Source organism: Pseudonocardia cypriaca (genome assembly GCF_006717045.1).
Classification (GTDB): Bacteria; Actinomycetota; Actinomycetes; order Mycobacteriales; family Pseudonocardiaceae; genus Pseudonocardia; species Pseudonocardia cypriaca.
Genome location: NZ_VFPH01000002.1, coordinates 56815 through 114085 on the forward strand (window position 1 = coordinate 56815; position 57271 = coordinate 114085).

Annotated in this window: 54 protein-coding genes and 1 pseudogene (2 of these 55 running past the window's edge); 31 read left to right on the forward strand and 24 right to left on the reverse strand. The window is 72.3% G+C overall.

The genetic code is table 11. The annotated features are described in order from the left end of the window. The 4 genes in view from FB388_RS18100 to FB388_RS18115 are tightly spaced (at most 28 nt apart) and all read right to left on the reverse strand, a layout consistent with a single transcriptional unit that may run on beyond the window. Window positions 1-979, reverse strand: the 5' portion of a protein-coding gene (locus FB388_RS18100) for an acyl-CoA dehydrogenase family protein (protein ID WP_142103376.1). Its footprint begins 173 nt before the window's first position; the window shows 979 of its 1152 coding nt (coding positions 1-979); the start codon lies at window positions 977-979; its stop codon lies beyond the left edge, outside the window. 10 nt (window positions 980-989) lie between these two features. Next, window positions 990-2168, reverse strand: coding sequence for a CaiB/BaiF CoA transferase family protein (locus FB388_RS18105; RefSeq protein ID WP_142103377.1), 1179 nt, complete (start codon window positions 2166-2168; stop codon window positions 990-992). Continuing rightward, window positions 2165-3028, reverse strand: coding sequence for an HTD2 family dehydratase (locus FB388_RS18110; RefSeq protein WP_142103378.1), 864 nt, complete (start codon window positions 3026-3028; stop codon window positions 2165-2167). Before FB388_RS18110 ends, FB388_RS18105 begins: the two co-directional genes overlap by 4 nt. Before the next feature lie 28 nt (window positions 3029-3056). Beyond that, entirely contained in the window at window positions 3057-5417 is a 2361-nt protein-coding gene (locus FB388_RS18115) for a bifunctional salicylyl-CoA 5-hydroxylase/oxidoreductase (RefSeq protein WP_142103379.1), read from the reverse strand. Window positions 5418-5474: 57 nt separating this feature from the next. Between FB388_RS18115 and FB388_RS18120 the strand changes: the two genes are divergently transcribed. From FB388_RS18120 to FB388_RS18135, 4 genes are read left to right on the forward strand one after another with little or no spacing between them, the layout of a single operon-like run. Continuing rightward, window positions 5475-6599: an acyl-CoA dehydrogenase family protein gene (locus FB388_RS18120; RefSeq protein WP_142103380.1), complete on the forward strand. Its 1125-nt coding sequence runs from the start codon at window positions 5475-5477 to the stop codon at window positions 6597-6599. Then, a complete protein-coding gene (locus FB388_RS18125; protein ID WP_142103381.1) occupies window positions 6596-7423 on the forward strand; it encodes an enoyl-CoA hydratase family protein in 828 nt (275 codons plus the stop codon). The genes FB388_RS18120 and FB388_RS18125 overlap by 4 nt, the downstream gene beginning before the upstream one ends. Further along, window positions 7423-8172 (forward strand): SDR family NAD(P)-dependent oxidoreductase, encoded by a 750-nt coding sequence (locus tag FB388_RS18130; RefSeq protein ID WP_142103382.1) that lies wholly within the window; start codon window positions 7423-7425, stop codon window positions 8170-8172. The genes FB388_RS18125 and FB388_RS18130 overlap by 1 nt, the downstream gene beginning before the upstream one ends. Beyond that, complete coding sequence (locus tag FB388_RS18135; RefSeq protein ID WP_142103383.1) at window positions 8169-8567, forward strand: RidA family protein; 399 nt, start codon at window positions 8169-8171, stop codon at window positions 8565-8567. The genes FB388_RS18130 and FB388_RS18135 overlap by 4 nt, the downstream gene beginning before the upstream one ends. A 709-nt stretch (window positions 8568-9276) precedes the next feature. Here FB388_RS18135 and FB388_RS18140 read toward each other — a convergent pair. Beyond that, window positions 9277-10086 (reverse strand): PaaX family transcriptional regulator, encoded by an 810-nt coding sequence (locus FB388_RS18140; protein WP_142103384.1) that lies wholly within the window; start codon window positions 10084-10086, stop codon window positions 9277-9279. Window positions 10087-10146: 60 nt separating this feature from the next. Between FB388_RS18140 and FB388_RS18145 the strand changes: the two genes are divergently transcribed. The 4 genes from FB388_RS18145 to FB388_RS18160 all read left to right on the forward strand — a co-directional run bounded on the left by FB388_RS18145 (window position 10147) and on the right by FB388_RS18160 (window position 13443). After that, entirely contained in the window at window positions 10147-11163 is a 1017-nt protein-coding gene (locus FB388_RS18145) for a glycoside hydrolase family 183 protein (protein ID WP_246122156.1), read from the forward strand. Between the two features lie 101 nt (window positions 11164-11264). Beyond that, entirely contained in the window at window positions 11265-11705 is a 441-nt protein-coding gene (locus tag FB388_RS18150; RefSeq protein WP_211362091.1) for a pyridoxamine 5'-phosphate oxidase family protein, read from the forward strand. 25 nt (window positions 11706-11730) lie between these two features. Further along, window positions 11731-12381 carry a response regulator gene (locus FB388_RS18155; RefSeq protein ID WP_142103385.1) on the forward strand — a complete coding sequence of 217 codons (651 nt, stop codon included), beginning with the start codon at window positions 11731-11733 and terminating at the stop codon, window positions 12379-12381. A 147-nt stretch (window positions 12382-12528) separates the two neighbouring features. Next, complete coding sequence (locus tag FB388_RS18160; RefSeq protein WP_142103386.1) at window positions 12529-13443, forward strand: nitroreductase family protein; 915 nt, start codon at window positions 12529-12531, stop codon at window positions 13441-13443. Between the two features lie 6 nt (window positions 13444-13449). On the opposite strand, the gene FB388_RS18165 is transcribed toward FB388_RS18160, so the two are convergent. Next, a complete protein-coding gene (locus tag FB388_RS18165; RefSeq protein WP_142103387.1) occupies window positions 13450-14058 on the reverse strand; it encodes an NAD(P)-dependent oxidoreductase in 609 nt (202 codons plus the stop codon). Between the two features lie 115 nt (window positions 14059-14173). On the opposite strand from FB388_RS18165, the gene FB388_RS18170 reads away from it, so the two are divergent. The 3 genes from FB388_RS18170 (at window position 14174) to FB388_RS18180 (ending at window position 16576) form a co-directional block, all read left to right on the forward strand. Then, complete coding sequence (locus tag FB388_RS18170; RefSeq protein ID WP_211362306.1) at window positions 14174-14557, forward strand: winged helix-turn-helix transcriptional regulator; 384 nt, start codon at window positions 14174-14176, stop codon at window positions 14555-14557. A 123-nt stretch (window positions 14558-14680) separates the two neighbouring features. After that, the gene (locus FB388_RS18175; RefSeq protein WP_170225718.1) at window positions 14681-15598 is read left to right on the forward strand and encodes a tetratricopeptide repeat protein; all 918 of its coding nucleotides are present in this window, start codon (window positions 14681-14683) and stop codon (window positions 15596-15598) included. An 18-nt stretch (window positions 15599-15616) separates the two neighbouring features. Then, on the forward strand, window positions 15617-16576 hold the full coding sequence (locus FB388_RS18180) for an aldo/keto reductase (protein ID WP_211362092.1): 960 nt from the start codon (window positions 15617-15619) through the stop codon (window positions 16574-16576). Between the two features lie 4 nt (window positions 16577-16580). Here FB388_RS18180 and FB388_RS18185 read toward each other — a convergent pair whose 3' ends face one another. Next, a complete protein-coding gene (locus tag FB388_RS18185; protein ID WP_142103390.1) occupies window positions 16581-17549 on the reverse strand; it encodes a helix-turn-helix domain-containing protein in 969 nt (322 codons plus the stop codon). A gap of 345 nt (window positions 17550-17894) precedes the next feature. Here FB388_RS18185 and FB388_RS18190 point away from each other — a divergent pair, with 345 nt between their 5' ends. From FB388_RS18190 to FB388_RS18215, 6 genes are all read left to right on the forward strand, one after another. After that, the gene (locus FB388_RS18190; RefSeq protein ID WP_142103391.1) at window positions 17895-19481 is read left to right on the forward strand and encodes a SagB/ThcOx family dehydrogenase; all 1587 of its coding nucleotides are present in this window, start codon (window positions 17895-17897) and stop codon (window positions 19479-19481) included. 2 nt (window positions 19482-19483) lie between these two features. Further along, window positions 19484-20626 (forward strand): cytochrome P450, encoded by a 1143-nt coding sequence (locus tag FB388_RS18195; protein WP_211362093.1) that lies wholly within the window; start codon window positions 19484-19486, stop codon window positions 20624-20626. Window positions 20627-20696: 70 nt separating this feature from the next. Further along, window positions 20697-21443, forward strand: a complete 747-nt coding sequence (locus tag FB388_RS18200; RefSeq protein ID WP_142103392.1) for a DUF6081 family protein — start codon at window positions 20697-20699, stop codon at window positions 21441-21443. Between the two features lie 62 nt (window positions 21444-21505). Beyond that, the gene (locus tag FB388_RS18205) at window positions 21506-22201 is read left to right on the forward strand and encodes a DUF4230 domain-containing protein (RefSeq protein ID WP_142103393.1); all 696 of its coding nucleotides are present in this window, start codon (window positions 21506-21508) and stop codon (window positions 22199-22201) included. 59 nt (window positions 22202-22260) lie between these two features. Further along, complete coding sequence (locus tag FB388_RS18210; RefSeq protein WP_142103394.1) at window positions 22261-22851, forward strand: RNA polymerase sigma factor; 591 nt, start codon at window positions 22261-22263, stop codon at window positions 22849-22851. Continuing rightward, complete coding sequence (locus FB388_RS18215) at window positions 22848-24044, forward strand: hypothetical protein (protein ID WP_142103395.1); 1197 nt, start codon at window positions 22848-22850, stop codon at window positions 24042-24044. The genes FB388_RS18210 and FB388_RS18215 overlap by 4 nt, the downstream gene beginning before the upstream one ends. 45 nt (window positions 24045-24089) lie before the next feature. Here FB388_RS18215 and katG read toward each other — a convergent pair whose 3' ends face one another. From katG to FB388_RS18245, 6 genes are all read right to left on the reverse strand, one after another. Further along, on the reverse strand, window positions 24090-26288 hold the full coding sequence (katG, locus tag FB388_RS18220; RefSeq protein WP_142103396.1) for a catalase/peroxidase HPI: 2199 nt from the start codon (window positions 26286-26288) through the stop codon (window positions 24090-24092). Window positions 26289-26673: 385 nt separating this feature from the next. Further along, window positions 26674-27471 carry an IclR family transcriptional regulator gene (locus FB388_RS18225; RefSeq protein ID WP_142103397.1) on the reverse strand — a complete coding sequence of 266 codons (798 nt, stop codon included), beginning with the start codon at window positions 27469-27471 and terminating at the stop codon, window positions 26674-26676. A 39-nt stretch (window positions 27472-27510) separates the two neighbouring features. Next, window positions 27511-28455 (reverse strand): DUF6282 family protein, encoded by a 945-nt coding sequence (locus FB388_RS18230; RefSeq protein WP_142103398.1) that lies wholly within the window; start codon window positions 28453-28455, stop codon window positions 27511-27513. Between the two features lie 40 nt (window positions 28456-28495). After that, window positions 28496-29905: an MFS transporter gene (locus FB388_RS18235; protein ID WP_142103399.1), complete on the reverse strand. Its 1410-nt coding sequence runs from the start codon at window positions 29903-29905 to the stop codon at window positions 28496-28498. Between the two features lie 85 nt (window positions 29906-29990). Beyond that, a complete protein-coding gene (locus FB388_RS18240) occupies window positions 29991-30911 on the reverse strand; it encodes a hypothetical protein (RefSeq protein ID WP_142103400.1) in 921 nt (306 codons plus the stop codon). Between the two features lie 6 nt (window positions 30912-30917). Further along, window positions 30918-31724 (reverse strand): HpcH/HpaI aldolase family protein, encoded by an 807-nt coding sequence (locus FB388_RS18245; RefSeq protein WP_142103401.1) that lies wholly within the window; start codon window positions 31722-31724, stop codon window positions 30918-30920. A 177-nt stretch (window positions 31725-31901) separates the two neighbouring features. Here FB388_RS18245 and FB388_RS18250 point away from each other — a divergent pair, with 177 nt between their 5' ends. Further along, the gene (locus FB388_RS18250; RefSeq protein WP_142103403.1) at window positions 31902-35975 is read left to right on the forward strand and encodes a serine protease; all 4074 of its coding nucleotides are present in this window, start codon (window positions 31902-31904) and stop codon (window positions 35973-35975) included. A 39-nt stretch (window positions 35976-36014) separates the two neighbouring features. Here the strand turns inward: FB388_RS18250 and FB388_RS18255 are convergent, their stop codons facing one another. From FB388_RS18255 to FB388_RS18275, 5 genes are all read right to left on the reverse strand, one after another. Further along, window positions 36015-36770, reverse strand: a complete 756-nt coding sequence (locus FB388_RS18255; protein WP_142103405.1) for an SDR family NAD(P)-dependent oxidoreductase — start codon at window positions 36768-36770, stop codon at window positions 36015-36017. Next, a complete protein-coding gene (gene kce / locus FB388_RS18260) occupies window positions 36767-37708 on the reverse strand; it encodes a 3,5-dioxohexanoate:acetyl-CoA acetone transferase (protein ID WP_142103407.1) in 942 nt (313 codons plus the stop codon). The genes FB388_RS18255 and kce overlap by 4 nt, the downstream gene beginning before the upstream one ends. A gap of 128 nt (window positions 37709-37836) precedes the next feature. Beyond that, on the reverse strand, window positions 37837-39201 hold the full coding sequence (gene chrA, locus FB388_RS18265; RefSeq protein ID WP_142103409.1) for a chromate efflux transporter: 1365 nt from the start codon (window positions 39199-39201) through the stop codon (window positions 37837-37839). Between the two features lie 14 nt (window positions 39202-39215). After that, window positions 39216-39659, reverse strand: coding sequence for a chromate resistance protein ChrB domain-containing protein (locus FB388_RS18270; protein WP_142103412.1), 444 nt, complete (start codon window positions 39657-39659; stop codon window positions 39216-39218). Beyond that, a complete protein-coding gene (locus tag FB388_RS18275) occupies window positions 39656-40138 on the reverse strand; it encodes a Chromate resistance protein ChrB (protein WP_246122158.1) in 483 nt (160 codons plus the stop codon). The genes FB388_RS18270 and FB388_RS18275 overlap by 4 nt, the downstream gene beginning before the upstream one ends. 127 nt (window positions 40139-40265) lie before the next feature. On the opposite strand from FB388_RS18275, the gene FB388_RS18280 reads away from it, so the two are divergent. Continuing rightward, window positions 40266-40964, forward strand: a complete 699-nt coding sequence (locus tag FB388_RS18280) for a GNAT family N-acetyltransferase (RefSeq protein ID WP_142103416.1) — start codon at window positions 40266-40268, stop codon at window positions 40962-40964. A gap of 229 nt (window positions 40965-41193) precedes the next feature. Here FB388_RS18280 and sfnG read toward each other — a convergent pair whose 3' ends face one another. The 3 genes from sfnG to FB388_RS18295 form a co-directional block, all read right to left on the reverse strand. After that, a complete protein-coding gene (gene sfnG, locus FB388_RS18285) occupies window positions 41194-42318 on the reverse strand; it encodes a dimethylsulfone monooxygenase SfnG (RefSeq protein ID WP_142103418.1) in 1125 nt (374 codons plus the stop codon). 283 nt (window positions 42319-42601) lie between these two features. Continuing rightward, window positions 42602-43270 carry a hypothetical protein gene (locus FB388_RS18290; RefSeq protein ID WP_142103420.1) on the reverse strand — a complete coding sequence of 223 codons (669 nt, stop codon included), beginning with the start codon at window positions 43268-43270 and terminating at the stop codon, window positions 42602-42604. Between the two features lie 133 nt (window positions 43271-43403). Beyond that, entirely contained in the window at window positions 43404-44363 is a 960-nt protein-coding gene (locus FB388_RS18295; RefSeq protein ID WP_142103422.1) for a helix-turn-helix transcriptional regulator, read from the reverse strand. Window positions 44364-44424: 61 nt separating this feature from the next. Between FB388_RS18295 and FB388_RS18300 the strand changes: the two genes are divergently transcribed. Then, the gene (locus FB388_RS18300; protein ID WP_142103424.1) at window positions 44425-44994 is read left to right on the forward strand and encodes a DinB family protein; all 570 of its coding nucleotides are present in this window, start codon (window positions 44425-44427) and stop codon (window positions 44992-44994) included. 1 nt (window position 44995) lies between these two features. Beyond that, window positions 44996-45433, forward strand: coding sequence for a VOC family protein (locus FB388_RS18305; protein WP_142103426.1), 438 nt, complete (start codon window positions 44996-44998; stop codon window positions 45431-45433). 93 nt (window positions 45434-45526) lie between these two features. On the opposite strand, the gene FB388_RS18310 is transcribed toward FB388_RS18305, so the two are convergent. Beyond that, the gene (locus tag FB388_RS18310; RefSeq protein ID WP_142103428.1) at window positions 45527-45913 is read right to left on the reverse strand and encodes a hypothetical protein; all 387 of its coding nucleotides are present in this window, start codon (window positions 45911-45913) and stop codon (window positions 45527-45529) included. A gap of 271 nt (window positions 45914-46184) precedes the next feature. Between FB388_RS18310 and FB388_RS18315 the strand changes: the two genes are divergently transcribed. The 4 genes from FB388_RS18315 to FB388_RS18330 all read left to right on the forward strand — a co-directional run bounded on the left by FB388_RS18315 (window position 46185) and on the right by FB388_RS18330 (window position 49729). Beyond that, window positions 46185-47699 carry a flavin-containing monooxygenase gene (locus tag FB388_RS18315; RefSeq protein ID WP_142103430.1) on the forward strand — a complete coding sequence of 505 codons (1515 nt, stop codon included), beginning with the start codon at window positions 46185-46187 and terminating at the stop codon, window positions 47697-47699. 13 nt (window positions 47700-47712) lie between these two features. Beyond that, window positions 47713-48528 (forward strand): alpha/beta fold hydrolase, encoded by an 816-nt coding sequence (locus FB388_RS18320; protein ID WP_142103431.1) that lies wholly within the window; start codon window positions 47713-47715, stop codon window positions 48526-48528. A gap of 171 nt (window positions 48529-48699) precedes the next feature. Continuing rightward, window positions 48700-49077, forward strand: coding sequence for a DUF6319 family protein (locus tag FB388_RS39465; RefSeq protein WP_170225719.1), 378 nt, complete (start codon window positions 48700-48702; stop codon window positions 49075-49077). 55 nt (window positions 49078-49132) lie between these two features. Then, window positions 49133-49729 (forward strand): gamma carbonic anhydrase family protein, encoded by a 597-nt coding sequence (locus FB388_RS18330; protein WP_142103433.1) that lies wholly within the window; start codon window positions 49133-49135, stop codon window positions 49727-49729. A 28-nt stretch (window positions 49730-49757) separates the two neighbouring features. Here FB388_RS18330 and FB388_RS18335 read toward each other — a convergent pair whose 3' ends face one another. Further along, window positions 49758-50741, reverse strand: coding sequence for a TerC family protein (locus FB388_RS18335; RefSeq protein WP_142103434.1), 984 nt, complete (start codon window positions 50739-50741; stop codon window positions 49758-49760). Between the two features lie 347 nt (window positions 50742-51088). Between FB388_RS18335 and FB388_RS18340 the strand changes: the two genes are divergently transcribed. Further along, entirely contained in the window at window positions 51089-51847 is a 759-nt protein-coding gene (locus FB388_RS18340; protein WP_142103435.1) for a class I SAM-dependent methyltransferase, read from the forward strand. An 81-nt stretch (window positions 51848-51928) separates the two neighbouring features. Beyond that, on the forward strand, window positions 51929-52315 hold the full coding sequence (locus FB388_RS18345; RefSeq protein WP_142106103.1) for a hypothetical protein: 387 nt from the start codon (window positions 51929-51931) through the stop codon (window positions 52313-52315). Between the two features lie 84 nt (window positions 52316-52399). Here FB388_RS18345 and FB388_RS41205 read toward each other — a convergent pair. Then, window positions 52400-53173, reverse strand: a pseudogene (locus FB388_RS41205) (helix-turn-helix transcriptional regulator); the annotation flags it as partial. A 107-nt stretch (window positions 53174-53280) separates the two neighbouring features. On the opposite strand from FB388_RS41205, the gene FB388_RS18355 reads away from it, so the two are divergent. The 4 genes from FB388_RS18355 to FB388_RS18370 form a co-directional block, all read left to right on the forward strand. Continuing rightward, complete coding sequence (locus tag FB388_RS18355; RefSeq protein WP_142103436.1) at window positions 53281-54033, forward strand: phytanoyl-CoA dioxygenase family protein; 753 nt, start codon at window positions 53281-53283, stop codon at window positions 54031-54033. Between the two features lie 108 nt (window positions 54034-54141). Then, the gene (locus FB388_RS18360; RefSeq protein WP_142103437.1) at window positions 54142-55131 is read left to right on the forward strand and encodes an arrestin C-terminal domain-containing protein; all 990 of its coding nucleotides are present in this window, start codon (window positions 54142-54144) and stop codon (window positions 55129-55131) included. 104 nt (window positions 55132-55235) lie between these two features. Next, complete coding sequence (locus FB388_RS18365) at window positions 55236-55835, forward strand: LemA family protein (RefSeq protein ID WP_142103438.1); 600 nt, start codon at window positions 55236-55238, stop codon at window positions 55833-55835. Window positions 55836-55849: 14 nt separating this feature from the next. After that, on the forward strand, window positions 55850-57271 hold the 5' portion of the coding sequence (locus FB388_RS18370) for a M48 family metallopeptidase (RefSeq protein ID WP_142103439.1). The gene runs 447 nt beyond the window's last position; the window shows 1422 of its 1869 coding nt (coding positions 1-1422); its start codon is at window positions 55850-55852; its stop codon lies beyond the right edge, outside the window.

Consider the following 57271-nt stretch of genomic DNA (forward strand, 5'->3'; position numbering starts at 1 on the left):
CCTCCATCGCCACCTCGGAGGCGAACAGCTTCGCCATCCCGGCCTCCATGTCGCTGCGCTCGCCCGCCTCGAACCGCTCGGCGGCGTGCAGGATCAGCTGCCGGGCCGCGGTGATCTTGGTGGCCATGTCGGCGAGGTAGTTGCCGATCGACTGGTGCTGCCAGATCGGCTTGCCGAAGCTCTCCCGCTCCTGGGCGTAGCGCAGCGCGTCGTCGAAGGCGGCCTGCGCCACGCCGAGGGCCCGCGACGCCACCTGGATCCGGCCGGTCTCCAGGCCCTTCATCATCTGCGCGAACCCGCGGCCCTCCACCCCGCCCAGCAGCGCGTCGGTGGGGACTCGCATGTCGTCGAACACCAGCTCGCACGCTTCCACGCCCTTGTAGCCGAGCTTGGGCAGGTCCGGCGAGACGGTGAGCCCCGGCCCGTGCTCGACCAGCAGGATCGACACGCCCCGGTGCTTCGGCTCCGTGGTCGGGTCGGTCTTGCACAGGAGCGCGATCAGCTGCGATCGGCGCGCGTTGCTGATCCAGGTCTTCGCCCCGTTGACGACGTAGGAGTCGCCGTCGCGACGGGCGTTCGTCGTCATCGCCTGGAGGTCCGAACCGCCACCCGGCTCGGTGAGCGCCATCGTCGCCCGGATCTCGCCGGTGGCCATCCGCGGCAGGTAGCGGCCCTGCTGCTCCTCCGTGCCGTACGCGACGAGCAGCTTCGCGACGACCGTGTGCCCGCCCATCGCCCCCGCCAGGCTCATCCAGCCCCTGGCCAGCTCGGCGGTGACCAGCGCGTAGCAGGGCATGGACACCGCCACCTCGCCCCACGGCTCGGGCACGGCCAGGCCGTAGATCCCCAGCTCCTTCATCTGCTCGACGAGCTTCTCGGGGTAGGTGTTGGCGTGCTCCAGCTCGCGGACCACGGGCCGGACCTCGTGGTCGACGAACTCGCGCACGACCTCGACGATCGCCCGTTCCTCGGTGTTCATCGGGTTCCTCTCAGACGAGGCCGCGGTCGCGGAGGGAAGCGATCTCCCGGTCGCTGCGGCCGAGCTCGCGCAGGATCGCGTCGGTGTGGGCGCCGAGCGCGGGGACCGGGCCCATCACCGGGTCGACGCCTGCGATGTCGACCGGCGGGCGGAGCGCGCTGATCGTCCCGCCGGGCACGTCGACGGGCTGCCAGCGCTCGCGCGCCGCGAGCACCGGGTGGTCGAGGAAGTCTCGCACCTGGTTCAGCCGGGCGTTGGCGATCCCCGCCTTGTCGAGCAGGGCCGACGCCGCGTCCGTGTCCAGGTGCGCCAGCCTGGCCTCGACGAGCGCGTTCAGCTCGGCGCGGTGCTCGACCCGCGCCGAGTTGGTGACGAACCGCGGGTCGTCGGCGAGGTCCGGGTCTTCGAGCACGACGGCGCACAGCGAGCGCCACTCCCGGTCGTTCTGCAGCCCGAGGACGACGACGCCGTCGGCGGTGGCGACCGGCCCGTACGGCGCGATCGTGGCGTGGTCGGAGCCGGTCCGGGCGGGCTGGCGGCCGCCGTAGGCGGTGTAGTTGGCCGGGGATCCCATCCACTCAGCCAGTGCCTCGAACAGCGACACCTCCACGGCGGCGACCTCGCCGGTGGTGGCGCGCCGCAGCAGGGCCGTGAGGATCCCGGAGTAGGCGTACATGCCGGCGGCGATGTCGGCGATGGAGATGCCGACCCGTGCGGTGTGCTCGGACGTGCCGGTGAGCGCGAGCACGCCGGTCTCGGCCTGCACGAGCAGGTCGTAGGCCTTGCGGCCGGCCCACGGACCGTCCGTGCCCCACCCCGACACCGTGCAGGGGATGACGCGCGGGTGCGACCGAGCGAGGCTCGCCGCGTCGACGCCGAGCCGGCCGGCAGCACCCGGTCCGAGGTTCTGCACCAGCACGTCGGCCCGGTCCAGCAGCTCACCGAGCACCGCCCGGCCGTCCGCGGACTTCACGTCGAGCGTCAGCGACTCCTTCGAGCGGTTGAGCCACACGAAGTAGCTGGAGTTGCCGTGGACGGACTCGTCGTAGCCGCGGGCGAAGTCGCCGCCGTCGGGCCGCTCGATCTTGATGACCCGCGCTCCGAGGTCGGCGAGCTGGCGGGTGGCGAACGGGGCGGCCACCGCCTGCTCCAGGCTGACGACGGTGATCCCCTGCAGCGGCGGCGTCATTCGAGACCGACCTTCGCAGTGAGGGACGGGCCGGCGCCCCGGGCAGCGACCACGACGTCGACCTCCGATCCACGCACGCGCCCGGCGCCCACGATCCGCGCAGGGGCGAACGCGGGCCGGACCAGCCGGTACTCGAAGGACCGGACCGCACGGTCGGGCGCATGGCGGCGCGGGAGCTCCAGCGCGAGCAGCGCCAGCAGCGGGCCGTGCACCACGAGCCCCGGATAGCCCTCGTCCCGCGTGGCGTACGGCTGGTCGTAGTGGATGCGGTGCCCGTTGTAGGTCAGGGCGCTGAACCGGAACAGCAGCACCGGGTCGGTGTCGAGCTCCGCCCGCCACTCCCCCTCGGGATCCGCGCCCCCGGTCTCCGGCGGCGGGAGTCTGCGCGGCGGGGTACCCGGCGGCTCGGAGCGGTAGACGACGTCCTGCTCCTCGACCCCGACCGGCAAGCCGTCGACGAACAGCTCGTTCCGGACGGTCACGAACGCCATCTCGCCGGTGCGGCCGGTCTTCACCCGGACGTCGCTGACGCCTGCGCGGCTCGACAGCTCGCTGCCCAGCGGGATCGGAGCGTCCTGGCGGAGGCGGCCGCCGGCGAACATGCGGCGCCGCCCGGGGATGGGCGGGAGGAACGGCGCGTCGGCCGGGTGCCCGTCGGCGCCGGTGTTCGAGCCCGCGGGGTGGTCCAGGAGTACGAACCAGTGCCAGAGCGGCGGCAGCTGCGCGGGTCGCGGGGCGTCGAGGAGGTCCGCGAAGGCGTCGGCGAACCAGGGATCGACCCGTCTGGTCGTCTCGACCGGCCCGGGGCGCCAGCCCTCCAGCGCGGCGGTCAGCGACACCTGCGCGACATCGCGGCTCATACCCGCATCATGCGGGGTGATCCCCGCTTCAGCGCAAGGCGGACGCCGGCCGCCACCGCTGGTGCCCGTCCGACGCCGGCCGCCGGATGAGCTCCAGCCGCGGCTTCGGCCCGTCGCTGCGCCCGGTCTGGGGCTTGCGCCGCCCCGCCCGCCAGGGCGGGGGCCACGCCGCGCCCGGCCCGTCGTAGTCCTGCTCGACCGCGGCGTGCAGCGTCCAGTTCGGGTCGTAGAGGTGGGCGCGGCCCACGGCGCACAGGTCGGCGCGGCCGGACAGGATGATCGTGTTCACGTCGTCGGGCGACGAGATGACGCCCACCGCGATCGTGGGGACCTTCAGCACGTTGCGGATCGCGTCGGCGAACGGCGTCTGGTACGAGCGGCCGAAGGCCGGCCGCTCGTCCGGGGTGACCTGCCCGGTGGACACGTCGATGGCCGCGGCCCCCGCCTGCTCGAAGGCGCGCACGACGGCGAGGGTGTCGTCGAGGGTGATGCCGCCCTCCACCCAGTCGGTCGCGGAGATCCGGACGGTCATGGGCTTGTCCGCCGGCCACACCTCGCGCATCGCGGTGAAGACCTCGAGGGGGAACCGCAGCCGGTGCTCGATCGGCCCGCCGTACTCGTCGGTCCGGCGGTTGGTGACCGGCGACAGGAACGACGACAGCAGGTAGCCGTGCGCGCAGTGCAGCTCGACGAGGTCGAAGCCGGCGCGCGCACCCCGCTCCGTGGCGGCGACGAACTCGGCGACGATCGCGTCCATGCCCGCGCGGTCGAGTTCCTTGGGCACCTGGTTGACGCCTTCGCGGTAGGGGCGCGCCGACGGGCCGACGACGGGCCAGTTGCCCGACTCGAGGGGCTGGTCGATGCCCTCCCACATCAACTTCGTCGAACCCTTGGGGCCGGAGTGGCCGAGCTGCAGGCCGATCTTCGCCTGCGACGAGGAGTGGACGAACCCGGTGATGCGCCGCCAGGCCGCCGCCTGCTCGTCGGTCCAGATGCCCGTGCAGCCGGGCGTGATGCGGCCCTCCGGCGAGACGCACACCATCTCGGTCATGACCAGGCCTGCGCCGCCGAGCGCCTTGCCGCCGAGGTGGACCAGGTGGAAGTCGGTCGGCATGCCGTCCACGGCGACGTACATGTCCATCGGGGAGACGACGACGCGGTTGGCCAGCTCCAGCTCACCGAGGCGGAACGGGTGGAACATCGGCGGCCGCGGCTGCGCGCCGTCGGCGAACCAGGCGTCCACGCGGGCGACGAACTCGGGGTCGCGCAGCCGCAGGTTGTCGTAGGTGACCCGGCGGCTGCGGGTGAGGATGTTGAAGGCGAACTGCAGCGGCGGCTGGTGGACGTACTGCCCGAGGTTCTCGAACCACTCCAGGCTCGCCTGCGCGGCACGCTGGGTCGACTCGACGACCGGCTTGCGCTCGGCCTCGTAGGCGACGAGCGCCGTGGGGACGTCGGGGACCTCGTGCAGGCAGGCCGCGAGCGCCAGCGCGTCCTCCATGGCCAGCTTCGTGCCCGAGCCGATCGAGAAGTGGGCGGTGTGCGCGGCGTCGCCGAGCAGCACCACGTTGTCGTGGCACCAGCGCTCGTTGCGCACGGTGGTGAAGCTGATCCACTTGGAGTTGTTGGCGAGCACCCGCCCGCCGGCCAGGACGTCGGCGAAGATCTCGCTCACCGCCTCGACCGAGCGCACGTCGGACTCGCCGGGCACGAGGGCGAGCGCCGCCGACTCGTGGAAGCCGGCTCGGCGCCACACGTCGTCGTGCATCTCGACGATGAACGTGCTGCCGTTCGCGTCGAACGGGTAGCCGTGCATCTGCATGACGCCGTGCTCGGTCTCGCGGACGTCGAAGGTGAAGGCCTCGAAGACCGTGTCGGTGCCCAGCCACATGTAGCGGCAGCGGCGGACGTCGAGGCTCGGGCGGAAGTGGTCGGCGTACTCGGTGCGCACCGCCGAGTTGAGCCCGTCGCTCGCCACCACGAGGTCGTGATCACGCCGGAGCTGCTCCACTTCGGGCGCCTCGGTGGAGAAGCGCACGTCGACGCCGAGCTCCCGGCAGCGTTCCTGGAGTATCTCGAGCAGGCGCTTGCGGCCCATCGCGGCGAAGCCGTGGCCACCGCTGGTGATCGTCTGCCCGCGGAAGTGGACGTCGATGTCGTCCCAGCGCGCGAACTCCCGCTCCATCGCCGCGTGCACCACCGGGTCGGCGTGCTCGATGCCGCCCAGCGTCTCGTCGGAGAACACGACGCCGAAGCCGAACGTGTCGTCGGCGGCGTTGCGCTCCCACACGGTGATCTCGTGGTCGACCCCCTGCACGGAGCCGAGCTGCTTGGCCAGCGCCGCGAAGTACAGGCCGCCGGGGCCTCCACCGATGACTGCGATGCGCACGATCGCCAGTATATTGTTTATTTGACGGCCGTTGTCAATACGACATACGATGCCGGGATGGAGCAGGTCGCCTACACCGCTCGCGTCCGCACGCTCGCGACCGAGCACCTCGTCCCGCTCGCCCGCGACGACGGCCGGGTCAACCGCCCGCTCGTGTCCGCGATGGGCGAGCTGGGACTGCTCAGGGACCTGTACGGCGGCCGACCCGACGAACCGCCCCGTGACGCCGCGGCGATGCAGCTGTGCCTGCTGCGGGAGACCATCGCCGCGGTCTCCCCCGAGGCCGAGACCGCGCTCGCCCTGCAGGGGCTGGGCAGCTACCCGATCCTGCAGTCGGGCACGGCCGCCGCCGTCGACCGCTGGATCCCGGGGGTGGTGAAGGGCGACGTCGTCGCGGCCTTCGCGCTCACGGAGCCGGGCGCCGGGTCCGACGCCGCTGCGCTGTCGCTGCGCGCCGAGCCCGACGGTGACGGCTGGCGACTCACCGGGGAGAAGCTCTGGATCTCCAACGCCCCCGACGCCGACGTCTACACCGTGTTCGCCCGCACCTCGGATGCCGGAGCGCGGGGCGTCACCGCCTTCGCCGTGGCAGGCGACTCCCCCGGCCTGTCCGGCGAGCACCTCGACATGCTCTCGCCGCACCCGATCGGCCGCCTCACCTTCGACGGTGTGCGGGTCGACCGGGACGACGTGCTCGGCGAGGTCGACGCCGGGTTCCGCGTCGCCATGCGCACGCTCGACCTGTTCCGGCCCAGCGTCGGCGCGTTCGCGGTGGGGATGGCGCAGGCCGCGCTCGACGCCACCGTCGCGCACGTCACCACCCGCGAGGCGTACGGCGGGCCGCTGTCGGCCCAGCAGGCGGTGGCCCACGCGATCGCCGACATGGCCACCGACCTCGAGGCCGCGCGCCTGCTCGTCCACGCCGCCGCCCGCGCCTACGACGCGGGCGCCGACCGCAGCACCGTCACCCGGTCCGCGGCGATGGCCAAGCTGTTCGCCACCGAGGCGGCGGGACGCATCGTCGACCGCTGCGTGCAGCTGCACGGCGCCCGGGCGCTGCAGCGTGGACACCTGCTCGAACACCTCTACCGTGACGTCCGGGCGCCCCGCATCTACGAAGGCGCCACCGAGGTGCAGCGCACGATCATCGCCCGCGAGATCCTCAGGAGGGCCGACCGGTGAGCCGCTTCCGCGCCTCGGCGCCGCTGACCACGGACTGGTCCCACTTCGACTTCACCATCGACGGGCCGGTCGCCACGGTCACCCTCAACCGCCCGGAGAAGCTCAACCCGCTCACGTTCGAGTCGTACTCCGACCTGCGCGACCTGCTGGCCGAGCTGCCCCACCGCGACGGCGTCAAGGTGCTGGTGATCCAGGGCGAGGGCCGCGGCTTCTGCGGCGGCGGCGACGTCAACGAGATCATCGGTGAGCTGCTGAAGATGCGGGCGGCCGACCTGATGCGCTTCACGAAGATGACCGGCGACGTCATCCGGGCGATGCGCGAGTGCCCGGTCCCGATCATCGTGAAGATCCAGGGCATCGCCGCGGGTGCCGGCGCGGTGATCGCCCTCGCCGCGGACTTCCGGATCGTCGGCACCTCCGGGCGGTTCGCGTTCCTGTTCACCAAGGTCGGGCTCTCCGGTGGCGACATGGGCGCGGCCTACCTGCTCCCCCGCGTGGTCGGGCTCGGGCGGGCCACGCAGCTGCTCATGCTCGGCGACACGATCGACGCCACTACCGCCGACCGGTACGGGCTCGTGTCGGAGCTGGTTCCGGACGAGGAGCTCGACGACGCCGTGGCCGCCCTCGCGGCCCGGCTCGCGTCCGGCCCGACGCTCGCGTTCGCGCAGACGAAGTCGCTGCTGACCCGCGAGCTCGACATGCCGCTCTCGGCGGCGATCGAGCTCGACGCGATGACCCAGGCGCTGCTCATGACCACCGACGACCACGCCGAGTTCCACGCGGCGTTCAACGCCAGGCGCAAGCCGGAGTGGAAGGGCCGGTAGTGGCGGTCGCGATCGTCACGGGCGCGGGGCAGGGCATCGGCCTGGCCACGGCGCGGCGGCTCTCCGAGGCCGGCTACCGCACGGTCCTCGTCGGCCGCGACGCCGCCAAGCTCGACGAGGCGGCCGCTGCGATCAGCGGCCCGACGATGAGCGTCGCGGCCGACCTCACCGTGCCCGAGCAGGTCGAGGCGCTCTTCACCACCGTCGAGGAGGCGTGGGGGTGGGCGGAGGTGCTCGTCGCGAGCGCCGGCGCCTCCCTCGCCGCGCCGATCACGCAGACCACCGACGAGCAGTGGCAGCAGATGATCGACTCGAACCTGACCGCGCCCTTCCGGTGCATCCGCCGCGCGCTCCCCCCGATGCTCGAGGCGCGCCGCGGCCGCATCGTCGTGATCGCGTCCGTGGTCGCGAAGCGCGGCGAGCGCCAGGTCGGCGCGTACACGGCCAGCAAGCACGGCGTGCTCGGGCTGGTCCGCGCCGTGGCCGACGAGGTGGCCCGGGACGGGGTAACCGCCAACGCCGTGTGCCCCGGCTACGTCGACACACCCATGACCGACGCGACCGTGGCCGCCATCGCCGACCGGATGGGCATCTCCACGGACGACGCCAGGACCGCGCTCGAACGGCGGCAGCCGATCCACCGCCTGGTCCAGCCCGACGAGGTCGCCGCCGCCGTACTCTCCTGCGTGCAGAACGGTGCGATCAACGGACAGGGCATCAACGTGGACGGAGGTGCTGTTCAGTCATGACGTTCGAGCGCATCAACCCGCCGCTCCTCGCCGCGCCGCGCGGGTTCAGCCACGCCGTCGCCACCGACCGGCCCCGCACCGTCTACCTCGCCGGACAGACCGCGATCGACCGGTCGGGGGCGATCGTCGGGGACGACATCGTCACGCAGTTCGAACAGGCCCTGCTCAACCTCCTGCTGGCACTGAGGGCCGCCGGCGGCTCCGGCGACGACCTCGCCACCGTCACGATCTACATCGTCGACATGGACGGCTACCTCGCCAACCGGCGCGAGATCGGGAAGATCTGGCGGCGCCTCGTCGGCACCGAGTACCCGGCCATGGCCGGCATCGGGGTCGCCCGGCTCTGGGACGAGGCGGCGCTCGTCGAGATCCAGGGTGTCGCCGTTCTCGAGTAGCACTGTCATGATCAACAGGCTGTCACCGGGCCCGCCCGGTGGTGGTCCCGACCATGATCCGCTGTATCGGTTGCCCATGGCTGTGGCGGCAGCCATGGACAACCGCTACTCGCGATCTTGCCGTTCATGTGTCGATCAGTTCCCGTCGGATCGACCTGGTCAGGAAACCGCCGGTGGGCGCGCCGTTCCCGGCTCGGGCCTCCCGGCGCTCCCCCGTAGCCAGCCTCTCGCGTCTTCCCCCGGATCCCGTCGATCCCTTCGGCTGTGGGGGTGGCTGGGTTGGGTCAACTACCGAATTCTGTGGTTGCGTGGACGGGCGTCCCCGACTTGAGGGCACGGCGGTCAGGGACGAGACCACCGCGGTCGGGTGCCACGCAACCTGCGGTGGTCCCGACCCTCATCTCCAGCCAGTTCCCGCATGGTCAGGCACGACCAACCCAGGGGCCAGGCGCCCGCCCGAAGGGCCTGATCAGCAGGAATGGGACATCAGCTGCACGGGTGCAGCTCATGTGGGGCCGCGAGGCCCGAGCCGGGGACGGCGCGCCCACCGGAACGGTCGCACCACAACGGCACCACCACGGCACCTGATTGCGTTCCGCGGAACGCACCCACAGCCATGATCGGCGGTCGGCACGAACCTCCTTCTGCAGATCAAGGGCAAAGGGTCGTCAGTCGATCTTCAACCGCGACCATCCGCCCTTGATCGCTGCTAGCCGTGGATCGCGGTCAGCGCGTGCTCGCGCGCCGGGGCCCGCAGGAGCGCGTCGAGGTCGCCGAACAGGTCCGCCGCGCGGCCCCCGTTCCAGCCCGCGGGCAGCAGGTCGAGCGGAAGGCCCGGGTCGAGGTAGGGCAGGCGCCGCCAGACCGTCAGCATCGGGACGTAGATCTCGAACGCGGTGCGGGGGGCGTTCTCGGAGCGCTTCCAGCGGGCCTGCGCGTCGGAGAACTGGGCGAGGAACTCCGCGTAGTGGGCGTTGATGCCGTCGAGGTCCCACCAGCGCGCCACCTGCTCGGGGAGCGCGCTGAATCCCTCGTGGTGGGCGGTGAACAGGTCGACGTATGAGGAGAGCCCGCGTCGCCGCAGCGTGCTGCCGACCTCGTCCCGCAGATGGCCGGGTGCGACCCAGACGCCGGGCGCGGCCGTGCCGAACCCCAGGTCCGAGAGGGTGGTGCGCAGCGTGTGGCGCTTCTCCCGCTCCGACTCCGGGATGGAGAACACCACGAGCACGAATCCGTCCGATGCGGCGGCCTGCCGCCGGCCGAAGATCCGGGTGTCGCCCTCGCGGAGCACCTCGAGCGCGCTCTCCGAGAGCGCGTAACCGGCGGCTCGGTCCGACTTCATCGACACGAGCACGCCGCGCCGCTTGAGCCGCGAGATCGACGACCGGACGCCGGCGGAGTCGACGCCGAGGTCCCCCATCAGCCGCACCACGGAACCGACGGACATCCAGTTGTGCTCGTCGCGCGCGTACAGCCCGTACAGCGTCAGGATCAGACGGCGCGGGGCGAGCTCTGCCATGGCGGTCACTCTAGGCAGACGAACACCTCAGGTGTGGGCAGGACCAGGCAAGATGGTGGTGTGACGGTGCGGCTCGCCACCAAGATCGCCGATCTCACCGGGCCCGGCATCACCGACCGGTTCGGCGTCGGCGGTACCGACCTGGGCACCACGACGACCGCGCCGCAGGGGCACCTGGTGTCGGTGTTCGGGGACACGTTCCGGCAGGCCGGCGTCGGTGGGCCCGGCTGGCGGTCCCCCGTCGTGCTCTTCGGCGAGGCGGCGAGCGTCCCGAGGGGGCTGCGCTGGACCGGTGCTGCCGGGCGCCCCGGCGCCGCCCGCCAGGTGGTGCGCTACATCCACCACGGTTGGCGCCGCCACGGGCTGCGGCTACGGCGCGTCACGACCGTCCTCCCCACCGACGTGATCACGGTGGGGGACGACATGTACCTGCACGTGATGGTGTGCCGCGAGCTGGGGAACGTGCGCTGGACGGAGCTGCACCGCTCCCGCGACGGCGGCCGCACGTGGCGGCCCACCGGCACCCGCTGGCCCGCCGACCTCCACGGCGGGCTCTTCCAGATGCTCACGTGGGAGCGCGGCACCGACGGCTGGGTGTACGCCATGACCACGGGATTCCAGCGGGAACACGGCCTGCTCCTGCACCGGGTGCCCGAGCCGGAGCTGACCGACCCGGACGCCTGGCAGACCTGGGGCATCGCCGACGACCGCTGGGGCTGGGGGAACCCGCCCACCGTCGTGCTGCCCGGCCGGTTCGGGGAGCTGTCGCTGCGCCGGGTACCCGAGGGTCGCTGGCTGCTCTCGGCGTTCGACGCCGGCCGCTACTGCATCGACGTCCGGGTGCTGGACGGGCCGACCGCCGACCTGCACCGCGCGCCACTGGCCACCGTGCTGCGCGGCTGCGACTGGGGCCACGAGGACCACACGTGCGGGCACGTCGCGCAGCTCTACGGCGGGTACGTGCTGCCCGGCTCGACGCTGGAGGAGCTGCACCTCGTCGTGAGCCAGTGGAACACCGCGACGGGCTGGCCGTACCGGGCGATGCAGTTCCGCGCCGACGTCTCCGAACTGCCCTGAGCGCCCGGGATCATCGCCGGGACGGAGGGGACTTTCGGCCCTGTCGGAACAGTCGGGGCGGGCGGATCGTCGATGGCTGCGCATCGAACGGGGGACAGCCTGTGACAGCCGCAGCGGACGGAGCGGCGGTCGTCGAGCTGGTCGAGCTCGACGAGGCCGAGTGCCTCCGTCTGCTCGCCGGTCACGAGATCGGGCGGGTCGTGTTCACCGAGGCGGCCCTCCCGGCCGCCCAGCCCGTCACCTACCTCCTCGACGAGGAGGAGATCGTCTTCCGGACCGCCGGCGGCAGCAAGCTGGCCGTCGCCACCCGGAACGCGGTGGTGGCGTTCCAGGTGGACCGCATCGATCCCGACACGCGGACCGGGTGGACGGTGCTCGGCGTCGGCCAGGCCTACGAGGTGGTCGTGCCTGAGCGGCTGGCCGACCTCGCCGAGCGGATTCCGGCTCCTTGGGCCCACCAGAGCACCGCGCACACGATCGCCATCCCCCTGCAGCGGCTCAGCGGGCGCAGACTGCTCGTCGTACCGAGCCGAGACGGCTGACCACCACCGCGGACGAGGAGACGACGTGCCCATCACCGTGTTCCTGCTGGACGACCACGAGATCGTCCGCAGGGGTATCGCGCAGCTCCTCGAGGCTGCAGGCGACATCACGGTCGTCGGCGAGGCCGCCACGGCGGCTCAGGCCGTCGCCCGCATCCCCGCGCTCCGGCCCGACGTCGCGATCCTCGACGTCCGGCTCCCCGACGGCGACGGGGTGAGCGTCTGCCGGGACATCCGCTCGGCCGTGTCCCCGCCGCCCGCCTGCCTCATGCTCACGTCGTACTCCGACGACGAGGCGCTCTTCGGCGCGATCATGGCGGGCGCCGCGGGCTACCTCCTGAAGCAGGTCACCGGCGTCGACCTCGTCGGCGCCGTGCGCACCATCGCCGAGGGCGGCTCCCTGCTCGACCCGAGGGCCACCGCGGTGGTGCTCGAACGCCTCCGCAAGGGCGACGAGCCCTCCGATCCGCGCTACGCCTCCCTCAGCCCCCAGGAGCGGCGCATCCTCAGCCTGATCGCGGACGGCCTCACCAACCGCCAGATCGGCGCCGAGCTCTTCCTCGCCGAGAAGACCGTCAAGAACTACGTCTCCTCCCTGCTGCACAAGCTCGGGTTCACCCGCCGCACCGAGGCCGCCGTCTACGCCGCCGGCCTGCGCAAGGAGAACGGCGGCTGAGTCGGGGGTCCCGGTCCGGACGGGCCGAGGGACCCTCCCGGCGCGGGACCACCGGCCGCTGCTGCCCGACGCCGGCCGGCGGCAGGCTTGCGGGTGTCGGGAAAGCGCTGCCCCGCGCGCCCCGCCCGTCCCCGACGAGGAGCAGCGATGACCACCACCAACAACCGCATCGACCAGCGCACCGTGCGAAGCGCGCTCGCGCTCGCCGCCGCCGCGCCCTCGGTGCACAACAGCCAGCCGTGGCGCTGGGTGGTCGGTCCGCACGCGGTCCACCTCTACGCGGACCTCTCGCGATGGCTACCCACCACCGACGCACAGGCCCGCGACCTGATCGTGAGCTGCGGGGCCGCGCTGCACCACGCGCGCGTGGCGCTCGCGGCCGTGGGACTCGCCAGCTCGGCCCACCGCATGCCGAACCCCGACGAGCCGAAGCACCTGGCCGCCCTGCAGCTGCACCCCCGCCTCGCCGACGACACCGACCTCGCCCTCGCCGCCGCCATCCTGCGCAGGCGAACCGACCGCCGCCGCTACACCGGCTGGGAGGTGCCCGCCACGTTCATCGACGACCTGGGCGAGCGCGCCGCCGCGCAGGGCGCCCTGCTCCGGCCCGTGACGGAAGCCCGGGCCCGCGAGCGGCTGGCCGACGTCATCCGGGACACGGCCGAGGTCCAGGAGGCGAGCGTCTCCTACCTGGCCGCGAGCGGTGGCGGGACGACCCGGCGGTTCGGCGACGGCCTGATCGAGCAGCCGTCGGACGGAGAACCCGATGGCGCCCTCCTGGCGGTGCTGGCCACCGGATCCGACGACTCCCTCTCCCAGCTCCGGGCCGGTGAGGCGCTCAGCGCGGTGCTGCTGCACGCCACCGAGCTCGGCCTCGCGACATGCCCGCTCAGCCGGCCCTTCGAGATCGCTTCGAGGAGGCGGGAGGTCCGGGACGACGTGCTCGGTGGCACCGCGGTCCCGCAGCTCGTGCTCCGCATCGGCTGGGCGCCACTCGGCACCCCGTTGCGCCCCACCCCGCGCCGCCCGATCGACGACATGATCGAGCAGCTGCCGATGTGAGTGTCCTCAGTTCGCCACCGTGAACCGCGTGCGGCGGTGGGTGGGCTGCTCGATCTCGTCGAGCAGCGCCACCGCGAAGTCCTCGGCGGAGATCGCCTCGCCCACCGGGTGGTCGGTGCCGACCTGGTAGGAGCCGGTGCGCTCACCCGGTGCGATCTGCGGGGCCGGCGACACGAACGTCCAGTCGACGCCGTCGCCGAGCCCGCGGAGGTGGTCGAGCGCCTCGGCGACGACGAGCGCCTCCGGGCGGTAGATCTCGGGGAAGTGCGGAAGGTCGACCAGCCGCGTTCCGTCCACGAGCAGCGAGCCTGCGCCGCCGACGACGACCAGCCGCGCGTCGCCGAGCGTCTCGACCAGGTTGCGCACCTGCGCGAGGTACTCGCGTGGATCGCCACCGGTGCGGCTCGGACCGATCGCCGACACGACGACGTCCGCCTCGCCCGCGACGCGCTTGGCGAAGGCGGTGTCGCCCGCGTCGCCCTGCACCGCGATGACGCCGGCCGGTACCTCACCGCCGGACCGCGCGATGCCGGTGACCTCGTGCCCCCGCTCCACCGCCTCGGCCGCCACTCGCCTGCCGATCATTCCCGTCGCGCCGTAAACCGCGATCCTCATCCTCGTCCCTTCCCTTCGTCGTGGTCGCGGCCAAGCTATCCATCGGTTACCGAGTACTTCAACGTGCTATAAGTACCTCGTGGTTACCAATGCGTTGCCGCAGCTCGTCGACCGCCTGCGTGCCGAGCGGACCGACGCCTACGAAGGCGACCTGTTCGACCCGGACTGCCCCACGCGGCTGGTGCTCGACCGGATAGGCGACAAGTGGACGGTGCTCGTCGTCCTCCTGCTGAGCGACGGTCCGAGGCGGTTCACCGACCTGCGCGGCCACATCGGTCGCGTCGCACCCAAGGTGCTCACCCAGACCCTCCGCCGGATGGAACGCGACGGCCTGGTCACCCGCGAGGTCTTCGCTGAGGTCCCGCCACGGGTCGAGTACACCCTCACCGACCTGGGCCGCTCGCTGATCGAGCCGATCGCCGTCATCGGCGACTGGGCGGAGGTCCACGTCCACCGGATCACCGCCGCGCAGGCCGCCTACGACGCACGGGACACGTAGCGCAGGACGTGCGACCCTCCCGAGAGCGACCGGTACGCGGGCCCCTCTCGCCTCCGGCGCCCGCGCCTGCCACGATCGGGGCCAGCAACCGCCTGATCATCTTCAACACTGCAGAGGTCCCACGTGCCCTGGTCCTTCAACCGCCGCCCCTCCCTCGGCGACGACCATCCCGACACCCTCGCCGACGCTCACAACCGCGCCGTCGAACTGGGCGCGCGTGGCCAACACCAGCAGGCCCGCGAGCTCGACGAGGACACCTTCGAGCGCCGCCGCCGGGTCCTCGGTCCCGACCACCCGCACACCCTCGCCACCGCGAACAACCTCGCCGCCGATCTCCGCGAGCTGGGCGAGCACCAGCGGGCCCGCGAGCTCGACGAGGAGACACTCGAGCGCCGCCGCCGCGTCCTCGGCGACGACCACCTCGGCACCCTGGCCAACGCCACCGCGCTCGCCGAGGACTACCGGGCCATGGGCGACTTCCAGCGGGCCCGCGAGCTCGACGAGCTCGCCTTCCTCGGGCGCCGCCGCGTCCTGGGCGGCGACGACATCCAGACGCTGGAGTCCGCCCACTTCCTCGGCACCGACCTCCGCGCGCTCGGCGAGTTCCAGAAGGCGCGCGAGCTCGACGAGGACTCCCTCGCCCGCCGCAGCCGCATCCTCGGCGACGACCACCCGGACACCATGGCCAACGGCCACAACCTGGCCATCGACCTCCGGGAGCTCGGCGAGCACCAGCGCGCCCGCGAGCTCGACGAGGAGACGCTCGCCCGGCGCCGCCGCATCCTGGGCGACAACCACCCCAACACGCTCAACTCCGCGAACAACCTCGCCGCCGATCACCACGCGCTGGGCGAGCACCAGCGCGCCCTCGAGCTCGACGAGGACACCCTCGCCCGGCGCCGCCGCGTCCTCGGCGACCGGCACCCCGGCACGATCGCCAACGCCCGCGCTCTCGCCGAGGACCTCCGTGCGCTCGGCGAGCACCAGCGGGCGGCGGCCGTGCTCGCCGAGTTCGGGCTCACAGCTGAGATCGCGGGATGATCGGTGCAGGATGAGGCGGTGATCGCTCCCAGCACACCACTGCCCACCGGCCGGGTCGCCGGCGTCGACCGGGATATCTCCCGCCTCGTGATGGGCTGCGACAACCAGCGGACGCAGTCGCACGCGGCCACGATGTTCGACGACTTCGTCGCGCGTGGAGGCAACGCGTTCGACACCGCCCACCACTACGCCGACGGGCTGATGGAGCGTCTCCTCGGGCAGTGGATGGCCGACCGCGGGGTCCGCGACGAGGTGGTCGTCATCGGGAAGGGCGCCCACACCCCGCACTGCGACCCGCCGTCGGTCACCAGCCAGCTGACCGCGAGCCTCGAGCGCCTGCAGACCGACCACGTCGACGTCTACTTCCTGCACCGCGACAACCCGGACGTGCCCGTCGGTGAGTTCGTGGACGTGCTCAACGAGCACGTCGACGCCGGCCGCATCGGGGTCTTCGGCGGCTCCAACTGGAGCATCGCGCGGATCGAGGAGGCCAACGCGTACGCGGCTTCCCACGGGAAGCGGGGCTTCGCCGCCGTGAGCAACCACTTCGGGCTCGCGCGTGCGCTCGACGTGCCGTGGGCGGGCTGCGAGCACGTCACCGACGACGCCGACCGCGAGTGGTTCGAGCGCACCGGCACGCCGCTCTTCCCGTGGTCGTCGCAGGCGCGCGGGTTCTTCACCGGCCGCGCGGCACCGGAGGACCACTCCGACCCGGAGCTGGTTCGCTGCTACTACAGCGACGGCAACTTCGAGCGGCTCGCCCGTGCCCGGGCGCTCGCTGCCGAGCTGGGCGTCGCACCCACCGCCATCGCCCTGGCCTACGTCCTCGCGCAGCCCTTCCCGACGTTCGCGCTGATCGGGCCGCGCACGGTCGACGAGACCCGCTCCTCGGCGGAGGCCTCGACCGTCCGGTTGACGCCCGAGCAGGTCGCATGGCTCGACCTGCGCGACGACGTGTCGGGCCGGGACGGTCGCTGACCCCTCAGGTGTGCAGGTCCTGGGCCGGGGTGCGGCCGAACTCGCGCCGGTAGCTCGCCGCGAACCGGCCGTGGTGGGCGAACCCCCACCGCGATGCGACGCCGGCGACCGTCGTCCCGGAACCGGGGTCGGCGGTGCGCAGCTCCTGCTGCGCGCGCCGCAGCCGTACCCGGCGCAGGTGGGTCATCGGCGTCGTGTCCAGGTGGCGGCGGAAGGCGTCCTGAACGGCACGCGGGGAGAGCCGCGCCGCGGCGGCGATCTCCGCCAGCCCGATCGGTTCGCCGGCGTGGTCGTCGATGAACGCCGTGGCGCGGCGCACCGCGCTCGGCGCGGCGGTCTCCCCGGACGGGCCGCGCTCGGCGTCCAAGGTCGCGTTCGGGAACGTCTCCAGCGCGGTGGCGGCCAGCAGCCGCATCGTCTGCGCGTGGATCAGCGGGCTGCTGTACGCGGCCTCGTTGCGGCAGAACTCGCGGCTGAAGTAGCGGACAAGGGCCTGCCAGTTCGCGGCCCGCGCCGGCGACACGGCCCGCGCGAGCGAGAACCGCACCGGCCCGCCGTGTCCTCCGGTGATCTCCTCGGCCACCCGGTCGACGACGCTCAGATCGAGCTTGACCAGCCCTGCGCGGAAATCCTCCCAGCGGATGCACATCGGTGCCGCCGGGTCCAGGACGAACGGCTCGCCGTGCCCGGGGCTGAGCTCATCGCGCCCGGTCGACATCCGCAGCCGTCCGCGGAACACCTGCCCCATCAGCAGGAAGCCGAACGGCTCCGTGTTCACCTCGCAGTTCATCGAGTGCTCGTAGCGGGCCACGAAGAACCGGCCGCCGTCGGTGAGCTCGTGGCGGAACCGGAACCGCTCGATGCTGCCGTCCAGGCTCACTTTGTGATCCACGTACGTGGCTCGCAGGTAGTCGTGCGCCTCGTCGGGGTCGGTGGTGTCCACCTTGACGCGACGCGGCTGCTCCGGATACACGCTCTCGCCCCCGAATGGCCGTAGGAACGTGGGTTCGATGACGGTAGGTCGCCTCTCCCCGTTGCCATAGGGCCGTCCGTGGGTCACCGGCGTCACTCTCCGTGAGTAATGCGCCGCTCTGTCCACACAGCGCAACTCGAGTGTCCAGTTCGCGCTGATCGCGTTGCGATCTCGAGAAAGCGCAGGTTAGGCATGTGCCTTCCCTTGCCGCTCACCAAGGAGCCGCCCATGTGCACCGGCCTCGGACGACCGTCCGCGCCGCCGCAACCGGCCAAGCCGGACACTCCGTCGATGCCACCGGGGCAACCTGCCGGGTCGTAGCCCGGACGGCGGCAGACTGGGTGGGTGAACGACAGCCACCCAGCCCGGACGTTCCACGACCTCACCAAGTACTACCCGCTGAGCGACACGGGCCCGGGCGACACGGGCGACGAACGCATCGGCATCGGTGACCCGGCCGCGCGTACCGCCGCGATCTGGCAGAAGGACTGGGACATCAAGCCGTTCCTGTACAAGGTCTACGAGGGACCGCCGCCGCTGGAGCTGACCCGTGACCTGCCCGATGCGGGGCGGCCCGCGCTCGAAGCGATCGCCGGAACCGGCGCGGAACCATCGGACGCCGTCCCCGACCGCGCGCTGCTCGGGCGGCTCGGCCTGCTGACGAACGGCGCGCTCGACCGCAGCTGGACCAGCCCCGATGGCCGCGTCCACCAGTTCCGCACGGCGGGTGGCACGGGCGCGCAGTACCACCTCGAGCTGTACTTCGTCTGCGCCGACCTCCCCGACCTCGACGCGGGCGTCTACCACTACTCCGCCTTCGACCACAGCCTGCGCCTGCTGCGCGCCGGGGACTTCCGCGCCGCCCTCGCGGATGCCACCGGGAACGAGCCGTCGATCGCCTCCGCCCCGGTCGTGCTGGCGATGACCAGCACGTTCTGGCGCAACGCGTGGCGCTACCGCGAGCGCGCCTACCGGCACGCGTACTGGGACGCCGGCACCTCGCTCTCGCACATCCTCGCGGTCGCGGCGTCGGCCCGCGTCCCGGCCCGGCTCGTGTTCGCCTACGCCGACACGGCCGTGAACGAGGTGCTCGACGTCGACGGGCTGCGCGAGTCCACGGTCGCGCTCGCGGCGCTCGGCCACGCCGGCACCGCACCGCCGCCCGCTCGGGAACCGGGGCCGCTCGACCTCCCCACGCGGCGGCTCTCGCCCGCGGAGGTCACCTTCCACACGATCACCGACATGCACCGCGCCTCGTCCCTGCCGACGGGAGCGGATGCCGCCGCGTGGCGGGCGCGCCGGTGGCACCGACCGGCGGCGGAACCGGTCGGTGAGCTGACGGAGCTGCGCCCCCTCCCGGCCGACCAGCTCGATCCGCGGCCCGTGGAGCAGCTCATCCTGCGCCGCCGCTCCACGCGGAACTACGACACCGGCGTGGAGATCCCCTTCGAGGCGTTCTCCACGCTGCTGGACCGTTCCACCCGGGGCGTGGCCTCGGACGTCCTGACGCCGGGCGCGCCACTCACCGACCTCTACCTGATCGTCAACGCCGTCGAGGGGCTCACCCCGGGCGTCTACCTCCACCACCCCGACCGGAACGCGGTCGAGCTCCTCCGCGCGGGCACGTTCCGCGAGGACGCCGCCCGGATCGCGGCGAGGCAGCAGTACGCGGGCGACGCGCACGTCAACCTCTACTACCTCGCGCACCTGCCGTCGATCCTCGAGCGGTACGGCGACCGCGGCTACCGCCTCGCCCAGCTGGAAGGCGCCCTGCACGCCGGCAAGCTGCACCTCGGCACGCACGCCCTCGGGCTCGGCGCGGTGGGCTCGACGTCGTACGACGACGAGGTGGTCGACTTCTTCTCCCCCCACGCTGCCGGCAAGGACTACATGTTCGTCACGGTGTTCGGCAAGCGCAGGCGCACGAGGTGACCGTGGAAGTCACCGTGGACATCACCGAGCTCACCGCCGACCCGCATCCCGCGCTCGCCAGGCTCCGCGCCACCGCGCCGGTCGCGTGGGTTCCCGCGCTCGGCTGCTGGCTCGTGACCAGCCGGGACGCCGCGCTGCGGGTGCTGCGCGACGCGCGGACGTTCACCGTGGACGACCCCCGCTTCTCCACCGCGCAGGTGGTGGGCCCGAGCATGCTGTCGCTGGACGGGCCAGCGCACAGCGCGGCGCGCAGGCCGTTCGCGGGCCCGTTCCGGCCCGCGCAGGTGGCGCGGCGCTTCACACAGCCGGTCACCGGCCTCGCGACCGACCTGGTGGCCGGGATCCGGCCGGCGGGCCGTGCCGAGCTGCGCGCGAGCTTCGCCGGACCGCTCGCGGTGCGCGTCGTCGCCGACACGCTGGGCATGCCGGGCATCGACACCAGGACGGTCCTGGGGTGGTACTCGACGTTCGTCGCCGCCGTGTCGGACGTGACGGCCGGCTGCCCGGTGCCCGCCGAAGCGACCGCGGCGTTCGAGTCGCTCGCCGAGCACGTGCTCGCCGGTGTCGACGGGAACGGCTCGCTGCTCGCCGAGGCCGTGGCAGGCGGTCTCGGCCGGGAGGAGGCGGTGTCCAACGCCGCCGTCCTGCTGTTCGGCGGCATCGAGACCACCGAAGGCATGATCCTCAACCTGCTCCGGCACCTGCTCCGCGAGCCCGATCAGCTCGCCGCCGTGCGGAACGACCTCGACCTGCTGCCGAACGCGGTCGAGGAGTCGCTGCGGCTCGAACCGGCGGCCGCCGTCGTCGACCGGTACGCGACCCGCGACGTGGTCGTGGCGGGCGCTGCGATCCGGCGCGGCGACCCGGTGACCGTCTCGCTCGCCGGGGCCAACCGCGACCCGGCGACGTTCCCGGACCCGGACGCGTTCGACGTACGCCGGAGCAACGCCCGCCAGCACCTCGCGTTCGCCCACGGCCCCCACGTCTGCCTCGCGATGGACCTGGCCAGGCTGGAGACGCTGATCGGGGTCCGCACCCTCCTCGTCGAGCTGCCCGGCCTCGCACTCGACGAGCAGCACCCGTCCGCGCCGTCGGGCCTGGTGTTCCGCAAGCCGCAGACCCTGCACGCCCGGTGGGAACCCTGACCGGTCGCGTCACATCCGCCTGCCGCCAGGGGTCTTCCTGTCGAGAGCCCACGACGGAGGGGAGAAGATCATGACGACGGCGCACGACGGGCTCGTCATCTACGACGAGCTCACCGGGCCGGACCTCGATCCCGCACGCTGGACCCACGCGCGCCTGCCGCTCCCCACGGGCGGCGACCACGTGCCGGTGGACCCCGCCGCGGAGGTGACCGTGGACGCCGGCGAGCTGCGGGTGGCGATCCCCCGGTTCTCGCTGGCGCACGACACCTTCCAGCCCGCCGACAGCCCCAAGTACCTGGTCTTCTCCACCGGCCGCTTCGAGGTGCCGCCCGACCGGCCCGTGACGTTCGCAGCGGAGATGGCGGTCGAGAACGTCGGCGGTGCCCCGCACGACTACCGGCGCGGGCTGGCCGCCTTCCACGTCTTCGACTTCGAGGCCAGCAAGCGCGTGTTCGCCGTCTGCGGCACCTCCACGCGGGTGCTCGCGCTGCACGAGCTGCTCGGCTCGTGGGGGGCGAGCGATCCCTTCTACCACGTCGTCGAGTCGCCGTACGAGGACTTCGACGACGACTTCAGCCGGCTCCGCACCTGCGAGATCACCCTCGACCGGAGCAGCGCGACCGCCACGTGGCGGGTCGACGGGCACACCGTGTACCGGGCCCTCGGCACCTTCGTCCCCGAACACGTCCGCATCGGGATCGGGATCTGGACGATGCTCCCGATCCGCGACGGCCGCAGCCGCTCGCTCGCCGGGCAGGGCCTCAGCGCGCGGTGGCGCGGGTTCCGGGTTTCGCGGGATCTGGGCCGTACCCCTTGACACGGGCCGGTCACGGGGCGTGTTCTCCACGGGGACACGAGCTCGAACCCGGGGATTCACACATGGCGCACCAACTGCTCGAGCCCGACACCAGGGCGTGGACCGGCCGGCGGCGGCGTCGCCGCTCTCCGCTCAAGCTCCTCGCGGTGATCGCCGCCCTGGCGATCGCCCTGCCGATCGGAGCCCAGTTCGCGGGGCTGCTACCGGCCTTGTCCGCGACGTTCACGCCGCAGACCGTCGACCGGGGCCCGGCCCCGCTGATGGCCGCGCTGACCGACATCTCCGAGTACCACGCCGCCACCGGCACGTTCCAGGTGCTCGTGGACATCGAACGCGACACCCCGCACGTGCCCGCGCTGATCAGCGGCGAGCGCACCACGCTGTTCGCCACCGGTCAGGTGGACGCGCTGGTCGACCTCTCCGGCCTCGGGCCGGACCGGGTGACCACGTCCGCCGACCACACCGCCGTCGCGTTCGCGCTGCCGCCCGCGCGGCTGGCCCCGGCCACCCTCGACCCGACGGCGACCCGCATCGTCGGCCGCGATCGGGGCATCGTCGAGCGGCTCGCGGGCGTCATCAACAACAACCCGGTCCGCGACGAGGAGCTGTACCGGCTCGCGGCGCGGAAGCTGGACGAGTCGGCCCGGCAGAGCGACCTCGCCGCCCGCGCCGAGACCAACACCCGCAACATGCTGACGTCGCTGGCACGCTCGCTCGGGTACGAGCAGGTCACCGTGACGTTCGGGGACGCGCGCTGATCGTCTGATCCGTAGCGCCCGCCGTGCAACGCGGCGGCCGGTGCCGGCAATGATCCGGTATGACGACCAGTGAGGGGGCACCGGCCGCGACCGCGCGGCCGGGCGAGGACGTCGCGCTGTGGGCGGCGGCGCGCGACGGCGACTCCGACGCGTTCGCCGCGCTGTACCACCGCCACGCCGACCCCGTGTGGCGCCACGCGCACCGCCTGACCGGCTCCCCCACGGCGGCCGAGGACGTCCTCGCCGCGACGTTCCTGACCACCTGGCGGCGGCGCGCAGAGGTGCAGCTCGCCGCGGGCTCCCTGCGGGCGTGGCTGTTCGCGGTGGCCGGCAACGAGGCGCGCACGGAATGGCGGCGCACCCACCGCAGGCACCGGCTCCTGCGCCGGATCGGTCCGGCCCCGCACGTCGACGACCACTCCGACACCGTCGTGACCTCGCTCGACGACCGCCGCCGCGCCCACCAGGTGCTAGCCGCGGTCGCCGAGCTGCCGGCCGCGCAGCGCGAGGCCGTGGCGCTGTGCCTGGTCGGCGACGTCCCCTACGCGGAGGCGGCGGAGGTCCTCGGGGTGCCCGAGGCGACGCTGCGCTCCCGCGTCCACCGTGCCCGCGCGACCCTGCGCACCGTCGTGCCCGAGGAGGTCCGATGAACGAGCTGCAGCTCCCGCCCGCCCCGCCGCTGCCGGACGAGGTGCGCGAGCGCGTCCTGCGGAACGTCCTCGCCGGGACGCGGGCGCCGCGGCGGCGCCTCGCTCCCCTCGTCGCGGCGGTGCTCGCCGTGGTGGCGACGCTCGCGCTCACGACGACGGTCGCCCTGAGCGGCGTCGGTGAACCCGCCGCTCAGCAGGAGAACCCCGCTCCGCAGGGCGACCCCGCAGTCGCCGAGGCGCTCGGCCGCTGCGTCGCGGCGGTGAACGGGTCCGAGCTCCGCGGGCAGTACCCACCGCCCGCTGAATGGCGCATCACCGACGTGCTGCCCATGCCCAACGACATGATGAGAAGGGACGATCCGGGCACCGTTCTGGTGATCGACGGCTCGTTCGCCTGCCACACGGACGACACCAACGTGTCCGTCAGCATGGTCGGAGGCCGGCCGGCGGGCGCCGTCGAGATCGCCCCGTTCGGGTTCCAGATCATCCTGTTCAACCCGCACCGGATCGCGGTCGAGGTGGGCCTCTCCGGGGGGAGCACCGAGACGTCGGCGGAGCCGGTGCAGATCATCAGCCTCAGTCCCTACGCCCCGGGAGGATGGGCGCAGCGGATCGTCGTGCCCGGGTCGTTCGACGGGCCGCCGCCCGAGCTCGAAAGCCCCCCGATCCAGGTGCGGGACCGGCCGGAGCCGGAGCCGTCGCCGGAAGAGGTCCAGGCGGCCATGCGGAGGGCGGAGCAGCACGCAGGGCTGAGTGCCTGCCTCATGGACCAGCTCGGGTCCGCGGCGCAGCGAACAGGCAAGCCCGACGAGATGGTCCTGGACCAGGATCCGATCGCAGGTGCGCCGGCCGCAGTCGTCGGCCGCGTGACCGACGCGCAGGCCGCGGTCTGCTACGCCGGCCCGGGCGGAGGACCCATCGCCGCCGCAGGCGACCTCTCCCCGGTCGAGACCTCGGAGGCCAGGATCGTCACCTCGCTGCGCCGCGACGGCCTGGTCGTCGCGCTCCTGACCGTCGGGCCCTTGGTCGACCGGGTCGAGATCGCGACGACGCCACAGCCGGGCTCCACCGGTTCGGGTGCGCGCTGCACGATCAAGGACGGACTGGCGCTCTGCATACTGCGCGCCGACGGCGCGGTGGACCTGCGCACCACCGTTGGCGGCGGGATCCGGGACGTCCTGCCCGTCCCTTGACACCCATGATCGGGTCGGCCGCCGTGGCCGACCCGATCATGCGGCTCAGGCGAGGTCGAACCGGTCCAGGTTCATCACCTTGTCCCAGGCCGCCACGAAGTCACGCACGAACTTCTCCTTCGCGTCGGCGCAGGCGTAGACCTCGGCGATGGCCCGCAGCTGCGAGTTCGAGCCGAAGACGAGGTCGGCGGCCGTGGCGGTCCACCGGGGCTCGCCGGTGGCGCGGTCGCGGCCCTCGTACACGTTCTCGGTGTCGGAGACCTTCCACTCGGTCCGCATGTCGAGTAGGTTGCGGAAGAAGTCGTTGTTCAGGGTCTCCGGCCGGTCGGTGAAGACGCCGTGGCTGCTCTGCTCGAAGTTGGCGTTCAGCGCCCGCATGCCACCGACGAGCACCGTCATCTCCGGAGCGCTCAGGTTCAGCATGTAGGCGCGGTCCACCAGCAGGGTCTCCGGCGGCAGCTTCTCCCCGACCCGCAGGTAGTTGCGGAACCCGTCGGCCGTCGGTTCGAGCACGGCGAACGTGTCGACGTCGGTCTGCTCCTGCGAGGCGTCGGTGCGTCCCGGTGCGAACGGGACCGTGACGTCGTGCCCGGCGTCCCGGGCCGCCTTCTCCACCGCGGCGCAGCCGGCCAGGACGATCAGGTCGGCCAGCGAGACCTTCTTCGCGGTCTGCGAGACGTTGAAGTCCCGCTGGACCTGCTCGAGGGTCTGCAGCACCTTGCCCAGCTCGTCCGGGTTGTTGACCTCCCAGTCCTTCTGCGGCGCGAGGCGGATGCGGGCTCCGTTGGCCCCGCCGCGCTTGTCGGTGCCGCGGAAGGTGGCCGCCGACGCCCACGCGGTCGAGACGAGCTGGGAGACCGACAGCCCGGAAGCGAGCACCTTCTCCTTCAGCTCCGCTATCTCCGCGTCCGCGACCAGCTCGTGGTCCACCGGCGGGACCGGGTCCTGCCACAGCTGGGGCTCCGGCACCCACGGGCCCAGGTAGCGCGAGACCGGGCCCATGTCGCGGTGCAGCAGCTTGTACCAGGCCTTGGCGAACGCGTCGGCGAGCTGGTCGGGGTTCTCGTGGAACCGCTTCGTGATCGGCCCGTAGACCGGGTCGACCTTCAGCGCGATGTCCGACGTCAGCATCATCGGCGCGTGGCGCTTCGACGGGTCGTGGGCGTCGGGCACGGTGCCCTGGGCCTCGGGGTTCTTGGGGGTCCACTGGTGCGCACCCGCGGGGCTGCGCGTCAGCTCCCAGTCGTACCCGTAGAGGTTGTCCAGGTACCCGTTGTCCCACCGGGTCGGCTCGTTCGTCCAGGCGCCCTCGAGCCCGCTGGTCATCGCGTGGGGGCCGGCGCCGGTACCGACCCTGTTCTTCCAGCCGAGCCCCTGGTGCTCGACCGGGCAGGCCTCCGGTTCCGGGCCGATGTACTGCGGGTCGACCGCGCCGTGGCACTTGCCGAACGTGTGGCCGCCGACGATGAGCGCGACCGTCTCCTCGTCGTTCATCGCCATCCGGCCGAACGTGTCGCGGATGTCGCGCGCCGACGCGACGGGGTCGGGGTTGCCGTTCGGCCCCTCCGGGTTCACGTAGATCAGGCCCAGCTGCACGGCGCCGAACGGTTCGGCGAGCTCCCGCTCGCCGCTGTACCGCTCGTCCCCGAGCCACGTGTCCTCCGGGCCCCAGAAGATCTCCTCGGCCTGCCAGATGTCCTCCCGCCCGAAGGCGAAGCCGAACGTCTTCAGGCCCATGTCCTCGATGGCCACGTTGCCGGCGAGGACCAGCAGGTCGGCCCAGGAGATCTTGCGGCCGTACTTCTCCTTGACCGGCCAGAGCAGCCGCCGCGCCTTGTCGAGGCTCGCGTTGTCGGGCCAGCTGTTGAGCGGGGCGAAGCGCTGCGCGCCCTGGCCGCCGCCGCCCCGGCCGTCGTGGATGCGGTAGGTCCCCGCCGCGTGCCAGCTCATCCGGATGAAGAGCGGCCCGTAGTGGCCGTAGTCGGCGGGCCACCAGTCCTGCGACGTCCGCATCACCTCCACGAGGTCGCGCCTGAGCGCATCGACGTCGAGGGACTCGAACTCCTCGCGGTAGTCGAAGTCCTCGCCCATCGGGTTGGCCCGGGGCGAGTGCTGGTGGAGAACCTGCAGGTCCAGCTGGTTGGGCCACCAGTCCCGGTTGGTCCTCGGCCGGGTCACCTGGGGAGTCGGGGAGGGAATCGCCGGGTTCTCGGACTCGCTGATGCTCTCGGTCACGTCCGCCATCTCCTATCTCGCCTTCTCGAGTGCCGCGACACGCTCGGGGCGTCGGCCCCGGTAGATGCCCTCGGCCTCGTAGACGGCGAAGCCGTGGTCATCGGAGGGGTCGAACAGGTGATCTCGCCGAGGTCGTCCCGGACGAGGCCGATGATCGAGATCGGGTCCGGGTGCGGATGCTCGTGCGAGCCGAGGCCGCGTCGTCCGCACTGCGGCCCCGCGCAACACCTGCTCGAAGTCCGGCGTCATTGGCACCGCGTCCCACCCTGGCCCAGACTCTTGAACGACTCAACTCCCGAGGCGTCATCCGGTGGCGCGGGCCGGGACTGCGCGGCCGGTGTCCTAGCGGACCCCGCGGGACTACAGCTCGTGCGCTCGCAGCGGCGAGCCCGCGCTACGAGGCCTCCACCGACTCCACGACATCGTCTGCGCCACCGGGGATCAGCGAGCGCCACACCTCGGTGCCACCCATCTCAGCCGTGATCCGGAACGCCGCCCGCCGCAGCGCGGTGGCGATCTCCGTGTCGTCGGGCTGCCCTCCGACCGCGGCGATGGTGGCGGCGATGCCGTGGTCGTCGAACACCGGTGCGGCCAGGACCGCCATGCCGACGGGTGCGCTGACGGTGGACAGGCCACGCTCGCCGGCGTCGGCCACCTCGGCCTCCACGCGGCGGCGCTTGACGGGGTCCAGGCTGCCCCAGTACTTGGCGAGCGCCTCGTGGTCCTCGGAGAAGTGCAGGAAGAGGTGGCCCTGGGCCGAGTCCATGTCGAGGGTGGTGCCGACGCGCACGGTGACCAGGATCGGGCCGGTGCCGACCTCGCTGACGAGCGAGACCACCGGCCCCGCCGATCCCCACAGCGAGAGCACCACGGTCAGCCCGGTCTCGCGGGAGAGGCGGCGCATGTGGCTCGGCGCCAGGTCGAGCACCCGGCGCTGGCCCTGCGCCACCGCGCCGAGCTGCAGCAGCAGCGGGCCGGGTTCGTAGGCCGCCTGCTCCTCGCGGGAGCGCTCAAGGACGCCCGCGAGGACGAGGGAGCCGAAGTAGCGGCTGACGGTGCTGCGGTTCAGCCCGACGAGGGAGGCCGCCTCGGCCACCGTGAGCCGGGGCCGGTCGAGTGTGAACAGGGCCAGCAGCTGCCCGACGCGCTGCACCGCCTGGATGTCGCCGGTGCCGCCCGAGCCGCTGGTCAACCGTCCTCCTCCGGGTGCGGTCCGGCGACTATACCCAGGTCAAGGGAACAGCAGCTGCGCCGCGTTGCCCCCCACCATCGCCCTGATGTCGTCGGTTGCGGTGCCCGCGTCCAGCAGGCTGCGCACCATCCGCCGGTACGCGGTGACCGGCAGCGGGTTGTTCTTCTGGCCCAGGTCGGACGAGAAGAGCGTGTGGCCGACGCCCGCCTCGCGGAGGAAGCCCGCGATCTTCTCGACCGGCGAGCCGTCGGCGGGCCTGGCCACCATGGCCAGGCAGTGCTCGACGGCGGCGCCGCGGCGGCACCACTCCCCGACCCGTTCGGGAGCCGCCCCGACGATGAAGTCGGGGTGGCTGACGACGATCCGCTCGACCCCGGCCGCTACGGCGGCCGGCACCAGCACGTCGATCTCGTCGGCGGGCAGGTGCCCGCAGTTGAGGATCGCCGACTCGCCCGCGATGACGGACAGGATGTCCTGCGCCTCCGGGACGAGCCTGCCGTCGTCGCCGACCACGCTGATCGGCTCGTTGTCGCGCAGCGGGATGCCGGAGACGGGGAAGCCGCTGTGGTTGTGGTGCCGGTGGAACTCGAGGTGCGCCGTGGAGGAGATGGTCGGGAACCAGACCACGCGCCCGCCCATCCGCAGCGCGAGCTCCACCGCGTACGGGTTGAGCCCGCCGACGGTCCGGTTCAGCGCGATGCCCCCGAACACCTGGACGCCGGTCTCGGCCAGCCCGGCCGGCTCCAGCGCGAGGATGTCGGTCTGCATGCTGTGGTGGTGGGACTTGCAGACGATCGCCCGGAAACCGACGGTCGCCGCGTCGGTGGCGGCGTCCAGGATCGACATCCGACGGGGGAAGGGGCTCGGGCCGGGGTGCGTGTGCAGGTCGACGCCGCCGACGAGCAACCCGTCGGCCTCGGGATCGGGCACGAACCGGTCGGCGTCGAGCGTCTCGTCCCACAGGCCGGAAGCTGTCTGGGTCATGAGGAACTCCCCTTCGGTCGATCGCACGGGTTCAGCGGCGTCACGCCTGCTCCTTCGCCGGGGTGAGGGATGGCGGGGCCGCGACCTCGACGGGTGGCGCTGCGGGCTCCCGCTCCGCGTCCTCGCCGGCCTTGCGCAGGTCGATCCCGCGCGTCTCGGGACCGCAGACCGTGGCGACGAGGATGAGGATCGCGCCGAACGCGGCGAGGACGCCCGCGGTGTGGACGAACGGCACGAGGGCGCTGAGCCAGATCATGTAGTAGGAGAAGAAGGACGGGATGATCACCGCGGTCCCGTAGGCCACGCCCCACCCGGTGGATCGGACGATGGTCGCGAACCGCTCGTTGATGTACGCGGGCAGCACGCCGAACGGGGCGACGGTGAGGCAGTGCGCCGCCACCGCGAGCAGGGTGAGGTTCCACCACCCGCGGACCGACCCGGATCCGACCAGCGTGATCACCACGGGGTACAGCGTCAGCTGGAGCGCGCCGCCGATGTAGAGCGCGGGCTTGCGGCCGATGTGGTCGGAGAGCCACCCGAAGAAGATGTACGACGCCATGCAGACCGGGATGACCAGCTGGGTGTTGGCGAGGTCCGCCGGGGTGTAGCCCTCGTTCTGGAGCAGGAACTGGTTCAGGACGCTGGTGGTCACGGTGACGATGAAGAAGAGGCCCGTCATCGTCACCCACGCCTGGATGAACGCCCGGCCCGGCCCGCCCCGCAGGATCATCCGCACCGGCGACTTCGCCCGCTCACCGGCCTGGGCGACCGCTTCCTCCTGGATCGGCGACTCCTCCACCCGGCGGCGCAGGAACCAGGCGACCAGGAACGACAGGACGAAGCCGAGGATGAACGGCAGCCGCCAGCCCCACTGCACGTAGGGCGAGTCGAGACCGCCGCTGGGCGCGACCATGAGCGTCAGCGCCATCGCTACCGCCACGAGGAGCGGCCCACCGCTCGCCGCGCACTGGATCACCGCGCCGATGAGACCCCGGCGATGCGGCGGGGCGTACTCGAGGGCCATGGGGGTGGCGGCGGTGTACTCGCCGCCCAGGAAGATGCCCTCCACGAAGCGGAGAGCGAGCAGCAGGGTCGTCGCCGGGATCGGCCCGATCAGCTCCGCGCCCGGCAGGCAGGCGATGAGCAGCGAGATCGTGCCGAACCCGTAGATCGTGACGGCACCGACGCGCCTGCGCCCGAGCCGGTCCGCGAAGTGCCCGAAGATCAGGCCGCCGAGCGGCCGCCCGAGCAGGGTCGCAGCGAGCGTCATGCCCGCGAAGATCGACTTGGTCTCCGGCGACATGTCGCCCTGGAAGTACACGAGCGCGGGCAACAGCACCGACGACGCGATGTAGATCGAGTACGAGTCGACGGCGAAGCCTGCCCACGCGCTCAGAACCGCCCGCCGCCGCCGCGTGACCGCGCTCGGGTCGGAAGTGCTCTCGGGCATGACAAGTCTCCTTCAACGCTGAAGACAGCTTGGCCATGGGGGCACTGCGGACTTGCCGTGACGAGATCCCGTCACGACCGGAGGATCATTCGACGGGGCTCGGGTACTCGTCGGCGTTGAGGACCCACCCCGGACGCGCCGAGAAGTCGTGGCGCGGGCCGGCGAAGATGTCGATGAGGTGGTTGGTCCGCCAGCCGATGCCCTGGGACGTGTGGATCGTCGGCGGCGGGATGATCGTCAGCGACGGGCTGCCCACCCGGGCGTGGTCCTCCGGGCGCCATTGCCGGCCGTCGGTGCCCCACGGAGTCTGGATGTGGTGGATGTACGTTCCCGCCACCACCAGGCTGGCCTGCTCGAAGTCCTCGTGGAAGTGTGGCGACATCGCGGACAGGTCGCGGGGCCCGGACTTCGGCGGCAAGAAGTTGACCATGAAGGAGCGGGTGCGGAAGATCCGCCCGAAGCGCTTCGGGTCGTCCGGCACGTCGGACATGAGGTAGGTCCGCCACCGGTAGCCGTCCACGGGCTCGGGCCAGGGTTCGAGTGGCGCGACGTGCGGGTGCGGGGTCTCGTACGCCGCGGCGTTGGACGCCTTCGCGGCCCACTCGGCCTCGTCGGCCTGCAGCAGCGAGACGACCGGGCCGGTGCCGGTGCTCGTGATCGCGCTCTCCCCCGGCGGCACCACCACGAGCGCGGGACCGGTCACGTCGTGGGTGCCGTCGGTTCCGGTCGTGCCGCTGATGGCACTCGTCGCATCGACCAGCAGCACCACCTGCTCGGACCGCAGCTCGGACTTCCAGATGAGGTCACCAGCCGCCGGCTCCGTGTAGATCAGCACGAAGTTCTGGCCCCGGACGATCCACTGGTCGCTGCCGGCCGCCGACGCGACGTCGGGCGGGAGCACGGAGAAGTCGAGGAACTGGGGAGCGGCGATACCGTCGGCTGCCGGCTCCGATGCCCTGCTGGGCGCGGCCAGTGCCGAGCGCGGGTCGTCCTTCGCGTAGGCCATGGGTGGTCAGTCCTCCTCGTCTGCGGGTGGCGCGGCGAGCGCGGAGCGGGTCGTCGACGTGATCCGCCGGGCGGCCGCGCCGAACATCCCGGTGTCGTTCCCGACGAGGAGGAACCGGCAGCCCTGCTCTGCGCGCAGCCGGATCTGGTCCTCGCCCTGTACGACGGTCCCGACCGGCACGCCGGCCTCGACGGCCGTCGCGATGCACTTGGTGACCGCGTCGTGCACGGCGGGTGAGCCGGTGGGCTCCCCCATGGACAGGGACAGGTCGCCGGGGCCGATGAACACCGCGTCGACGCCCGGGGCGGCCAGGATCCCCGCGAGGTCGTCGACCGACTCCCGCTCCTCGATCATGGCGATCCGGGCGACGTCCTCCTGCCCGGCGCGGACGTACTCGGCGGGGCCGCCGGGGAGGCTGCCCCACAGCCCGGCGCGGGAGGCGTACCCCATCCCGCGGGTGCCCTCGGGCGGGAACAGGTACTGGCGCATGGCGGCGCCGGCCTGTCCGGCGTTCGAGACGTGCGGCACGAGGATGCCGGCGGCGCCCGCGTCCAGGTAGCGCTGCGCGTCGCCGTAGCCGTGGTCGGTGATCCGGACCAGCGGTGCGACTCCCATCCGGGAGTACACGACCACGAGGGAGTAGACGTCGCGGACCGAGAGCAGCGCGTGCTCGGTGTCGATGACGACGAAGTCGAAGCCGGCCTCGCCGAGGATCTCCGCCACCTCCAGCGCCGGGATCTTGACGAAGGTGCCTACGACCGGCCGGTCGGAGGACTGGAGCAGCTCACGGAACATGTGGACGTCCTGTCTCACGGATGTTCAGCTTGCGAACAGGTTGTTCGCGATGCAGACTCGCACTCCAGGAGCTGGTCGCGCAAGGGGAAGCCCGGGCCCGGCGTCGGGGTATCGGTTCAGTTCGCGGTCTTCGGCGCGGCGCCGCCCGAGGGCGGGTGGGTCGGCCGACACCGGTCGACGATCTATGGTGCTCGAATGCTCCGGGGGGAGACGGACGCCGTCGGCGGTTCCGTGGTGCGCGTCTGGTCGGTGCGCGGCGACGTCGTCGGCGCCGGGTTCGTCGCCGGCCCGGACACGGTCGCCACATGCGCGCACGTGGTGGCCGAGGCGCTCGGCACCGACCCGTACGCCGCAGCACCGCCGGACGCGCCCGTTCGGCTCGACCTGCCGCTCCTCGGTGACGGGGCCGAGCCACCCGGCGTCACGGCCGTGGTCGACCGCTGGCTGCCGATCGCCCCCGACGGCACGGGTGACGTCGCCCTGCTGCGCGTCCGCGAACCGCTGCCACCCGGGGCGCGGATGCCGCCGCTCCGCGGCTCCGACCAGCTGTGGGACCGCCCGTACCGCGCGCTCGGCTTCCCGGACGGCGCGTGGGACGGGGTGTGGTCGTCGGGGCGGTTGCGCGCCGGGCAGGGCACCGGGTGGGTGCAGCTGCAGAGCGAGCCGGGTGAGCAGCCGGTCGTCGGCGGGTTCAGCGGCTCTGCCGTGTGGGACAGCGAGGCCGGCGCCGTCGTCGGGATGACGGTCGCGTCCGACCACAGCGTGACCTCGACGGCCTACCTGGTGCCGATCGACCGCGTCCTCGGCCTCGATCCCGAGCTGCTGCCCTGCCCGTACCAGGGGCTTGCACCGTTCACGGAGGAGCTCGCCCCGTACTTCTTCGGCCGGGACCGCGACATCGAGCGCCTCCTCGAGGCCGTCGGCCGGACGCCGCTCGTGGCGCTCGCCGGGCCGTCGGGTGCGGGCAAGTCGTCGCTGCTGCGCGCCGGGCTGCTGCCGCGCCTGCGCAAGCGCGGTGCGTCCATCGTCGAGGTACCGCTGGGAGGCGCGGTCGCAGGCCTCGAGGCGGACGGCACGGACCAGGTGCTCGTCCTCGACCAGTTCGAGGAGCTCGCCGCCCGCGATCCGCGACTCGCCCGCGAACAGCTGGAAGGCATCGTCCGGCTGACCGGCGCGGGCTCGGCGCGGGCCGTGCGCCTCGCCACGCTGGAGCACCTGCTCACGCCGGCGCTCGCGGAGGTACTGGACGCCGGCACCGTGCACGTCACGCCGCTCGACCGGGCCAACCTGCGGGAGACGATCGTGCGGCCGGCCGAGCGGGCGCCGGGACTGGACTTCGAGCCCGGCCTCGTCGACCGCATCCTCGACGACGCCGGTGCCGAGCCCGGCCAGCTGCCCCTCGTGGAGTCGCTGCTCAGGGACCTCTGGCAGCGCCGCGAGGGCGGGCGGCTGACCTGGCGCGGCTACACGGAGGCCGGCGGCGTCGTGGGTGCCGTCGCGCAGCACGCGGAGCGGGTCGTCGCGGAGCTGGCCGGGTCGAACCCCGGCCCCGACTTCCACGACCGGCTGCGCCGGCTGTTCACCCAGCTCGCGGCGCCCGACGGGGCGGGCCGGTTCGTCCGGCGGCCCGTGCCCTCCGCGGCGCTGGCGCCGGAGCTGCGCAGCCTCGTGCCTCAGCTCGCCGCCGGCCGGCTGCTCGTGCTGGGCCGCAGCACGGCGGGTGCCGAGGTCGTCGAGCCGGCCCACCAGGCGCTGATCGACCACTGGCCACGGCTGCACGACTGGTTGGAGCAGGACCGCGCGTTCCTCGCGTGGCGCGCGCAGGCCGACCAGCAGCGCGAGCGCTGGGAGAGCTCAGAACGCGACGACGGGAGCCTGCTCCGCGGCACCGCACTGGCCGCCGCGGCCGAGTGGCTGCCCACGCGGGGAGCGGAGGTCGCTCCGGCAACCCGGGACTTCGTCGACCGCAGCGTCGCGCGCCAGCGCCGGGAGGTGCGCCGGTGGCGCGTGGTCGCCGCGCTGGTCGCCGTGCTGGCCCTCGTCGGGGGCACCCTCGCGGTCGTGGCGGTGCAGCGCGGCAACCGGCTGGCCGAACAGCTCGCCGCCGCCAACGCGGACGCGATCGCCCGCGAGGCCCAGGCCCGGTCCGAGTCGGCCCCGCTGCAGTCGGCCCAGCTCGCGCTCGCGGCGTGGCGGGCCGACCCGACGAACCCGGCAGCGCGCAGTGCACTCGCCGCTGCCGCGACCGCACTGGAGGAGATCGACCTGCTCCTGCCCGATCTCACGGGCACCGCGTACTTCCTCGGCTTCAGCGAGGACGTCACGATCGCCGCGGCGCTCGACGGCAGGAGAACGCTCGTCGAAGGAGCGACCGGGCCTGAGCCACGGCTGTGGACGCTGCCCGACGACGCACCCGGCCGGGCGCTCGCCTACGGCGGCACGTGGATCGCAGTCGGGGACGGTGCGGACGGGGTGCGCATCTGGGACGTCGCGTCACGGACGGTGCGACGCGAGGTTCCCGTCCGAGGCGAGGTCCTCACCCTGGGCCGCTGGAACGACGGCGTCGTCGCGGCGGTGGTCGATCACGGCGCCGGTGGGATCGTGCTGGCCCTCGTCGACGTCGCGACCGGTTCGGTCAGCACCCGCCCACTTCCCGGCGCCACGCGCGAGCTGGTGTCGATCGACCTCATGCCGGACCAGGTGACCCTCGTCGAGCAGTACCTGCCCGAGAGCGGTCCGAGCCGGTACGTGCTGCGCACACTGGCCACGGATCCGGCGGCCGACTCCGAGTCCCCGTTCCCGGACGGGTCCGTCGAACTGGCCGGGGGGCTCGCGCGGCTCGAGTGCGTACAACCGCCGCCCGGCGCGGCACCCGCCTTCGCCGCCGTGCGCATCGAACCGGTCTACGCCGATGTGACGGCGAGGACGATCCCGCTGACCGCCCCGTCGTGCGTCAACGTCCGGATCAGCGGCGACGGCGGGTGGCTGGTGGAGACCACGGCGGCCAGTTGGGGGGCCGATCGCTCGGTGCTGCGGTTGACCGATCTGGTCGACGGCACGCAGATGCAGGTGGTGCTGCCGAAGCTCCGGCCCCCGGCGTACCGGTCCCTGCAACGTTCCGCCCTGACCGGTGACCCGCGGATCGTCGTGAAGCGGGACCCGGAGGGCGGGGCCACGGTGTACGTGGCGCTCAGCGACACCCTCGATGTGCGGGCCAGCGACACGACGGTCGTGCGGGCCCGCGCCGTCCCGGTCCCGGCGGGGAGCCAGCAGCACCCACCGACGACCGACGGCCGGTTCGTCGTGTCGATCGAGCCGGGGCAGGGGCCGACGGTGACCGACCGGAAGACCGGTGCGGTGCTGGGACGGGCGGCCATGGACCTGCGTCCCGACAACAGCGAGATCGTGTACGACACGGACATGTGGGTCCGGGTGCGCGAGCCGGACGGCTGGGTCGTCCGCCGCTACGCACTTCCGTCGCTCGCTCCGCTCGGCGTCTACGACATGCCCGGCGACGCGACGGCCGAAGCGAGCGACACCACCGCCCGCCTCGAGCCCGGCATCGGACCCGACGATCCGGTCGTGCTGCTCGCAGGTGGCGTGTTCGTCGCGAGGGACCGGCGCACCGGGGCCGCGCTCGGACCGGAGGTGGCCGTGGGCGCGACGCCCGACGAGCAACAGCGGATCCGCTCGTTCCCGTGGTTGCGCGCCCGGCCGGGGCATCCGGGGCAGGTGGTGATCGACCTGGGCCCCGGCGGTCTGCAGCTGTGGGACGCGGTCGCCGGCGTCGCCATCGGCACCATCCCCGTCGAGACGGCCGCCCCGCCGGCCGTCAGCCGGGACGGTCGCACCGTCGCGATACTGACCCGGAGCCAGGCCGTCGAGGTCTACGACCTCGACACGCTGCAGCCCGCGCGCACGCCCATCCCCACCCCGGACATCACCGCACTCGCCGGCTTCGACGCCGACGGCTACCTCGCGGGCGTAGGGGTCACCGAGGGGCAGAACTCGGTGCTGCTCATCGACGTCGAGCGCGGGCGGGTCGCCGGGACGATCGCACCGGGCACCGGCGCGCGCGCAACGCTGACCGGACCGGAGCTCTCCAGCCTCGTCACCGGCACCTCGTCCGGCCAGGGCCTCTCCGACGTGGCCCTGCTGGCGCGGGACTGGCGCGCGAGCGTGTGCGGCTTGATGGACCGCCCGTTCACCGATGCCGAGCTGGCCGCCCTCCCCGACGGCACGGACACGTCACCGCCCTGCACCGGCTGACCGCGCCGCTCAGCCGGTGCATCCCCGGGTCCAGGCCGATCAGGCCGTGAGTCCCCCGTCGACGGGCAGGACGACGCCGGTGACCTGGCTCGCGCGATCGCTCAGCAACCACGCGGCGGCGTTTGCGACTTCAGTGGTCGTGCCGGCCTTCCGCAGCGGGACCGCGGCGATCCGGCGTTCCACGGCCGCCGGGTCGTTCTGCCTCCAGTGCGTGAGCATGGGGGTCTCGGTGGGTCCGGGGGCGACGACGTTGACCCGGATGCCGAGCGGGCCGTTGTCGTGCGCGGCGGTGCGGGTGAGACCGATGACCGCGTGTTTCGTGGCCTGGTACGCGCCGAGGCCGGTGTTGCCGCGGAACCCGCCGATGCTGCTGGTGTTGACGATCGACCCGCCCGACTCGCGCATCGCGCGGATCTCCTCCCGCAGGCACAGCCACGTGCCCTTGACGTTCACGGCCATGATCCGGTCGAAGTCGTCCTCCGACACGTCGTCGAGCCGGCCCTGCCCGTTGATGCCGGCGTTGTTGAACGCGCCGTCGAGCCGGCCGAACCGGGCCAACGTCGCGTCGACGAATCCCGCGACATCGGCTCCGACGCTGACGTCGCCCGCGGTGTGGGCGACGTCGCGCCCGGCTCCCGTGAGCTCGTCGGTGAGCGCCGCGAGCGCGTCCTTCGACCGCGCGGCGAGCATGACCGAGGCACCCTCCTCGGCGAAGACCCGTGCGGCATCGGCCCCGATGCCGGTGCTCCCACCGACGACGAGCACGACCTTGCCCGCGAGCAGTCCCGTCGTCATCGCTGCAACACCACCTTCTCCGCGCCCTTGAGCGCCAGCATCCGCCGTACGTCCGCCGGGGTTGCGATCTGTTTGCCGAGGTCGGCGAGGACCTCCCGGACCTTCGTCACCTGTTGTGCGTTGCTGGTCGCCTTCTCGCCCTTGCCGATGTAGAGGTTGTCCTCCAGCCCCACGCGCACATGACCGCCGAGCCACGCGCTGTGGGTGCAGAACTGCATCTGGCGGCGTCCCGCGGCGAACGCGGAGAAGTGGTAGTCGGCGCCGAAGAGCTTGTCGGCGATGGCGACCATGTGCGTGAGGTTGGCGTGATCGGCCCCGATCCCGCCGAGGATCCCGAAGACACCCTGGATGAGGAACGGCGGCGTCGCGAGCGCCCGGTCGGCGAAGTGCGCGAGCGTGTACAGGTGCCCGATGTCGTAGCACTCGTACTCGAACCGGGTCCCGCCCCGCTCACCGAGCTCCCGCAGCGCGTACTCGATCTGCTCGAAGGTGTTGATGAACGGCCTGCGGTAGGTGTTCTCGACGTACGGCTTCTCCCACGCGTGTTTCCAGCTGGTCACACGGTCGGCGATGCCCGAGAAGACGAAGTTCATCGACCCCATGTTGAGAGAGGCGAGCTCGGGGCTGAACCGGGTCGCGGCGGCGAGCCGCTCCTCGATCGTCATCGACGACGCCCCGCCGGTCGTGATGTTGACGACCGCGTCGCACCCCGCGGTGATCGGCGGGATGATCTCCTCGAACACCTCCGGTTCGAACGCCGGACGGCCGTCCTCGGGGTGCCGGGCGTGGAGGTGGATGACGGCCGCCCCGGCCTCCGCCGCGGCGAGCGCCTCCGCGACGATCTCCTGTGGGCTGATCGGGAGGTGGTCGCTCTGCGACGGCACGTGGACCGAGCCCGTCACCGCGGTGCTGATGATCACGCGCTCGGCGGGGATCACGGCGGTCCCTCGGCAGGAAGCATGTGTCGACCTCGCTTGTTCGATATGCGAACGGTTCGTTCACCATACGGCGCGGGCGACGTGGCTGTCCACGACTCGGAGGGCCGGGAAGATCGGCGCTCCGCGGGTCAAGCCACCGGAAGGCCGACGAGACCGGCCGCGAGGCCGAGCGCCGCGCTGATCCCGAGGACGCGCAGGACCGGCCAGCGGGCGAGGAAGATCAGTCCGGCTGCGACGAGCGCGATGGCGAGCGACACCGGGCGGAGCGTGGCGAGGTCGGGCACCTGGAGCGCGAGCGGGCCCGTGTGGACCACCGCGAACAGCGTGCTCTCCGCGAAGTAGACACCGAGGTTCGCGATCACCCCGACGACCGCGGCCGTGATGCCGGTCAGCGCGCCCGCGAGTGCCCTGTTGCCGCGCAGCCGCTCGATGTAGGGGGCGCCGAGGAAGATGAACAGGAAGCTCGGCACGAACGTCACCCACGTCACCAGCAGCGATGCCACAACACCCGCCGCCCACGGCGAGAGCGGGCCGGGATCGGCGTAGGCGCCGAGGAACGCCACGAACTGCACCACCATGATCAACGGACCCGGCGTCGTCTCGGCCAGCGCGAGGCCGTGGACCATGTCGTCCGCTGTGACCCAGCCGAAGGTCTGCACGGCCTGCTGGGCGACGAAGGCCAGCACGGCGTAGGCCCCGCCGAAGGTGACGAGGGCGGTGCCTGCGAAGAACAGGCCCTGCGCGGTGAAGACGCTCGCGGCCCCGAGCACGAGCGCGGCCAGCGCGATCGGTGCCGTCCAGACGACCAGGCCGATGGCGAGCATTCGCAGCGTGCGGGCGGTGGACGGCGCCTCGGTGTGCAGGGCGTCGTCGGCGATGAGCGGCTCCGGCCCGCCGGCGGCATCCTCGGCGTGCTGGGAACGGTGGAACCCAGGAACCCGGCGCGCGGCCCACCAGCCGATGAGCGCCGCAGCCGCGATGACCACGGGGAACGGGATCCCGAACACGGCCAGTGCGACGAAGGCCGCGACGGCGATCGAGACGAGCAACGGGTGCCGCAGCGCCCGGCCGGCCACCCGCACGACCGCTTGGGCGACTATCGCCACGACGGCCGCGCCGAGTCCGGTGAACAGGGCGGCGACGGCCGTGGTGTCCCCGAACGCGACGTAGATCGCCGACAGCGCCAACAGGGCCACCATGCCGGGGAGCACGAACAGCACGCCTGCGACCAGGCCGCCGCGCAGCCCGTTCAGCAGCCATCCGACGTAGATCGCGAGCTGGTGGGCCTCCGGGCCGGGCAGCAGCATGCAGTAGTTGAGGGCGTGCATGAACCGGCGCTGGCTGATCCAGCGGCGGTCGTCGACGAGTGCGCGCTGCATGACCGCGATCTGCCCGGCGGGTCCGCCGAAGGTCTGCAGGGAGATCGCGAACCACGCCCGCGTCGCGGACCGGAACGGCACCACGTCCACCGTCGTGCGCTCGTCAGCCGTCATCTGGCACTCCTGGGTCAGGTGGGCGGCCGGCCGAGCAGCACGGCCCGCCGGAAGTACTCGTAGAGGCCGTCGAACACCGGTCCGGTGACGGCGAGCACGACGTCGTCGTCGCTGGTCATGGAGAGCCCGCGCAGCACGGCGTCCAGCCCGGCCGCCTCTGGGGCGTCGTACCGGTCGTCCTCCAGGTCGGCCTCGTGCACGACCTCGGCGAGCTTCCACAGCACCGGGTCGGTCAGGTCGTAGCGGCGCAGGATCGTCTCGAACGTGCACTCCTGCCCCGCCGGGCCGGGCTGGTGGCCCAGCTCCACCCCGCGCATGTCGAAGGGGGTCGCATCGGCGGGCACCTCGCTGCGGTCGGCCACGAACACGAACTCGGCATCCGGGTCGACGAACCGCCGGACGAGCCACGCCGACGCCGCCCGGTCGATGTGCACCCCGCGGCGCGTCGCCCACCTCATACCGGCTCCCGATCGGCACCGGCGCGCGCGGCGAGCGCCTCGACGGCCGCCCGGGCGAGCGCACGCTCGGGAGGCGGGAAGAAGTCCCGCCGCTCGATGTGCCTGAGCTCGCCGCGCAGCCGCCGCAGCGCCGCGAGCCCACCGTCGGCCGCCTGCACGGCCTGGTCCCGAACCTGGACGTACTCGGCGGCTCGCGCCGCCGCCATCTGCTCGGCGAGCCGGCGCTCGTCCGCGACCGTCCCCGGCCGCGCCGTCCACAGCATCGCCGACCCGCCCGCCTGCACCACGTCCTCGGCCACCCACTCCAGCTGCTCGCGGGTGCGCGCGTCGGCGGGGAGCGCCACCACGCCGTCGCCGATCTGCGCCACGCCCAGCCGCTTCAGCTTCCGCCAGATCGCGATCCGGGGCGTGGAGGGCTCGCGGGGCACCCGGTAGCAGAGCAGCACCCACTCCCCCGCATCGCTCCGGGCCGCTGACACGAACGGATGTAACCACGGTTGCATCACCGAGACAACGTGTGGGGGTTCACGGTGCAGCACGGCCGGCTGGGGTGGTAACTCTGAAGATCAGTCGTCGAAAGCAGGTCGAGATGCACGGACCTCGCCTGTGAGCGAGCAGCACGTCCTGGACAACCCGATCCGCGCCTCCCTCCTCGGCCCGCACGCGCACCTCGCGGTCCGGCACGGCGCGGTCGTCCGCTACCCGGCCGACGTGAGCCCCTTCATGGCGCTGCCCGACGAACCGGACGCCCGCGCCTGGGCCGACCTCGCCGCGGCGATCGGTCCGGACCGGACGGGCGCCGTGTCGGCACCGCGCGTCGAGCCGCCGCCCGGGTGGGAGGTGCTCGCCGACGTCGCGGCCGTCCAGCTCGTCGACGCCGGTGTCGCGGCCGTGCCGGACCCCGAGGCAGTCGTCCTCGGGCCGGCCGACGTGCCGGAGATGCTCGCGCTCGTCGAGCGCACCCGGCCGGGGCCGTTCCTGCCCCGCACCGTCGAGATGGGCACCTACCTCGGCATCCGGCACGAGGGTGAGCTCGTGGCGATGGCCGGTGAGCGGCTGCACCCGCCCGGCTGGACCGAGATCAGCGCCGTCTGCACCGACGCCCGCTTCCGCGGGCGCGGGCTGGCCACCCGCCTCGTGCTCGCCGTCGCCGCCGGGATCCGGGAGCGCGGCGAGACCGCGCTGATGCACGCCGCGGCGTCGAACGTGAACGCGATCCGGCTGTACGAGTCGCTGGGCTTCGCGCTGCGCAGGCACACCCGGTTCGTCGGCCTCCGCGCGCTCGCCGACGAGGCCGTCGCCTGATCTGTTCCCTCCTGCGGGCGTTCGCCCCTCGATGAGTGCCGTGCCAGCCGCCCGCCCGCACGAGGTGGCGGGTCGGGGAACGCCCGGTGTCCGGGTCGGCGTCACCGGCATCCGGAGCTGGGGTACGGGCGGCCGGCACGGTGCAGGTGCACGTCGACGTCGACAGGACGTCGTCCCGACGAGGGCGTAGTCGATGTGGCGCCGCCGGGTCAGCCCGGTCGCGGGCACGTCAGCGGGTGGCGGCGAGGGGCTCCTCGCGGGCGGCGAGTTCGGCCTCCTTCTCCCGGATGACCGGGAGGACGTGGCGGCCGAAGTACTCGACCTCCTCGTGGTAGTGCAGGAAGCCCAGCAGCAGGAGGTTCGCGCCCCGCCGCTTGTACTCGACCGCGCGGTCGGCGATCTGCTCCGGCGTGCCGATGAGCCGGGTGCGGAAGCCGTCGTTGTACTGGACGAGGTCCTCGAACGCCGAGTCGGCCCACATCCCGCGCTTGTCCGCGGTGGAGGCGCCCGCCTGCTGAACGGCGGTGCGGAAGCCCTCGACGGCCTCGACGTCGGCCTTGGCGATGACCTCGCGGAGCGTCTCGCGGGCCTCCCGCTCGGAGTCGCGGGCGATGAGGAAGGCGTTCAGCCCGAACCGCACCGCGCCCGCCCGGCCCGCCTCGGCCGCGTAGGCGTTGACCTCCTCGACCTGCTCGGTGAACCCGTCGTAGTCCTTGCCGTTCGAGAAGTACCAGTCCGACACCCGGCCGCCGTTGCGGCGGGCGGCCGTGGAGTTGCCGCCCTGGAAGATCTCCGGATGGGGCCGGCCCGGCACATCGACGGGCTTGGGCTTCAGGTCGAAGTCGTGGAGGCGGTAGAAGTCGCCGTGGAACTCCGCGTGATCGCTGGTCCAGATCTCGCGCAGTACCCGGATGAACTCCTCGCTGCGGCGGTAGCGCTCGTCGTGCTCGAGCCACGGCTCGCCCAGCTTCGTGAACTCGTCCTTGAACCAGCCCGACACCACGTTGACGGCGGCGCGGCCACCGGACAGGTGGTCGGCCGTCGCCAGGAGCTTTGCGAGCACGCCCGGCTGCCACAGCCCCGGGTGGACGGCTGCGATGACCTTCAGCCGCTCGGTGGCCAGCAGCAGCGCGAGGGAGAAGCTGGTCGACTCGTGCTGGTAGGCGGCGCCGTAGCTGGCGATGTAGCGCACCTGGGAGAGGGCGTACTCGAAGCCGTTGTCCTCGGCGAGCCGGGCGAGGTGCCTGTTGTAGTCGTATCCCCAGTCGGTGCGCTGCTCGATGGCGCTCGTGACGAGCCCACCGCTGACGTTGGGCACCCAGTAGGCGAACTTCAGTGGTTCCTGTGCGGACATGCGTGTCTCCCAGATGTGGGGCGGACGGGTGGCGTGGCGGGCGGTCAGCGACACGCACAGGAGACGACGCGCAGATGATCCACATGGCGCCTGCGGACGAGCGGCGACGTGGTCATCCATCGACGAGACCAGACGACCGCCCCGGCTGTCAAAGGCAGTCCCGGGATCCGGTCGGAGCGACTGGAAGTACGGACAAACAACACGACTTCACAAATCCAGTGGGCACTTCACACAGGGCCCGCCCTTTGTGAAGTGCCCACACGATCTGTGAAGTCGCCCCGGACTACCTGCTGGACCGGCGGATGATCGCCACGCCTGCGACGATCGTCCACACCATCGAGAGGACGCGCCCGACCGGAAGCGCGATGCTCGCGTAGTACATCGCCAGGGACAGCACGGACAGCACCGCGATCCCACCCGCGACGAAACCGAACCAGCGGGTCGGCGCGCCGAACAGGCGCTCGCGGCCCAGCAGCAACGCCGCACCGACGACGAACACGCCGAGCGTCACGACGTTGACCACGCCGCCCGCGTAGAAGTTCGCCTGGCGCAGGGCCAGTACCACCGCGTCGCTCGCCGAGGTCACGACCATCGCGAGCGTCGCCGACAACGCGGACGACACCACCATCGCGGCGACCGACAGGTAGCCGACCCGAGGCAGCCACGCGGCACCCACCGCGCGCAGGGCCGGGGCGAGGAAGGCGACGAACACCGCGAAGCACGCCACCGAGACGACCTGGAGGCTCGCGGTGAGCCCGACGGCGAGTGGGTTCGCCGCGTAGTACGCGGCCACCTCGGCGGCCGGCGAGTTCGGCATCGGCAGCGGGCGGTCGGCGACTGCGCTCGAGACCGGGGTGGCGGCCAGGTACGCCCCGAGGAAGCCGACGGGGGCGAGGACTCCGGCGGCGAGCTCCGACGCGGACCGGTTCCGGGAAGAGGCGGGGAGGGCCATCGTGCATCTCCTTCGTTCGGATCGAGGGCTCTCACGATCCGGATCCGGACATGCGTGCGCGTCCCGCTCAGGAGCCGATCCCGGGTACCGCGGCGGCGGTACGCGCCGGTGCCGGCCTGCGCTCCGGGACGTATCAGGGCGTCCCGGCGATCGCCGCGACGCGGCCGGCGAGCCGGGCGGCGGCCTCCCGCAGCTCCGGTGGCTCCAGGACCTCCGCCTCGAAGCCCAGCCGGGCGACGTGCACGGCGAGCCAGTCCAGATCGACCCCTCCCACGACGAGCACGCACCACCCGTCGCGATCGTCCTCGACGCGTCCCACCTGGGGCGGTACCAGGTCCCGCACCTCGTCGGGCCGCGCGCGCAGCCGGACGCGGGCGAGGTACCGGTAGGGCGCCTCCGTGACGGACCGCTGCACGTAGGCGACCGGGTCGGGATGCTCCCTCGGCCGGAAGCGCCAGGTCGTCGCCACCACGTCGCGCATCCGGTCGAGCCGGAAGGTGCGCCAGTCGGCGCCGTCGACGTCCCATGCCATCAGGTACCAGCGGCGGCCGGTCGCGACCATCCGCATCGGTTCGACGGTGCGCTCGCGCTCCGCGCCGTCGCGGCCGGCGTACCGGAACCGCACCCGCACCGCGTCGCGGCAGGCCCGGGCGAGCGTCACGAGCAGCTCCGGGTCGATCTCGACCCCCGGACCGACGAGGGTCTCGATGGCGCCCTGCACGGCCCGCACCTCCGCCCGCAACCGAGGCGGCATGACCTGGTCGAGCTTCGCGAGTGCGCGCAGCGCCGCCTCCCCCGCCCCGGCGACCGTGCCACCCGACGCCATCCGCAGCGAGACGGCCGTCGCGATCGCCTCCTCGTCGTCGAGGAGCAGCGGCGGCAGCCGGGTGCCCGCGCCGAGCTGGTAGCCGCCGCCGACGCCCGCCGTCGCGTGCACGGGGTAGCCGAGCGCGCGCAGCCGCTCCACGTCGCGGCGCACGGAGCGGTCGGTGACCCCCAGCTCGGCGGCCAGCTCGGCCGCGGTCCACGACGGCCGTCGCTGCAGCAGCGCCAGCAACCGCAGGACGCGCTCGGTGGTGGCCTCCACGCTCACCCGCTGATCGTTCCACGAATCACGGAAGGCAGCTGTCCGCTATCGGCGGGAAGCTGGACGCGTGACCGACCAGACCTGGAACCCCCTGCTCCGCGACCAGATCGACTGGCACTGGACCCACCAGCTGCGCGAGCGCCTCGACGGGCTCACCGACGACGAGTACTTCTGGGAACCCGCCCCCGGCTGCTGGAGCCTGCGGCCGCGGGGCACCGGCACCACCTCGGCGCAGGCCGGATCCGGCGCGATGACGATCGACTTCGCCTTCCCGCAGCCCGTCCCGGCGCCGTTCACGACGATCGCATGGCGCCTCGCGCACGTGATCGTCGGCGTGCTGGCGATGCGCAACGTGGCGCATTTCGGTCGCGCACGCACCGACTACCAGTCCTTCGAGTACGCCCCGACCGCGGCCGTGGCCCTGGCCCAGCTCGACGAGGAGTACGCCACGTGGCTGGCCGGGGTCGAGTCCCTCGGCGAAGCCGGGCTCACCCGCCCGTGCGGGGAGGCCGAAGGGCCGTACGCCGCCCTCCCCATGGCGGCGCTGGTGCTGCACATCAACCGCGAGCTGATCCACCACCTGGCCGAGGTCTGCCTTCTCCGAGACCTTCACCTGCACACCCGGGAGGCGAGCTGAGATGGCCCGCGACGTCCAGATCACCTTCGACTGCGCCGACCCGGCCGCTCTGGCGGCGTTCTGGGCCGAGGCGCTCGGCTACCAGGTGCAGGAACCACCCCGAGGCTTCGACTCGTGGGAGCAGGCCCTCGACGCGTTCGGCGTGCCGCCGGAGAAGCGGAACGACGCATCCGCGGTGGTCGACCCCGAGGGTTCGGGTCCGCGGCTGTTCTTCCAGCGCGTGCCGGAGGGCAAGCAGGTCAAGAACCGCGTGCACCTCGACGTGCGAGCCGCGCCCGGGCTCGCGGGCGACGAGCGGATGGCGGCCCTGGAGGCCGAAGCCGAAAGGCTCGCGTCGCACGGCGCCAGGCGGCTCGAGCGCCACGAGCCCGCTCCCCCGCTCGCCGGCGGTCACATCGTGATGGCCGACCCGGAGGGCAACGAATTCTGCCTCGACTGATCACGCGCCAGCTGCGGGCCGGCACCATGCTCGTCGGAAATGGTGCCGGGGCGTCAAGAAATTCGCGGGGCCGCCACTAGCCGATATCCGGTCTCACAAGCCGAGGTATGCGAACAGGCCGGCGAGCCAGATCAGGAAGTTGCTGACCACGCCCGGGGCAGGGGCCGGTGCGCCCGAACCCGCCGTGCCGGATGGCGGGGTGGTGGCGGCCGTGCCGCCGGTGGCCGCCGAGCTGCTACCGGTGCCGCCGGTCGCCGCCGAGCTGCTGCCGGTGTCACTGGCAACAGCACCGCCTGCGCTGCCGGACGTCTGTTCGTCGCCTGCGCTCGGGCAGAGCACTTCTTGCATGCCGACCGGCAGCTGCGCACACATCTCGCCACCGCCGCCACCGTCGGACGACACGGTCGGCGCGGCGGGAGCCGCGGTGCCGGGAGCGGCGACCGCAGTGCCCGGCCCGAGGAGCATCGCTGCTGCAACCACCGCTGAACCTGCCGCAAGACCCGCCGCTCGCATCATCGTCCCCCTGCCGACCAAATCGGGCACCGATCACGCTACAACTGCACCATTGCCCGGGCAACGTGCACCCGAATTGCGGCGCGCAATGGGTCATTTCCGGAGCTGGGCGGTACCTCCTCGTGTCCCTTCGCATCGTCCGCCCAGGGGTAAGGGCCGAGGCCGGCCTGTTTCGAGACAGGCCGAAGGCGCCTACGGTGATCAGCGTCACGTCGTCCACGCCTCGAGGGTCGAATCCATGACGCCTGTACCAGGGACAGCGCTCCAGCAGCACACCGCGGAGATCCAGGACGGCGGCCACGTCGACGTCCTCATCGTCGGCGCCGGTGTCTCCGGTATCGGCGCCGCGCACCACCTGCGGGACCGGTTCCCCGACCGGTCCTTCGTCATCCTGGACGCCCAGGACGACCGCGGCGGGACATGGTGGACCCACCGGTACCCGGGCGTGCGCTCGGACAGCGACCTGTTCACCTACGGCTACCGGCACAAGCCGTGGCGCGGCCCGTCCATCGCAGCCGGGAAGGAGATCCTCGCCTACCTGGACGAGGTCATCGACGAGAACGACCTGGACCAGCACATCCGCTACCGGCACCGGGTCACGGCGGCCCGGTGGTCCACCGAGGACCGGCGGTGGACGGTCGAGGTCACCCGGGAGGACACCGGGCAGGTCCTGCGGTTCACCACGGACTTCCTGTGGATGTGCCATGGCTACTACAACCACGCCGAGCCCTACCAGCCGCAGTGGTCGGGCATGGACCGGTTCCAGGGCTCGGTCGTGCATCCGCAGAGCTGGCCGGAGGACCTCGACCACAGCGGAAAGCGCGTCGTCGTCATCGGATCCGGGTCCACCGCCTCGACTCTGATCCCCGCGCTCGCGGAGACGGCTGAGCACGTCACGATGCTGCAGCGCTCCCCCTCCTACTACTTCGCGCCGCCCGTCACCCACGAGCTGGCCGTGACGCTGCGCGCCCTTGACATCCCGGAGGAGTGGACGCACGAGATCCTGCGCCGCCAGTACGTCTCACAGCAGCACTGGCTGACCCGGATGTCGCGAGAAGCACCCGATGAGCTGCACACGTTCCTCATCGAGTCGATGCGCCCGCTGCTCCCCGAGGGCTTCGACATCGAGAAGCACTTCACCCCGCGGTACCGCCCGTGGCAGCAGCGCATCGCCGTCGTCCCGGACGGCGACCTGTTCGCGGCGCTGCGGGAGGGGAAGGCCTCGATCGTCACCGACACGATCGAGGAGTTCACCGAGAACAGCATCCGGGTCGGCTCGGGCGAGGAGATCGAGGCCGACATCGTCGTCACGGCCACCGGTTTCAACCTGTCGGCCTTCGGCGACGTGGCCTTCACCGTGGACGGCGAGCCGGTCGACTTCACCCAGCGGGTCACCTGGCGCGGGATCATGATCAGCGGCGTGCCGAACATGGCCTACGTGTTCGGCTACTTCCGGCACAGCTGGACGCTGCGCGTCGACCTGGTCACCGACCTCGTGGACCGCCTGCACCGGCACATGCAGGACAAGGGGGCCACGGTGGTGGTCCCGACGCTGCGGCCGGAGGACACAGACATGGAGATCCGGCCGTGGTCGGATCCGGAGAACTTCAACGCGGGCTACGTCATGCGCTCCCAGCACGTGCTGTTCAAGCAGGGCGACCGCGAGCCGTGGGTCCACATGCTGGAGCACGAGCAGGAGAGGGAGATCCTGCCGAAAGCCGACCTCGACGACGGGTCACTCGTCTACCGCTGAGCTGGAGGTTCTCATGCCCGTGCAGGCCGTCCGCACCGGAGTCGCGCTGAACTACGAAGTGAGCGGCGAGGGAGACCCCCTGCTCCTCGTGATGGGCACCTCCGGCTCCATCCCGCTGTGGGGTGAGCTGCTGCCCCGCCTCGCCGAGCGCTACCGCGTCATCGCGTTCGACAACCGGGGTCTCGGGGGCAGCGAGCGCGGCGAGGGTCCCATCAGCGTGGCGTCGCTCGCGGAGGACGCCTGCGCGCTGCTCGAGGCCCTCGACGTGCCGAGGGCGCACGCCATGGGCTGGTCGCTCGGGTCGGCCGTCGTCCAGGAGCTCGCCCTGGCCCACCCGCAACGGGTCGCCTCGGCCGTCCTGTACGCGACCTGGGGCCGGTGCGACGGCTACCAGCGCGCGATGATCTCCGCGCTCCGGCTTCCCTACGCCGTCCGGGACATGGAGGCCGCGCTGGCCGTCTCCGGGCTGGCGTTCTCCCCCGAGCTGATGGATCGTCCGGACGTCCAGCAGCTGTTCGAGCCGATGCTCCCCGCCTTCCCCCGGACCGAGGCCCAGATGGCGGTCGCCGTGGAGCAGTGGGACGCCGACCTCGCACTCGACACGCTCGACCGCCTCGGTGGGATCGAGGCGCCGACGTTGGTCGTCGTCGGCGAGCAGGACCTGCTGACCCCACCACGGCAGTCGAAGGCGGTGGCGGACGCCATCCCCGAAGCCCGGTACGAGCTGGTGACCGGGCCCGGGTCGAGCCACGGCCTGCACATCGAGCGACCCGCCGACCTGGTGCGGATCGTCACCGGCTTCCTCGACGAGCACCGAATCCTGACCTGAAGAGGGGGTGCAGCCGGGGGATCCGGCCGCATGTCCGACCCTCGGCGGGATCGTCGGCACGACGCCGGCGCCGGGCGCAAGGTCCACGAACGCCCCGCGGACGACCGAGTCGAACACGCGTTCTAAGATCGCTCTCGTCTTGTCGCGCCGGCACGAGGGAGCACCCCAGCGATGACCAACCCCGAGGAAGCAACCGCTGTCACCACCGCGGACGCCCCGGCCACCGACGAGCCCGCCAAGCCTCGCCGTGGCCGGCCGAAGGGTTCCACCGCGCGCACCACCCGCACGATCGAGCTCACCCTCACCGTCACCGGCACGGCCGACGGCGACTGGCAGGCCGAGCTCAAGCAGGGCAGCACGTGGCTCAGCCGCGGCCTGCCCGTCACCGCAGCCGCCGTGTCGAAGGCGGCACAGGAGCTGCACGCGGAGCTGGCCCGACCCATCGACGCGGTCATCGACGCCGCCCGCGAGCAGCGGGCCGCCCGGGTCGCGGCGCTGGAGGCCGAGCTGGAGCAGGCGCGCAAGGCGCTGGCGGAGCTGGAGGAGTAGCCCGCCGGGCGGGTGATCATCGCGTCGGCATCTGGTGCCCCGCTAGTCTCGCCTGATGCTCATCGAGCACCGCGGCCACCGCCCCGTCGTCCCGGACTCCGCCTACGTGGCTCCCTCCGCGGTGGTGTGCGGGGCCGTCGTGCTCGGTGAGCGCGCCCGCGTCCTGCACGGTGCCGTGATCACCGCGGAGGACGGCGAGGTACGCGTCGGCGACGACGTCGTGGTCATGGAGAACGCGCTGGTCCGGGGCCGCAGCAGGCATCCGGCGGTCATCGGCGACGCTGTGCTGGTCGGGCCGCATGCCCACGTCAACGGCGCACGCATCGAGGACGAGGTGTTCGTGGCGACCGGGGCCTCGCTCTTCCCCGGCTCGGTCGCCGGGGCCGGGTCGGAGCTGCGGATCAACAGCGTGCTCCACGTCAACTCCCGGCTGGAGGAGCGGACCGTCGTCCCGATCGGCTGGATCGCGGTCGGCGATCCGGCCGAGCTGTTCTCGCCCGATCGGCACGAGGAGCTGTGGGAGGTCCAGCGGGACCTGGACTTCCCGGGCACGGTCTACGGCGTCCCGCGGGGCACCCCGATGCGCACCGTCATGGCGCGGCAGGTGGAGTTCTACGGGGCGCACCGCGCGGACCACGTGGTGGACGGGTGACCGCCCGAGCCCGTGACGGGCTCGCGGGTCACTCGGCGAGACTCGGGTTGCGCTTGACCGCGACGAGGCTGGCGATCGTGGTGACCGCCAGCACCCCGACGATCACGGAGAGGGAGAGCCCGATGCCGATCTCCGGCACGGGGAGCGGCTCGCCGCCGTTGAGGAACGGCAGCTCGTTCTCGTGCAGGGCGTGCAGCACGAGCTTCACGCCGATGAAGCCCAGGATCACGGCGAGGCCGTAGGGCAGGTAGATGAGCCGGTTGAGCAGGCCGCCGAGCAGGAAGTAGAGCTGGCGCAGGCCCATCAGCGCGAACGCGTTCGCACTGAAGACCAGGTACGCCTCCTGGGTGAGGCCGAAGATCGCCGGGATGGAGTCGAGCGCGAACAGCAGGTCGGTGAGGCCGATCGCGATCATCACGATGAGCATCGGGGTGGCCCAGCGCTTGCCGTCGATCCGGACCGTGGTCTTGGAGCCGTGGTAGTCATCCGTGACGGGGAGCACGCGCCGGATCAGCCCGACGATCCGGGGCTCGGACCACTCACCGTCGTCACCACCGACGCCTTCGCGGACCATCTTCACCGCCGTGTAGATCAGGAATGCGGCGAAGATGTAGAACACCCAGCTCAGGGCGTTGATGGCGGCGGCACCCGCCGCGATGAACAGGCCGCGCATCACCAGCGCGATCACGATGCCGACCAGCAGCACCCGGTGCTGGTGGATCGCGGGCACCGCGAACGCCGACATGATGAGCACGAAGACGAAGAGGTTGTCGACCGAGAGCGAGTACTCGGTGATGTAGCCGGCGAAGAACTCACCTGCGTAGGTGCCGCCTGCGAAGTACCAGAGGCCGAGGCCGAACAGCACCGCGAGCGCGATGTAGAACAGCACCCAGCGGCTGGCTTCCTTGATCGTCACCGCGTGCGGCTTGCGATCGACCAGGAACAGGTCAGCGAGGATGATCGCGGCCAGACCGCCGATCGTGGCGAACCACAGCCACACGGGAACGTTCACGGGGGAGCCTCCAAGGTCTCGGGCAGCAAAAGGCCGCCCCGAGGTCTCTCCCCTTCGCGTCGGCACGCCGCTCCGCGAATCGATGGCACCGGGTTCGGGGATCCGCGTGATTGACGTTCCTGGGCCGCGGGGCCCCTCACCGTGCTGACGGCGCCACCGTTGCCGGGATACTCCCCATCGGTGCATCCCCAGCCTGCCCGTCGATCAGCAGAATTGCCATCGCTGGTGAGTCAGCACACCGGCGGGAATAAATAGCCAGTCGTCCGATTATCCTATTTTGTCCGATTTGTCTGCCCCTTCCCAGTAGGCTGTCTGGAGGAACTCAACTCGAGCAGGGGAGAACGCGGGTGCCCGCACGTATCGAGCTCGACTCGCCCGACTCCGTCGACGGTCGGCACATCCGGGCGGTGACCTTCCAGCCGGTCCGGCTCGAGTACGTCCAGCGCACGCTGGCACGGACCGGTCTGCGGCCCGACGGCGCGCAGGCGCTCGTGGTGGGCAGCGTCCGCGGCGACCTCGCCCGCGGCCTCAGCGGCCTCGGCATGGCCGTCACGGCGCTCGACCCCTCCCCCGTCGCCACGGAGCTGGCCAGGAGAGCCGACCCCGACCCGTCGACGAGCTACCGGACGGCCGCGGCGGAGCACCTCGACGCCCTCCCGGACGCCGCGTTCAGCCTCGCCTACTACGCGGACACCCTCGAGATCACCTCGGACCTGGGCGGCGTACTCGCCCAGGCCGCCCGCGTGCTGCGACCGGGCGGCGTGCTCGTCTACGACACGGTCGCGCGCACGCCGGTCTCCCGGCTGATCTACCTCGGCGCGTTCCAGGCGATCCCGCTCACCCGGATCATGCCGCCGCACCGCTACCGGGCGGATCGGCTGCGCCCGCCGGCCGAGGTCGCGGCTGCGCTCGCTGCCGCCGGCCTGACCGGCGAGGACGTGTGCGGCTTCCGCCCACGCAGCATCGGCGCCCTGGTGCGGGCCGTGCTCGCCCGCAAGAGCGGGCGGCTCCGGGACGAGGACCTCCCCGCGGTCGTCGAGTTCGTGCTCGACCCCGGGCACGAGCCGGTGGTCACGTACCTCGGAACGGCTCGCAAGCCGCAGTAGCCGGAGCGCGAGACTCAGCTACGTCGGAAGGGAACCCACAGCGTGATCGTGCTACCCGCGGCGGTGTTCGTCTGGCTGGGCATGGTCCTGGCCATCTCGTTCCTGGAGGCACCGCTCAAGTTCCGCGCCCCCGGGGTCACCGTGCCCCTCGGTCTCGGTATCGGGCGGGTCGTCTTCGCCGCGCTCAACCGCGTCGAGGTCGTCCTGCTCGTCGTGGTCGGCATCGCGTTGGCCGCCGGACCGCGATCGCCCGCGTTCGTCGGGATGGGCGGCGCGCTGGCCGTCCTGCTCGCGGTGCAGCTCGGGGTGCTGCGCCCGGCGCTGCGGCGCCGGACGGACCGGGTGCTCGCCGCAGGCGACCCCGACCCGCCCCGCTCTCGCCACCACCTCGTCTACATCGCGCTCGAGACCGTGAAGGTCGTCGTGCTCGCGGCTCTCGGCATCACCGCGCTCATCGGCATCGCCTGAACCCCGGGCGGGCGCGAACGCGAATCGTCGCCGGTACTCCGTCGGCGAGATGCCGTACGCCGCTCGGAACCTCCGGGCGGCGTAGTTGGGATCGGACCAGCCCACCGATCGCCCGATCTCCGACACCGACCCGCTGCCCGCCGCCAGCCGGACGGCCATCTGATCGGCTCGGTGCTGCGCCAGCCAGCCCAGCAGGCTGGTGCCCAGCTGCTCGGCGAACTGGTGGTGCAGATGGGACGGCGAGACGCGGGCGACCGCCGCCAGGTCGGCCACGCTCCAGGCGCGCGCCGGATCGTGCGTCATGGCGAGCAGTGCCGCACGGGTGGCAGGGGATGTCGGACGTCCGGTGTGCGGCGCGTCGGACGTGGCGCCTGCGAGCTCGGAGAGCACGCAGCCGAGCAGGCTGCGCAGCTGCAACGGCTGCTCCGCATCGGGGTTGGCCCGGCACCGGCCCAGTTGTTCCAGCCAGCCCCGGGTGCGGTCGGTCGCCGCCGGGGAGAGCCTGAGCCGGACGTCACCGGTCCCGAAGACCAGGTTCGTCAGACGCCGGTGGTTCAGCATCCAGGCCAGGTCACCGGACAGCAGCTCCAGGCCGATGTAGATGTTCAGCACGTCGAGATCGACGACATCCCGGAATTCGTGCCAGCTCCCCGGGCGGACCGCCACCACCTCGCCGCCTTCGAGCTCGTGGCTGCCGTGGCGGGTGCGGTGCACGGCGCGACCGGCGACGACGACCGCCACCTCGCAGAAGTCGTGGGCGTGCGAGCTGACCGGCCTGTCCAGTAGTCGCCGGTCGCTGTGCAGGGGGTAGGCGTCGTCGGGGAACACCTCGAGCCGGCGCATCCGCGGTATCACCATCGGGGCCCAGTCTGATCGCCGCACGCTCGCCGAGCCAGCAGGATCGTGCTGGTCGGAGGTCAGCACCGTCCTAGCCGCTACCCGGGGAACCCACTGACGATGGCTCCATGACGGCCACCGATGCACTTCCCGACCAGACGATCGTGCGATACCGCTCGGACGGTTTCGTCCACGTACCCGCCGTGCTGCGGCCGGACGAGGTCGAACGGTTCTCCACCGCCGCCCGGTCCGTCTTCGATCGGGAGCAGGGGCTCGACCCGCGCAACCGGATGTTCAAGCAGGTCGTCAACATCTGGCAACGCGACGAGGTCATGCGCGAGCTCACCCTGCACCGCCGGCTGGCCGAACTGGCCACCCGGCTGGCCGGGGTGCCGCTGCGGATCTGGCACGACCAGCTGCTGATCAAACCGCCGCGCAACGGGACGCCGACCGAGTTCCACCAGGATGCGCCGTACTGGCCGCATGCCGGCAGCCGGCACTCGCTGTCGGCCTGGATCGCCCTGGTCGACGTCCCGGTGGAGCGCGGCTGCATGACCTTCATCCCCGGGCAGCAGGAACGCCGCGACATCCGCGCCACCAACATCGCCGATGCCCACGATCTCTTCGAGGCCGCCCCCGACCTCGCCTACGAGCGCCGGGTGACGATCCCGCTGCGAGCCGGTGACGTCACCTTCCACAACGGCTTCACGCCGCACACCGCGAACGCCAACGACACCGACGAGTTCCGGCTCGCACACGTCAACATCTACGTCGACCGCGCGGCCCGCTACAACGGGAACCGGCACGTCTGCACCGATCCACTCGGCCTGGAGCCGGGCGCGCCCCTGCCCGACGACAGCTTCCCACCGGTACCCCGATGATCTCCGAGAGCGGCGCGAAGATCGGTAACACGAAACGGGGGTTCGACGAGAAGTCGCCCGGGTCCGCAGCAGGGTAGATCCCGATCGACGGGTAGAAGAGGAGGCGCCGTGGCCGAGAAGCCGGCGATCGACATCGGGCTGGCGACCGACCGGTCGGCCTTCCTCCCCGGCGAAGCGGTGACAGCGTTCGTCAGGTTGCTCCCGCACGAGGACATCGAGGCCGTCGAGTGCTCGGTCGCGCTCGTGCACGTCGACCGGTACCCCGTCGGCGGCGACAGCTACACCGACGACCGCGCGGTCGCGGGCGAGTACGTCCTCGGCGAGGAGGACCTCGCCGCCGGCACCGCCCGCGAGTTCAGCGTGGTGCTCCCCGTGCCGCGACGGATCGTGCCCCCGCAGAGCCCCGAGGACTGCGCGGACGAGCGGTTCCCGCTCTCCGGCGACGAGGCCGATCCCGAGAGCTACGACCTCTGGATCGAGCCCGAGGAGCGCTGGGGGCCGCCGACGAGCGTCGGCCCCGGGGGGTCGTCGATGTGGCTGGTGCGCTGCGAGGTCAAGTGCCCGGGCCGATTCCCGGACCCCGTCGAGGTGCCCGTGGTGGTGCTCGCGCAGGAGCGTCCGATGCCCGCGGAGCCACCCGTCCGGCTCGGCGGCGGCACGCCGCTGTGCACGGTCTCGTTCTACGGGCTCCCGCGCACCAGCGTGGCACCCGGCGCCACACTGCGCGGGACGGTCCGGGTCACCGCGAGGAACGACATCAAGGCCCGCGGCGTGCGCGTCGAGCTGGTCCGCCTCACCACCGTCGACTCCGGGCGCGGGCAGGCCGTCGTGCGCCACCGCGTGAGCCAGGTCGCGGCGAGCGGCCCCGTCGAGCTGCGGGCGCGGCAGCCGAAGGACCTCGCCTTCACCGTCGAGGTACCCGCCGACGCCGGCCCGTCGATCGAGTCGGAGGGCTATCGGGTGGACTGGCTGCTCCGGGCCGTGATCGACCGCCGGCTGCGCCGCGACGAGGTGTGGGAGCAGGCGATCGCGGTGCACGCAGATGGACAGTTCATCGGCGCGCCTGCGTCCCCGGACCAGCGCCGGACCAGCAGCTGACGGCTCACCGGAGCCCCGCGGGCCACCCGGGGAGCCCTCCCCGCCGGCCGGGGCAGGATGATCGCGGGACGTCTGCAGTGGTCGGAGTTGCGTGGGGGGACGGAATGGGAACCATCGTCGGTGTCGTGATCGCCGTGGTCGTGCTCGGCCTCGCGATCCTGGTGATCGGCGGCTACAACGGGCTGGTCAGGGCGCGCAATGCGATCAAGAACGCGTTCGCCCAGATCGACGTGCAGCTGCAACGGCGCTTCGACCTGGTGCCGAACCTGGTCGAGACGGCGAAGGCCTACATGGCGCACGAGCGGGAGACCCTCGAAGCGGTGGTCGCCGCGCGGGGCGCCGCCCTGTCGGGTCTGTCGGCGGCACAGGCCAGCCCCGGCGACCCCGCGGCGATGCAGCAGCTGGAGGCCGGTCAGGGCGCGCTCAACGCGGCCCTCGGCCGGCTGATCGCGCTGGCCGAGTCCTACCCGGACCTCAAGGCGAACCAGAACATGGCGCAGCTGTCGGAGGAACTGACTTCCACGGAGAACAAGGTCGCGTTCGCCCGGCAGGCGTACAACGACGCCGTCATGTCCTACAACAACCGCCGCGAGACCTTCCCCACCAGTGTCTACGCCGGCATGTTCGGCTTCACCCCGGCCGCCCCGCTCGGCATCCCGCCGGAGCGGCCCGAGATGCGGGACGCGCCGAAGGTCCAGTTCTGACCCGGGCACAGCGGGTGGACTTCTTCGAGCGGCAACGCACGGCCCGCGGCACCTCGGTCAAGCTGGTGGTGCTGTTCGTCCTCGCGGTGCTGGCGTCCGTCGCGGTCATCGACGTGATCGCCGTCCTCGCGATGCAGGGGCGTGGCAACGTCGTCGGGGTGCTCGTCGTGGTCTCGGCCTGCACCCTGCTGGTGATCGCCGGCGGCATGATCGGGAAGACGTTCTCGCTGCGGAAGGGCGGGGCGGCCGTCGCGGCGTCGGTCGGCGCGGTGCCCGTCGACCCGACGACCACCGACCCGGCGCTGCGCAGGTTCGTGAACGTGGTCGAGGAGATGTCGATCGCGTCGGGCGTGCCGATGCCCCGCCTGTTCGTGCTGCCGCTGGAGGAGGGGATCAACGCGTTCGCGGCGGGGTTCACCCCCGCCGACGCCGCGATCACTGTCACCGGGGGCGCGCTCTCCCGGCTCACCCGCGACGAGCTGCAGGGCGTGATCGGCCACGAGTTCAGCCACGTCCTCAACGGGGACATGCGCCTGGGCATCCGGCTGATCGGCCTGCTCCACGGGATCATGTTGCTCGGCCTGATCGGGTCGCGGATCCTCGCGCTCAGCGGCCGGGGTTCCGACCGCAAGGGCATCCCACCGGTCGTCGCCATCGCGCTCGCCGCGACCGTGGTCGGTTTCGTCGGCCAGTTCTTCGCCGGGCTCATCAAGGCCGCGGTGAGCCGGCAGCGGGAGTGGCTCGCGGACGCGTCCGCCGTGCAGTTCACCCGTCAGCCCGCCGGGCTGGCCGGGGCCCTGAAGAAGATCGCCGGCATGCCGGCGGGCTCCAGGCTGGCCGACGAGCGCAGCGCGAAGGAGGTCAGCCACCTGCTGTTCGGTGAGGGCCGCCGGTTCAGCAGGCTCTTCTCCACCCACCCGCCGATCCACGAGCGGATCGTCGCGCTCGACCCCACCTTCCGCGAGGCCGACCTCGAGACGCTGCGGGAACGCTGGCACGACGAGCTCCCGCACGGCATGGCCGGGGACGCCACGTCCGGCCTCGCCCCCGGGGTTCGCGCGCCGGTCGCGGTCACGCCTGCACAGGTGAGCGGCCGCGCCGCCACCATCGGCCCGGACGACCTCGACCACGGCGCTGCCCTCAACGCCCAGATCCCGCCGCACATCCACCAGCTCGCCATGCAGCCGAGCACCGCCGCCGCGGTGGTGCTGGCGATGTTCGTGTCCGGCGAGCCGGGCCTGCGCGCCACCCAGCTCGTCGCCGTGCAGGAGCGGCTGGGCAACGCGACGGCACGGTCGGTCGACGCGCTCGCCGCCGAGCTCGCCGCCCTCCCCCGGCATCTGCGGCTCCCGGTGGTGAGCCTCGCGTCACCGCAGCTCACCGGCCGTCCCGACCACGAGCAGCAGGCGCTCCTGGCCGCGCTCGACGACCTCGCT

Coding starts and splice junctions, on each gene's coding strand:
- FB388_RS39465 (WP_170225719.1), top strand. CDS start 48,700: ATGACCAACCCCGAGGAAGCAACCGCTGTCACCACCGCGGACGCCCCG.
- FB388_RS18165 (WP_142103387.1), bottom strand. CDS start 14,058: ATGAGGATCGCGGTTTACGGCGCGACGGGAATGATCGGCAGGCGAGTG.
- katG (WP_142103396.1), bottom strand. CDS start 26,288: ATGGCGGACGTGACCGAGAGCATCAGCGAGTCCGAGAACCCGGCGATT.
- FB388_RS18355 (WP_142103436.1), top strand. CDS start 53,281: ATGACGGCCACCGATGCACTTCCCGACCAGACGATCGTGCGATACCGC.
- FB388_RS18365 (WP_142103438.1), top strand. CDS start 55,236: ATGGGAACCATCGTCGGTGTCGTGATCGCCGTGGTCGTGCTCGGCCTC.
- FB388_RS18320 (WP_142103431.1), top strand. CDS start 47,713: ATGCCCGTGCAGGCCGTCCGCACCGGAGTCGCGCTGAACTACGAAGTG.
- FB388_RS18205 (WP_142103393.1), top strand. CDS start 21,506: ATGGCGCACCAACTGCTCGAGCCCGACACCAGGGCGTGGACCGGCCGG.
- FB388_RS18110 (WP_142103378.1), bottom strand. CDS start 3,028: ATGAGCCGCGATGTCGCGCAGGTGTCGCTGACCGCCGCGCTGGAGGGC.
- FB388_RS18250 (WP_142103403.1), top strand. CDS start 31,902: ATGCTCCGGGGGGAGACGGACGCCGTCGGCGGTTCCGTGGTGCGCGTC.
- FB388_RS18315 (WP_142103430.1), top strand. CDS start 46,185: ATGACGCCTGTACCAGGGACAGCGCTCCAGCAGCACACCGCGGAGATC.
- FB388_RS18345 (WP_142106103.1), top strand. CDS start 51,929: ATGGTCCTGGCCATCTCGTTCCTGGAGGCACCGCTCAAGTTCCGCGCC.
- FB388_RS18330 (WP_142103433.1), top strand. CDS start 49,133: ATGCTCATCGAGCACCGCGGCCACCGCCCCGTCGTCCCGGACTCCGCC.
- FB388_RS18240 (WP_142103400.1), bottom strand. CDS start 30,911: ATGGCCTACGCGAAGGACGACCCGCGCTCGGCACTGGCCGCGCCCAGC.
- sfnG (WP_142103418.1), bottom strand. CDS start 42,318: ATGTCCGCACAGGAACCACTGAAGTTCGCCTACTGGGTGCCCAACGTC.
- FB388_RS18215 (WP_142103395.1), top strand. CDS start 22,848: ATGAACGAGCTGCAGCTCCCGCCCGCCCCGCCGCTGCCGGACGAGGTG.
- FB388_RS18200 (WP_142103392.1), top strand. CDS start 20,697: ATGACGACGGCGCACGACGGGCTCGTCATCTACGACGAGCTCACCGGG.
- FB388_RS18230 (WP_142103398.1), bottom strand. CDS start 28,455: ATGACCCAGACAGCTTCCGGCCTGTGGGACGAGACGCTCGACGCCGAC.
- chrA (WP_142103409.1), bottom strand. CDS start 39,201: ATGACGGCTGACGAGCGCACGACGGTGGACGTGGTGCCGTTCCGGTCC.
- FB388_RS18120 (WP_142103380.1), top strand. CDS start 5,475: ATGGAGCAGGTCGCCTACACCGCTCGCGTCCGCACGCTCGCGACCGAG.
- FB388_RS18255 (WP_142103405.1), bottom strand. CDS start 36,770: ATGACGACGGGACTGCTCGCGGGCAAGGTCGTGCTCGTCGTCGGTGGG.
- FB388_RS18290 (WP_142103420.1), bottom strand. CDS start 43,270: ATGGCCCTCCCCGCCTCTTCCCGGAACCGGTCCGCGTCGGAGCTCGCC.
- FB388_RS18105 (WP_142103377.1), bottom strand. CDS start 2,168: ATGACGCCGCCGCTGCAGGGGATCACCGTCGTCAGCCTGGAGCAGGCG.
- FB388_RS18210 (WP_142103394.1), top strand. CDS start 22,261: ATGACGACCAGTGAGGGGGCACCGGCCGCGACCGCGCGGCCGGGCGAG.
- FB388_RS18305 (WP_142103426.1), top strand. CDS start 44,996: ATGGCCCGCGACGTCCAGATCACCTTCGACTGCGCCGACCCGGCCGCT.
- FB388_RS18135 (WP_142103383.1), top strand. CDS start 8,169: ATGACGTTCGAGCGCATCAACCCGCCGCTCCTCGCCGCGCCGCGCGGG.
- FB388_RS18140 (WP_142103384.1), bottom strand. CDS start 10,086: ATGGCAGAGCTCGCCCCGCGCCGTCTGATCCTGACGCTGTACGGGCTG.
- FB388_RS18160 (WP_142103386.1), top strand. CDS start 12,529: ATGACCACCACCAACAACCGCATCGACCAGCGCACCGTGCGAAGCGCG.
- FB388_RS18270 (WP_142103412.1), bottom strand. CDS start 39,659: ATGAGGTGGGCGACGCGCCGCGGGGTGCACATCGACCGGGCGGCGTCG.
- FB388_RS18235 (WP_142103399.1), bottom strand. CDS start 29,905: ATGCCCGAGAGCACTTCCGACCCGAGCGCGGTCACGCGGCGGCGGCGG.